Source organism: Halorubrum ezzemoulense DSM 17463, assembly GCF_002114285.1.
GTDB classification, from domain to species: domain Archaea; phylum Halobacteriota; class Halobacteria; order Halobacteriales; family Haloferacaceae; genus Halorubrum; species Halorubrum ezzemoulense.
Window position 1 is genome coordinate 1 of record NZ_NEDJ01000007.1, and the last position, 53,503, is coordinate 53,503.

Annotated in this window: 62 protein-coding genes and 2 pseudogenes (1 of these 64 cut by a window edge); 46 read left to right on the forward strand and 18 right to left on the reverse strand. The window is 69.4% G+C overall.

Features of this window, described 5'->3' with window-relative positions; all coding sequences use genetic code 11:
- Positions 1-175 (forward strand): annotated as a pseudogene (locus tag B9H04_RS17865) (IS4 family transposase); the annotation flags it as partial.
- 10 nt (positions 176-185) lie between these two features.
- Positions 186-692 (forward strand): type IV pilin, encoded by a 507-nt coding sequence (locus tag B9H04_RS03435; protein WP_080508548.1) that lies wholly within the window; start codon positions 186-188, stop codon positions 690-692.
- Positions 693-876: 184 nt separating this feature from the next.
- On the opposite strand, the gene msrA is transcribed toward B9H04_RS03435, so the two are convergent.
- Positions 877-1,416: a peptide-methionine (S)-S-oxide reductase MsrA gene (gene msrA, locus B9H04_RS03440; protein WP_049930066.1), complete on the reverse strand. Its 540-nt coding sequence runs from the start codon at positions 1,414-1,416 to the stop codon at positions 877-879.
- A 203-nt stretch (positions 1,417-1,619) separates the two neighbouring features.
- On the opposite strand from msrA, the gene B9H04_RS03445 reads away from it, so the two are divergent.
- From B9H04_RS03445 to B9H04_RS03525, 17 genes are all read left to right on the forward strand, one after another.
- Complete coding sequence (locus B9H04_RS03445) at positions 1,620-1,889, forward strand: hypothetical protein (protein ID WP_248648638.1); 270 nt, start codon at positions 1,620-1,622, stop codon at positions 1,887-1,889.
- Positions 1,890-1,997: 108 nt separating this feature from the next.
- Entirely contained in the window at positions 1,998-2,402 is a 405-nt protein-coding gene (gene ribH, locus B9H04_RS03450; protein ID WP_049930063.1) for a 6,7-dimethyl-8-ribityllumazine synthase, read from the forward strand.
- A 27-nt stretch (positions 2,403-2,429) separates the two neighbouring features.
- Complete coding sequence (locus tag B9H04_RS03455; RefSeq protein ID WP_049930061.1) at positions 2,430-3,584, forward strand: pyridoxal phosphate-dependent aminotransferase; 1,155 nt, start codon at positions 2,430-2,432, stop codon at positions 3,582-3,584.
- Between the two features lie 198 nt (positions 3,585-3,782).
- Positions 3,783-4,298, forward strand: coding sequence for a universal stress protein (locus B9H04_RS03460; protein ID WP_085682459.1), 516 nt, complete (start codon positions 3,783-3,785; stop codon positions 4,296-4,298).
- Positions 4,299-4,350: 52 nt separating this feature from the next.
- Positions 4,351-4,794, forward strand: a complete 444-nt coding sequence (locus tag B9H04_RS03465; protein WP_085682460.1) for a DUF5788 family protein — start codon at positions 4,351-4,353, stop codon at positions 4,792-4,794.
- A gap of 70 nt (positions 4,795-4,864) precedes the next feature.
- Positions 4,865-5,200 (forward strand): Asp-tRNA(Asn)/Glu-tRNA(Gln) amidotransferase subunit GatC, encoded by a 336-nt coding sequence (gene gatC, locus B9H04_RS03470; protein ID WP_049930056.1) that lies wholly within the window; start codon positions 4,865-4,867, stop codon positions 5,198-5,200.
- On the forward strand, positions 5,201-6,505 hold the full coding sequence (gene gatA, locus B9H04_RS03475) for an Asp-tRNA(Asn)/Glu-tRNA(Gln) amidotransferase subunit GatA (RefSeq protein ID WP_049930055.1): 1,305 nt from the start codon (positions 5,201-5,203) through the stop codon (positions 6,503-6,505).
- Positions 6,502-7,008 (forward strand): DUF5797 family protein, encoded by a 507-nt coding sequence (locus B9H04_RS03480; RefSeq protein WP_049930054.1) that lies wholly within the window; start codon positions 6,502-6,504, stop codon positions 7,006-7,008. The genes gatA and B9H04_RS03480 overlap by 4 nt, the downstream gene beginning before the upstream one ends.
- A gap of 61 nt (positions 7,009-7,069) precedes the next feature.
- The gene (locus B9H04_RS03485) at positions 7,070-7,516 is read left to right on the forward strand and encodes an SHOCT domain-containing protein (RefSeq protein ID WP_049930053.1); all 447 of its coding nucleotides are present in this window, start codon (positions 7,070-7,072) and stop codon (positions 7,514-7,516) included.
- A gap of 79 nt (positions 7,517-7,595) precedes the next feature.
- Entirely contained in the window at positions 7,596-7,841 is a 246-nt protein-coding gene (locus B9H04_RS03490) for a YhbY family RNA-binding protein (protein ID WP_049930052.1), read from the forward strand.
- Positions 7,841-8,734, forward strand: coding sequence for a mechanosensitive ion channel family protein (locus B9H04_RS03495; RefSeq protein ID WP_049930051.1), 894 nt, complete (start codon positions 7,841-7,843; stop codon positions 8,732-8,734). The genes B9H04_RS03490 and B9H04_RS03495 overlap by 1 nt, the downstream gene beginning before the upstream one ends.
- 159 nt (positions 8,735-8,893) lie before the next feature.
- Positions 8,894-10,231, forward strand: coding sequence for a Trk system potassium transporter TrkA (trkA, locus tag B9H04_RS03500; protein ID WP_085682461.1), 1,338 nt, complete (start codon positions 8,894-8,896; stop codon positions 10,229-10,231).
- Positions 10,232-10,241: 10 nt separating this feature from the next.
- Positions 10,242-11,744, forward strand: a complete 1,503-nt coding sequence (locus B9H04_RS03505; protein WP_085682462.1) for a TrkH family potassium uptake protein — start codon at positions 10,242-10,244, stop codon at positions 11,742-11,744.
- A gap of 78 nt (positions 11,745-11,822) precedes the next feature.
- The gene (locus tag B9H04_RS03510; RefSeq protein WP_049930047.1) at positions 11,823-13,391 is read left to right on the forward strand and encodes a TrkH family potassium uptake protein; all 1,569 of its coding nucleotides are present in this window, start codon (positions 11,823-11,825) and stop codon (positions 13,389-13,391) included.
- Positions 13,392-13,505: 114 nt separating this feature from the next.
- Positions 13,506-13,946 carry a universal stress protein gene (locus B9H04_RS03515; protein WP_049930046.1) on the forward strand — a complete coding sequence of 147 codons (441 nt, stop codon included), beginning with the start codon at positions 13,506-13,508 and terminating at the stop codon, positions 13,944-13,946.
- A gap of 92 nt (positions 13,947-14,038) precedes the next feature.
- Positions 14,039-14,737 (forward strand): potassium channel family protein, encoded by a 699-nt coding sequence (locus tag B9H04_RS03520; protein WP_342764947.1) that lies wholly within the window; start codon positions 14,039-14,041, stop codon positions 14,735-14,737.
- Position 14,738: 1 nt separating this feature from the next.
- On the forward strand, positions 14,739-16,433 hold the full coding sequence (locus B9H04_RS03525) for a potassium transporter TrkG (RefSeq protein ID WP_049930044.1): 1,695 nt from the start codon (positions 14,739-14,741) through the stop codon (positions 16,431-16,433).
- Between the two features lie 36 nt (positions 16,434-16,469).
- Here B9H04_RS03525 and B9H04_RS03530 read toward each other — a convergent pair whose 3' ends face one another.
- Positions 16,470-16,826, reverse strand: coding sequence for a hypothetical protein (locus B9H04_RS03530; RefSeq protein WP_049930042.1), 357 nt, complete (start codon positions 16,824-16,826; stop codon positions 16,470-16,472).
- 112 nt (positions 16,827-16,938) lie between these two features.
- On the opposite strand from B9H04_RS03530, the gene B9H04_RS03535 reads away from it, so the two are divergent.
- Complete coding sequence (locus B9H04_RS03535) at positions 16,939-18,639, forward strand: acyl-CoA mutase large subunit family protein (RefSeq protein ID WP_049930041.1); 1,701 nt, start codon at positions 16,939-16,941, stop codon at positions 18,637-18,639.
- 57 nt (positions 18,640-18,696) lie between these two features.
- On the opposite strand, the gene B9H04_RS03540 is transcribed toward B9H04_RS03535, so the two are convergent.
- On the reverse strand, positions 18,697-18,933 hold the full coding sequence (locus tag B9H04_RS03540) for a hypothetical protein (protein WP_049930038.1): 237 nt from the start codon (positions 18,931-18,933) through the stop codon (positions 18,697-18,699).
- Between the two features lie 112 nt (positions 18,934-19,045).
- On the opposite strand from B9H04_RS03540, the gene B9H04_RS03545 reads away from it, so the two are divergent.
- The 13 genes from B9H04_RS03545 to B9H04_RS03615 all read left to right on the forward strand — a co-directional run bounded on the left by B9H04_RS03545 (position 19,046) and on the right by B9H04_RS03615 (position 31,588).
- The gene (locus tag B9H04_RS03545; protein ID WP_049930036.1) at positions 19,046-19,810 is read left to right on the forward strand and encodes a phosphopantothenate/pantothenate synthetase; all 765 of its coding nucleotides are present in this window, start codon (positions 19,046-19,048) and stop codon (positions 19,808-19,810) included.
- A 54-nt stretch (positions 19,811-19,864) separates the two neighbouring features.
- Complete coding sequence (locus B9H04_RS03550) at positions 19,865-20,314, forward strand: Lrp/AsnC family transcriptional regulator (RefSeq protein WP_006113217.1); 450 nt, start codon at positions 19,865-19,867, stop codon at positions 20,312-20,314.
- A gap of 126 nt (positions 20,315-20,440) precedes the next feature.
- Positions 20,441-21,598, forward strand: a complete 1,158-nt coding sequence (locus B9H04_RS03555) for a DUF63 family protein (RefSeq protein WP_049930034.1) — start codon at positions 20,441-20,443, stop codon at positions 21,596-21,598.
- Positions 21,599-22,265: 667 nt separating this feature from the next.
- The gene (gene coaBC, locus B9H04_RS03570) at positions 22,266-23,444 is read left to right on the forward strand and encodes a bifunctional phosphopantothenoylcysteine decarboxylase/phosphopantothenate--cysteine ligase CoaBC (RefSeq protein ID WP_049930028.1); all 1,179 of its coding nucleotides are present in this window, start codon (positions 22,266-22,268) and stop codon (positions 23,442-23,444) included.
- 84 nt (positions 23,445-23,528) lie between these two features.
- Positions 23,529-24,662 carry a monovalent cation/H+ antiporter subunit E gene (locus B9H04_RS03575; RefSeq protein ID WP_049930026.1) on the forward strand — a complete coding sequence of 378 codons (1,134 nt, stop codon included), beginning with the start codon at positions 23,529-23,531 and terminating at the stop codon, positions 24,660-24,662.
- Positions 24,655-24,930: a cation:proton antiporter gene (locus B9H04_RS03580; protein WP_049930024.1), complete on the forward strand. Its 276-nt coding sequence runs from the start codon at positions 24,655-24,657 to the stop codon at positions 24,928-24,930. The genes B9H04_RS03575 and B9H04_RS03580 overlap by 8 nt, the downstream gene beginning before the upstream one ends.
- Positions 24,927-25,244: a monovalent cation/H(+) antiporter subunit G gene (mnhG, locus tag B9H04_RS03585; RefSeq protein WP_049930022.1), complete on the forward strand. Its 318-nt coding sequence runs from the start codon at positions 24,927-24,929 to the stop codon at positions 25,242-25,244. The genes B9H04_RS03580 and mnhG overlap by 4 nt, the downstream gene beginning before the upstream one ends.
- On the forward strand, positions 25,241-25,780 hold the full coding sequence (locus B9H04_RS03590) for a DUF4040 domain-containing protein (protein WP_049930020.1): 540 nt from the start codon (positions 25,241-25,243) through the stop codon (positions 25,778-25,780). Before mnhG ends, B9H04_RS03590 begins: the two co-directional genes overlap by 4 nt.
- Entirely contained in the window at positions 25,777-26,271 is a 495-nt protein-coding gene (locus B9H04_RS03595) for an MnhB domain-containing protein (RefSeq protein ID WP_049930018.1), read from the forward strand. Before B9H04_RS03590 ends, B9H04_RS03595 begins: the two co-directional genes overlap by 4 nt.
- Positions 26,268-26,627 (forward strand): cation:proton antiporter subunit C, encoded by a 360-nt coding sequence (locus B9H04_RS03600; RefSeq protein WP_049930017.1) that lies wholly within the window; start codon positions 26,268-26,270, stop codon positions 26,625-26,627. The genes B9H04_RS03595 and B9H04_RS03600 overlap by 4 nt, the downstream gene beginning before the upstream one ends.
- Positions 26,620-28,098 (forward strand): monovalent cation/H+ antiporter subunit D family protein, encoded by a 1,479-nt coding sequence (locus B9H04_RS03605; protein ID WP_049930015.1) that lies wholly within the window; start codon positions 26,620-26,622, stop codon positions 28,096-28,098. Before B9H04_RS03600 ends, B9H04_RS03605 begins: the two co-directional genes overlap by 8 nt.
- Positions 28,095-29,774, forward strand: coding sequence for a cation:proton antiporter (locus B9H04_RS03610; RefSeq protein ID WP_049930013.1), 1,680 nt, complete (start codon positions 28,095-28,097; stop codon positions 29,772-29,774). The genes B9H04_RS03605 and B9H04_RS03610 overlap by 4 nt, the downstream gene beginning before the upstream one ends.
- A complete protein-coding gene (locus tag B9H04_RS03615; RefSeq protein ID WP_049930012.1) occupies positions 29,774-31,588 on the forward strand; it encodes a Na(+)/H(+) antiporter subunit D in 1,815 nt (604 codons plus the stop codon). The genes B9H04_RS03610 and B9H04_RS03615 overlap by 1 nt, the downstream gene beginning before the upstream one ends.
- Positions 31,589-31,612: 24 nt before the next feature.
- Here B9H04_RS03615 and B9H04_RS03620 read toward each other — a convergent pair whose 3' ends face one another.
- From B9H04_RS03620 to B9H04_RS03635, 4 genes are all read right to left on the reverse strand, one after another.
- Entirely contained in the window at positions 31,613-31,972 is a 360-nt protein-coding gene (locus tag B9H04_RS03620; RefSeq protein ID WP_049930011.1) for a hypothetical protein, read from the reverse strand.
- A 120-nt stretch (positions 31,973-32,092) separates the two neighbouring features.
- Positions 32,093-32,446 carry a helix-turn-helix transcriptional regulator gene (locus B9H04_RS03625; protein WP_049930010.1) on the reverse strand — a complete coding sequence of 118 codons (354 nt, stop codon included), beginning with the start codon at positions 32,444-32,446 and terminating at the stop codon, positions 32,093-32,095.
- 74 nt (positions 32,447-32,520) lie between these two features.
- Positions 32,521-33,405, reverse strand: coding sequence for a metallophosphoesterase family protein (locus B9H04_RS03630; RefSeq protein ID WP_049930008.1), 885 nt, complete (start codon positions 33,403-33,405; stop codon positions 32,521-32,523).
- An 89-nt stretch (positions 33,406-33,494) separates the two neighbouring features.
- Complete coding sequence (locus tag B9H04_RS03635; RefSeq protein ID WP_049930007.1) at positions 33,495-34,319, reverse strand: NRDE family protein; 825 nt, start codon at positions 34,317-34,319, stop codon at positions 33,495-33,497.
- A gap of 105 nt (positions 34,320-34,424) precedes the next feature.
- Here B9H04_RS03635 and B9H04_RS03640 point away from each other — a divergent pair, with 105 nt between their 5' ends.
- The 5 genes from B9H04_RS03640 (at position 34,425) to B9H04_RS03660 (ending at position 38,096) form a co-directional block, all read left to right on the forward strand.
- Positions 34,425-35,495: a glucose 1-dehydrogenase gene (locus B9H04_RS03640; protein ID WP_049930005.1), complete on the forward strand. Its 1,071-nt coding sequence runs from the start codon at positions 34,425-34,427 to the stop codon at positions 35,493-35,495.
- Entirely contained in the window at positions 35,482-36,117 is a 636-nt protein-coding gene (gene gfcR, locus B9H04_RS03645) for a transcriptional regulator GfcR (RefSeq protein ID WP_049930004.1), read from the forward strand. The genes B9H04_RS03640 and gfcR overlap by 14 nt, the downstream gene beginning before the upstream one ends.
- 82 nt (positions 36,118-36,199) lie before the next feature.
- Positions 36,200-36,544 (forward strand): glutaredoxin family protein, encoded by a 345-nt coding sequence (locus B9H04_RS03650; RefSeq protein ID WP_049930003.1) that lies wholly within the window; start codon positions 36,200-36,202, stop codon positions 36,542-36,544.
- A 165-nt stretch (positions 36,545-36,709) separates the two neighbouring features.
- Positions 36,710-37,279: a DUF7110 family protein gene (locus B9H04_RS03655; protein WP_049930001.1), complete on the forward strand. Its 570-nt coding sequence runs from the start codon at positions 36,710-36,712 to the stop codon at positions 37,277-37,279.
- 103 nt (positions 37,280-37,382) lie between these two features.
- The gene (locus B9H04_RS03660) at positions 37,383-38,096 is read left to right on the forward strand and encodes a diphthine--ammonia ligase (protein ID WP_049929999.1); all 714 of its coding nucleotides are present in this window, start codon (positions 37,383-37,385) and stop codon (positions 38,094-38,096) included.
- A 30-nt stretch (positions 38,097-38,126) separates the two neighbouring features.
- On the opposite strand, the gene B9H04_RS03665 is transcribed toward B9H04_RS03660, so the two are convergent.
- Together B9H04_RS03665 and B9H04_RS03670 are read right to left on the reverse strand one after the other, a co-directional pair.
- Positions 38,127-39,380, reverse strand: a complete 1,254-nt coding sequence (locus B9H04_RS03665; RefSeq protein ID WP_049929998.1) for a Glu/Leu/Phe/Val family dehydrogenase — start codon at positions 39,378-39,380, stop codon at positions 38,127-38,129.
- A gap of 173 nt (positions 39,381-39,553) precedes the next feature.
- Positions 39,554-40,417, reverse strand: coding sequence for an HpcH/HpaI aldolase/citrate lyase family protein (locus B9H04_RS03670; RefSeq protein ID WP_049929997.1), 864 nt, complete (start codon positions 40,415-40,417; stop codon positions 39,554-39,556).
- Positions 40,418-40,504: 87 nt separating this feature from the next.
- Here B9H04_RS03670 and B9H04_RS03675 point away from each other — a divergent pair, with 87 nt between their 5' ends.
- Complete coding sequence (locus tag B9H04_RS03675; protein WP_049929996.1) at positions 40,505-40,981, forward strand: MaoC family dehydratase; 477 nt, start codon at positions 40,505-40,507, stop codon at positions 40,979-40,981.
- A gap of 5 nt (positions 40,982-40,986) precedes the next feature.
- Here B9H04_RS03675 and cyaB read toward each other — a convergent pair whose 3' ends face one another.
- Positions 40,987-41,565 (reverse strand): class IV adenylate cyclase, encoded by a 579-nt coding sequence (gene cyaB / locus B9H04_RS03680; RefSeq protein ID WP_049929995.1) that lies wholly within the window; start codon positions 41,563-41,565, stop codon positions 40,987-40,989.
- A gap of 176 nt (positions 41,566-41,741) precedes the next feature.
- Here cyaB and B9H04_RS03685 point away from each other — a divergent pair, with 176 nt between their 5' ends.
- Together B9H04_RS03685 and B9H04_RS03690 are read left to right on the forward strand one after the other, a co-directional pair.
- Positions 41,742-42,677, forward strand: coding sequence for an FKBP-type peptidyl-prolyl cis-trans isomerase (locus B9H04_RS03685; RefSeq protein ID WP_049929994.1), 936 nt, complete (start codon positions 41,742-41,744; stop codon positions 42,675-42,677).
- Between the two features lie 150 nt (positions 42,678-42,827).
- Positions 42,828-43,088: a hypothetical protein gene (locus tag B9H04_RS03690; RefSeq protein WP_049929993.1), complete on the forward strand. Its 261-nt coding sequence runs from the start codon at positions 42,828-42,830 to the stop codon at positions 43,086-43,088.
- A gap of 22 nt (positions 43,089-43,110) precedes the next feature.
- Here B9H04_RS03690 and B9H04_RS03695 read toward each other — a convergent pair whose 3' ends face one another.
- The 4 genes from B9H04_RS03695 to B9H04_RS03710 all read right to left on the reverse strand — a co-directional run bounded on the left by B9H04_RS03695 (position 43,111) and on the right by B9H04_RS03710 (position 45,731).
- On the reverse strand, positions 43,111-43,731 hold the full coding sequence (locus tag B9H04_RS03695) for an RAD55 family ATPase (protein WP_049929992.1): 621 nt from the start codon (positions 43,729-43,731) through the stop codon (positions 43,111-43,113).
- 104 nt (positions 43,732-43,835) lie between these two features.
- Positions 43,836-44,534, reverse strand: coding sequence for a nucleotide-binding protein (locus tag B9H04_RS03700; RefSeq protein WP_049929991.1), 699 nt, complete (start codon positions 44,532-44,534; stop codon positions 43,836-43,838).
- Positions 44,535-44,627: 93 nt separating this feature from the next.
- Entirely contained in the window at positions 44,628-45,002 is a 375-nt protein-coding gene (locus tag B9H04_RS03705) for a YlbF family regulator (protein WP_049929990.1), read from the reverse strand.
- 69 nt (positions 45,003-45,071) lie between these two features.
- Positions 45,072-45,731, reverse strand: coding sequence for an alpha/beta hydrolase (locus tag B9H04_RS03710; protein WP_049929989.1), 660 nt, complete (start codon positions 45,729-45,731; stop codon positions 45,072-45,074).
- Between the two features lie 230 nt (positions 45,732-45,961).
- On the opposite strand from B9H04_RS03710, the gene dph2 reads away from it, so the two are divergent.
- Positions 45,962-47,005 carry a diphthamide biosynthesis enzyme Dph2 gene (gene dph2, locus B9H04_RS03715; RefSeq protein WP_049929987.1) on the forward strand — a complete coding sequence of 348 codons (1,044 nt, stop codon included), beginning with the start codon at positions 45,962-45,964 and terminating at the stop codon, positions 47,003-47,005.
- A 62-nt stretch (positions 47,006-47,067) separates the two neighbouring features.
- Here dph2 and B9H04_RS03720 read toward each other — a convergent pair whose 3' ends face one another.
- Positions 47,068-47,280, reverse strand: coding sequence for a hypothetical protein (locus B9H04_RS03720; protein WP_049929986.1), 213 nt, complete (start codon positions 47,278-47,280; stop codon positions 47,068-47,070).
- Complete coding sequence (locus B9H04_RS03725) at positions 47,277-47,477, reverse strand: hypothetical protein (protein WP_049929984.1); 201 nt, start codon at positions 47,475-47,477, stop codon at positions 47,277-47,279. Before B9H04_RS03725 ends, B9H04_RS03720 begins: the two co-directional genes overlap by 4 nt.
- A 235-nt stretch (positions 47,478-47,712) precedes the next feature.
- Between B9H04_RS03725 and B9H04_RS03730 the strand changes: the two genes are divergently transcribed.
- Positions 47,713-48,789, forward strand: a complete 1,077-nt coding sequence (locus B9H04_RS03730) for a receiver/sensor box histidine kinase (RefSeq protein ID WP_049929982.1) — start codon at positions 47,713-47,715, stop codon at positions 48,787-48,789.
- Between the two features lie 6 nt (positions 48,790-48,795).
- On the opposite strand, the gene B9H04_RS03735 is transcribed toward B9H04_RS03730, so the two are convergent.
- Positions 48,796-49,245, reverse strand: coding sequence for a TIGR00725 family protein (locus tag B9H04_RS03735; protein WP_049930106.1), 450 nt, complete (start codon positions 49,243-49,245; stop codon positions 48,796-48,798).
- Positions 49,246-49,380: 135 nt separating this feature from the next.
- On the opposite strand from B9H04_RS03735, the gene B9H04_RS03740 reads away from it, so the two are divergent.
- The 3 genes and pseudogenes from B9H04_RS03740 to B9H04_RS18545 all read left to right on the forward strand — a co-directional run bounded on the left by B9H04_RS03740 (position 49,381) and on the right by B9H04_RS18545 (position 52,762).
- Positions 49,381-50,037 (forward strand): HAD family hydrolase, encoded by a 657-nt coding sequence (locus B9H04_RS03740; RefSeq protein ID WP_049929980.1) that lies wholly within the window; start codon positions 49,381-49,383, stop codon positions 50,035-50,037.
- Positions 50,038-50,146: 109 nt separating this feature from the next.
- Positions 50,147-52,515, forward strand: a pseudogene (locus tag B9H04_RS03745) (ATP-dependent DNA helicase).
- 94 nt (positions 52,516-52,609) lie between these two features.
- Positions 52,610-52,762 carry a hypothetical protein gene (locus B9H04_RS18545; protein WP_169514828.1) on the forward strand — a complete coding sequence of 51 codons (153 nt, stop codon included), beginning with the start codon at positions 52,610-52,612 and terminating at the stop codon, positions 52,760-52,762.
- A 69-nt stretch (positions 52,763-52,831) separates the two neighbouring features.
- On the opposite strand, the gene B9H04_RS03750 is transcribed toward B9H04_RS18545, so the two are convergent.
- A protein-coding gene (locus tag B9H04_RS03750) for a M24 family metallopeptidase (RefSeq protein ID WP_049929977.1) crosses the window boundary here: on the reverse strand, positions 52,832-53,503 show its 3' portion. The gene runs 504 nt beyond the window's last position; 672 of the gene's 1,176 nt are visible here — the last part of the coding sequence; its start codon lies off the right edge, out of view — the gene reads right to left on this strand; it ends in the stop codon at positions 52,832-52,834.

The following is a 53,503-nucleotide window of genomic DNA, read 5'->3' on the forward strand; positions in this document are numbered from 1 at the left end:
GGCGACCTTCCGGTCGCACGCCCAGCTCATCCTCCATGAACTCGGTGAGTATCTCGGTTACTCGCCACCGCCGTTGCTGGAGCGGCTGATCGAGGACGCCCAGAAGATTCACCAGCAACGACCGATCTTACAGGAGACGCTCGCTACCGCTACACAACCGAGGTGTGAGTCTTAGCTAAAGACGAATGACTCCTGTGGTTTCGACTATTCTCATGGTCGCAGTTGTGGTTGTTTTAGCCGCAACTGTTTCTGTATTTTTCCTTGATGTCACAGAGAATATTAACGAACCTGCGCCAGTCGTTGGCCAGACGAGTGGAGAATTTGAGCCAGGAGCGGATGCCCAACGTGTACGTATTACGCACATAGCTGGGGAGAGCATTCCCGCTGAAGAATTGGAAGTTGTCGTTCGTGCGTCTGGCCCTGATGTGGATGCTGAAGCACGACTGGTTAACCTTCCCGAGTTTGATGAGGAGAAAGATCCTGAGAACATAATATCATCTTATAACGATGAGATCGAGAGTAACGATCCAAATACGTGGGGCGTTGGTGACACAATCCAATCTGAGATAAACGTAAACGCTGATTTTCGTGAGCCGCCGGTAGATAGTAGTAATGATGCTGACGAACTTACCGTTCTAATTGTTCATACGCCTTCGGAGGCTGTCATTGTTAGAAAGACGTTTACACCGTAGTGTGAGATACGCAAGCGAATTCTACCGGCTGATTCAGGATATAGACGGAGAAAGTAACATTGTTCAGGTGCTGACTACACCCTCCGTATCTCGCACGCCGATCCTATCAATGCTTAAGGATTTCAACGGAGCCGGCTATTTATCAACGGATGAATGCGGCCTCGGAGGCGTTCCCTACCGGTCCCTACGCTTTGACCTTCTCGCGGAACCGCTCGCGGACCTTCTCAACCTTCGGCTGCGCGTGCATCGTACAGTAGGCGTCGGCCGGGTTCTTCTCGAAGTAGTCCTGGTGTTTCTCCTCGGCGCGGTAGAACGTCTCCAGCGGTTCGACCTCGGTCACGACCTCGTCGTCGTAGCCGCCCTCCTCGTCGAGGGCCGCCACGTACTCCTCCGCGAGCCGCCGCTGCTCGTCGTCGTGAGAGAGCACGATCGAGCGGTACTGGCTCCCAACGTCCGGGCCCTGTCGGTTCAGTTGCGTCGGGTCGTGGACCGTGAAGAACACTTCGAGGATGTCCTCGTAGGAGAGGGCGTCGGCGTCGTACTCGACCTGGACGACCTCCGCGTGGCCGGTGTTGCCGGTACACACCTCGCGGTAGGTCGGGTCGTCCGCGTGGCCGCCGGCGTAGCCGGAGGTGACGCTTTCGATCCCGTCGAGCTGCTTGAACGCCGCCTCGACGCACCAGAAGCAGCCGCCGCCGACCGTCGCGGTCTCGGTCTCTGTCATGGGATCCCGTTGGCGTCGCAGACGTATTAATGACCCGCGGCGTGCGGCGCGTGTGCCGGCTGGCGATCCACAGCTAACCCGAATCGCGGTCACGACGTGCCGGACCCCGTCCGAGGAATCAGCGAACCGAGGCACCAAGTTCTCCGAGCGGAGATGTTCCCCAGATGATCGAGTGGTTCGGTGGTGGCGAAAACGCTCTATCCATGCTCATCCCGCTGGTCGGGATCTGCGTCATCGTGGTTGCCGAACGAGTGACCGGGACCAACCGCGCCAAACGGTACGTCCTCCCGGCGTTCGTCCTCTGGTTCGGCCTCCGAGCCGTGATCGGACTCGAACAGGGACCGATCGTTTCGCTTCCCCCTCCGATCGGGCTCCTCCTCGCCGTCTCGCTTCTGGTCGGGTTCCTGTCGCTGCTGCTGTACGGGTTCTACGTCCTGTGGGCGGGACGGGACCCGATCGCCTCACGCGCGTGACCTCGTGTCCGGCGGTCGGGCTCCGACCGCCCCCGTCGCCGAACGCGTTCGCCCGGCAACCCTGCGGTCGAACGGTAGACCTTTGCCGTCGCCCGCTCCAGTCCCGGTATGGTCTCGCTGGGACTGGTGGTGGCGCGGTTCAACGACTCCGTCACGGAGCCGATGGCCGAGGCCGCCCGCGAGGCGGCGGCCGACCGCGACGCCGTCGTCGTCGACGAACTGAGCGTGCCGGGCGCGTACGACAGCCCGCTGGCCGCCGACCGCCTCGCGCGCCGCGAGGACGTCGACGCGGTCGCGGTCGTCGGCGCCATCGTCACCGGCGACACCGACCACGACCGGGTCATCGCGACCGCGACCGCCGAGAAGCTCACCGACGTGAGCCTCGACCGGGACACGCCGGTCACCTTCGGCGTGAGCGGCCCCGGGATGTCCGGCGCGGAGGCGCGCGAGCGGATCGACAAGGGCGCGGACGCGGCCGCGGCGGCGATTGACCTCGCCGAGGAACTCGACTGACACCCACGAGCCGACTACACACGACACATGAGCGACGCATACGACTTCTCGGAGCGGATCGGACGCGTAGAGCCCAGCGCGACGCTGGCGATATCGAACCTCGCGGCGGAGAAGGAGGCCGAAGGAGCCGACATCGTCGACCTCTCGGTCGGCGAGCCCGACTTCGACACCCCGGAGAACGTCGTCGAAGCGGGCAAGGACGCGCTCGACGCAGGCCACACGGGATACACCTCCTCGAACGGCGTGCCCGAACTCAAGGAGGCGATCGCGGCGAAGCTCCGCGGCACCGGGATCGACGCCGACGCGGACGAGGTGATCGTCACCCCCGGCGGCAAGCAGGCGCTGTACGAGACGTTCCAGACGCTGATCGACGAGGGCGACGAGGTCGTGCTCCTCGACCCCGCGTGGGTCTCCTACGAGGCGATGGCGAAGCTCGCCGGCGGCGACCTCTCTCGGGTCGACCTCGCGCCGCACGGGTTCCAGCTGGAGCCCGCGCTCGACGAGCTCGCCGAGACGGTCTCCGACGACACCGAACTCCTCGTCGTCAACTCCCCGTCCAATCCCACCGGCGCGGTGTTCTCCGAGGCCGCGATGGAGGGCGTTCGCGACCTCGCCGTCGAGCACGACGTTGCGGTCATCTCCGACGAGATATACGAGCGCATCGTCTACGACGCCGAGCACGTCTCGCTCGCGAGCCTCGACGGGATGGCCGACCGCACGGTGACGATCAACGGCTTCTCGAAGGCGTACTCGATGACCGGCTGGCGGCTCGGCTACCTCCACGCCACCGACGAGTTCGTCGGCGAGGCGGGGAAGCTCCACTCCCACTCCGTCTCCTGCGCGACGAACTTCGTCCAGCGCGCCGGGATCGAGGCCTTAGAGAACACCGAGGCGGCGGTTGAGGAGATGCGCGACGCCTTCGCCGACCGCCGCGACCTCCTCGTCGACCTGTTCGACGAGCACGGCGTCGACGTCGACGTCGGCGACGGCGCGTTCTACATGATGATCCCCGTCGACGACGACGATCAGGCGTGGTGCGAGGCGGCGATCGAGGAGGCCGCGGTCGCCTGCGTCCCCGGGAGCGCGTTCAACGCCCCGGGCTACGCGCGCATCTCCTACGCCGCGAGCGAAGAGCGCCTGCGCGAGGCGGTCGACCGTCTCGTCTCGAACGACCTGCTGTAGCGGGGGACGGTCTCCGGACCGGCGCGTCGCGGCCGGCACACCGCCGCGCTCTCGGGAGCCCTCCCGGTCGACGCATCGCCTCGCTTTTCGTCAGTGCGTCGTCGCTGAATTCTCCAGCTGAGCGGCCGCATCCCCCAGTAGCGCGAATCTGCGGTGCGTTTTTACCGCTGCTCCGCGAAGTTTCAACTCGGTGGTACGATGTACGACAACATACTGTTCCCGACGGACGGAAGCGCCGGCTCGGAAGCGGCGGCGGCACACGTGAGCGAACTCGCGTCGGCGTTCGACGCGACGGTCCACGTGGTCCACGTCGTCGACACCCGCGAGGGCGGCCTCGGCGTGAGCGGGGCGTTCGTCCACGAAGACAGCCAGGCGATGAGCGGGGTCTCGCCGGAGACGGGCTACATCGGCAGACACGAGGATGTCGACGCCGACGAGGTCGAGGCCGAGCTCACCGCTCACGCGAGAGAGCTCGTCGGGGCCGCGGCGGAGTCACCGGACGACATCGACATGACGACGGCCGTCGAGATGGGGACCCCTCACTCGGCGATCCTCCAGTACGCCGACGACCACGACGCCGACCTCATCGTGATGGGGACCCACGGCCGCACTGGCGGCGAGCGCTACCTGCTGGGGAGCGTCACAGAGAAGGTCGTGCGGCTGGCGGACGCGCCCGTCGTGACGGTCCGGGCGGACGAATCGGACGGCGAGTGACGGTCGCTCCGTCACCGCAGCACATTTTCCCGGCGCCCCGCAACGGGACCGCATGGACGAGGCCGAGCGAGAGGCGATACTCGACCGGGTCACCAGCCAGAGCGCGACGGTCGGCGCGTCGGTCCCGGACGAGGTCACCATCGACGGCACCGCGGTCGACCTCTCCGAGTTCATCGTGGAGACGCGCGCCGTCGACCCGGTCCCGCCGGAGGTCGAGCGCAAGGTGTCGTCGGTGAAGTCGACGCTCCGCGCCGAGCGCGAGCGTCGGATGGCCCGACTGCGAGGCGAAGGCGCCGAAACCAACGCGGGCGACACCCCCGATGACCCCCCGCTCGACCGTGAGACCGCCGAACGGCTCGCGGACGAGGTCGTCGGGATCGACCGGGCGCTGAACGCATTGGAGACGATCCGCCACCCCGACTTCGCCGACGCGCACCGCTCCGCGACGCTGGACGGCCACGAGCGCTGGCTCGCCTTCGTCGACGAGGTCCGGTGATCGCGGGCCTCGGCGGGCGTCCGATGCGACGTTCCGAAACCCTTACTCCCGGTCCGGGACACCTGCTCGTATGAGCGATACGTCCGAGTCGACGGATGACGCGGGGGAGTCCCCCGACGGGGGCGACGACGCCGCGGCCGCCGTCGACGCCGAGGAGGTCCGTCACGTCGCCGACCTGGCGCGCGTCCGGCTCGCCGACGACGAGGTCGACGAGTTCGCGGCGCAGTTCGGCGACATCTTAGAGCACTTCGAGGCGCTCGACGAGGTCCCCGAGACCGAACGCGAGGAGGACCTCGTCAACGTGATGCGCCCCGACGAGGTCCGCGACGGCCTCTCGCAGGAGGAGGCGCTCGCGAACGCCGAGGAGACGGAAGACGGCTTCTTCGTCGGCCCGAAGGTGTCGTAGATGGCGGCCGACATCAACGCCTTCGTGACGGAGGAGCGGATCGAGGGCGACGCGGACGCGGACGGTCCCCTCGCGGACGCGACCGTGGCGGTGAAGGACAACATCTCCACCGAGGGGGTCCGGACGACCTGCGGCTCGGAGATGCTCGCCGACTACGTCCCGCCCTACTCCGCGACCGTGGTCGACCGGCTGACCGACGCGGGCGCGACGGTCGTCGGGAAGACGAACATGGACGAGTTCGGGATGGGGACGACGACCGAGACCTCGGCGTTCGGCCCCACCCGGAACCCGGTCGACACCGACCGCGTCCCGGGCGGCTCCTCGGGCGGCTCCGCGGCCGCGGTCGCGGCGGGCGAGGCGGACGTCGCGCTCGGCTCCGACACCGGCGGCTCGGTGCGCTGTCCGGCCGCGTTCTGCGGCGTCGTCGGGATCAAGCCGACGTACGGGCTCGTCTCCCGGTACGGGCTCATCGCGTACGCGAACTCGCTCGAACAGATCGGGCCGATCGCGGGCACCGTCGAGGAGGCCGCCGCAGCGCTCGATGTCATCGCCGGCGACGACCCCCACGACGGGACGACCCGCGACCTGCGCGAGGTCGAGGGCGCGGACCCGGACGCGAGCTACGCCGCGGCCGCGGACGGCGACGTGGCGGGGCTGACGATCGGCGTCCCCACGGAGCTGTTCGAGGGCGCCGACGAGCGCGTCGTCGAGACGGTCGAGGCCGCGATCGCGGACCTCGAAGCGCAGGGCGCGGAGACGACCGACATCTCCCTGCCGTCCGTCGAGCACGCGGTCCAGGCGTACTACGTGATCGCGATGGCGGAGGCGTCCTCGAACCTCGCGCGCTTCGACGGGGTCCGGTACGGCCACCGGAGCGGCGCCGACGGCAACTGGAACGAGTCGTTCGCGGAGACGCGCGAGGAGGGGTTCGGGGCGGAGGTCAAGCGCCGGATCCTCCTCGGCACGTACGCGCTCTCGGCCGGGTACCACGACAAGTACTACGAGAAGGCGCAGGACGCCCGCGCGTGGGTCCGGCAGGACTTCGAGGCGGCGTTCGACGAGGTAGATGTCATCGCCTCACCGACCATGCCGGTCCTCCCCTTCGAACTAGGCGAGAGCCTCGACGACCCGCTGCGGATGTACCTCGCCGACGCGAACACGACGCCGGCCAACCTCGCGAACCTCCCAGCGATCTCGGTCCCCGCCGGTGAGGCCGACGGGCTCCCGGTCGGGCTCCAGCTCGTCGGGCCGAAGTTCGGCGAGGAGACCATCGTCCGCGCCGCGAGCGCGGTCGAAGACAGATGAGCCTCACGGACGAGGAGCGGGACCGACTGGCGGACGTGGTCCGCCTCCAGCCGACGAAGAACGGCGAGCTCCAGGACGCCTGGGAGATGGAGAGCGGCAGCGAGGTCCACGGCTACCTCGAGAACCACCTGAAGGAGTACTACTACCGCGACGACGACAGCCTGATCCGCGCGACGGCGGAGGCGAACGACCTCGTCGACGTCGAGCCCGGGGTCGAGCCCGACGCGGTCGCGCGCGGCGCGGTCCCGGAGACGATCCGCGTCTCTGAGTTGGAGTCGCGGGTCACCGAGGTGCTCGCCGGACCGGACGAGCGCTCGCAGTCCGTCGTGAGCGTGCTCAACGCGCTCCGCGAGGCGTTCGACGCCGAGCCCGAGGTGGACGCGGTGCGGCGGGCGCTCCGCAGTCTGGAGCGCAAGAACGTCGTCGAGGTGGTTTACCGCACCGTGCCGACGTTCCGGCTGGCGGTCGCGCGCGACGAGATCACGGTCGAGGTCGAGGAGTAGGCGCCCGTCGGCCGACCGAGTGCCGATACGATTTTGTACCGGCACGGAAACCGTCCTCCCAATGAGCGACGCCGCCACTCCCCGCGAGCGGTTTCGCCGCAATGCGAGCAGCATCGCCGCGACGGTGGTCACCGGCACGTGGCTCGGCGCCCTCCTGGCCGGGTTCGACTGGTGGCTCGGGTTCATGCTGTTCGGGTACATCGTGATCATTCCGGTCGTCTCGATGTTGTTCGACGAGGAAGCGGAGGACTCGCTCGCCGTCGAGCCCGAGGCCGAGTCGGCCCCCGTCGAACGCGGAGAGACGGCGGAGCGCGGCGAGGCGGCCGGCGACACCACGGACGCTCTCGAACGCCTGCGGACCCGGTACGCGAACGGTGACCTCACCGACGAGCAGTTCGAGCGGAAGCTCGATCGCCTACTGGAGACCGAGACGCCGGAGGACGCCGCCGAGTGGGCGGAGCGGAACCGCGCCGCGGCTCCGGAACGCGAAGCCGAGCGGGAGCGGTGACGCGGGGCGCCGCGCCGCTCCGACGCGCCCGGCGCGACCGAACCTCAAGCTTCAATGCGCGCGGCCGACTCGACCGCGTATGAGCGACCACGAACTGCGGAAGGAGGCGCACGACCTCGACGTGACCGTCTGGGTCGGGAAGAGCGGCGTCGACGCGGTCGTCGACGAGCTTGCCGACCAACTCGACGACCGGAAGCTGGTGAAGGTGAAGTTCCTTCGGGCGGCCCGCGGCGGCACGTCGACCGACGAACTCGCCGACGAGCTCGCCGAGGCGGTCGGCGCCGACCTGATCGAGACGCGCGGCAACACGGCGGTGCTCCACTGATGGGCGCCCCCGCGGGCGCGTCCGGAGTCGTCGCGGTCGCGGGGACGCTGGAGCCGTACCTCGGTCCGCTGGCCGACATCGTCGTCGACGCCGCGATCTTCCTCGCCGTCGTCACCGCGACGTACGTCCTGTACAAGGCGGCCGTCAAGCCGCTCGTCCGCCGGGTGTTCGACCGACAGGGGCTCGACGAGCACGCCCGGCGCCCGCTCCAGAAGATCGTGGCGTTCCTCGTCCTGTTCGCCGGCGTCACGGTCGCGTTCGGCGCGGCGGGCTACCAGGGGTTCCTGCGCTCGCTCGCGACGATCGCGGCGGCGGCGACGCTCGCGATCGGCTTCGCGCTTCAGGACGTGATCAAGAACTTCGTCGCGGGCGTGTTCATCTACACGGACAAGCCGTTCCGCATCGGCGACTGGATCGAGTGGAACGGCAACTCGGGGGTCGTCGAGGACATCTCTTTCCGGGTCACCCGCGTGCGCACCTTCGACAACGAACTGCTTACGGTGCCGAACCACGCGCTGACGAGCGACGTGGTGAAGAACCCGGTCGCGAAGAAGACACTGCGGCTGAAGTTCGTCTTCGGGATCGACTACGAGGACGACGTGGAGAAGGCGACGGACATCATCGTCGAGGAGGCCGAGAGGAGCGACGCGATCCTCGAAGACCCCGCGCCGTCGGTCCGGCTGACCGAACTGGCCGACTCGTACGTCGGCCTCCAGTCGCGGATCTGGATCGACGACCCCTCGCGGGCGGACTTCGTGAAGGCGCGCGCCGACTACGTGAAGGCCGTCAAGGCGCGCTTCGACGAGGCGGGCATCTCGATCCCGTTCCCCCAGCGCACCGTCTCGGGACGCAACGAGTGGACGGATCCCTCGTCGTTCGGCGGAGACGATTGAAGCGGCGGCCGCGGCGGAGAACTCCCGCTCGGTGGAGCGGCGTCACCCGGCAGGGCGGCGCCTCGAACCGTCTGGCGGCGTCTTCCCCGTCGCTGGCGCGCTGAGTACGCCCGAGCACCGATAGTAACGAACTTCAAGGTCGGGTCTCTGGGTTGGTCCATGTACGTGGTCGTCATCGGGGCCGGCGAGGTCGGGACGAGCATGGCCGCGAGTCTCGCGTCGGACCACGAGGTCGTCGTCGTCGACGTCGATCCGGACCGGGCGGAACAGCTCAAGTACGAGCTCGACGTGCTCACCATCGCCGGGGACGGGACGTCCTCTGAGATCCAGTCGGCCGCCGACGTCGACCGCGCGGACATGGTCATCGCGTGTACCGACGACGACCAGACGAACCTCGTCGCGTGCGGGGCCGCGAAGACGCTCGGCGACGGGTTCACCATCGCCCGCGTGAAAAGCACCGAGTTCCTCCGCACCTGGCAGGGCAGCGAGGGCGCGTTCGGCGTCGACTTCATGGTGTGTACGGACCTGTTGACCGCGGAGAACATCGTCCGCGTCATCGGGCTCCCGGCGGCGATCGACGTCGACCCGTTCGCCGGCGGGCTCGTCCAGATGGCGGAGTTCGAGATCGGCGAGGGGAGCCCCGTCGCTGGACAGACCGTCTCGGAGGCCGACCGGTTCGAGTCGCTCACCTTCGTCGGGCTGTTCCGCGACGGCGAGATGACGATCCCCCGCGGCGACACGGACATCGTCGTCGGCGACCGCGCGGTGGTGGTCGGAAGCCCCGAGAGCGTTCAGTCGTTCGCGACCGACATCGCGCCCGAGGCGACGCCGGACGACGCCGACGAGATCGTCGTCGTCGGCGGCAGCGAGATCGGGTATCAGACCGCCCGGCTGCTGGAGGAGCGGGACTTCACGCCGCGGCTGATCGAGCGCGACGCCGACCGCGCGCGGTGGCTCGCCGAGAACCTCCCGGACACCGTCGTGATGGAACACGACCCCACCGACACCGAGTTCCTCTCCCGCGAACACGTCGACGAGGCCGATATCGTCGTCACGGCGCTCGGCTCCGACGAGAAGAACCTGCTCATCTCCGTGCTCGCCAAGCGCCTCGGCGTCGACCGCGTGATCGCCGTCGTCGACAGCCCCGACTACGTCACCGTCTTCGAGGAGATCGGCATCGACATCGCGATCAATCCCCGGACGGTCACCGCCGCGGAGATCACCCGGTTCACCTACGAGAGCGTCGCGGAGAACATCGCGGTGTTGGAAAACGACCAGGCGGAGGTCCTCGAACTCGAACTCACCGAGGGGTGCGGGCTCACGGGGCGACCGATATCGGACATCGTCGCGGAGAGCGACGCGCGGTTCGTTATCGGCGCGATCACGCGCAACCACCAGCTGGTCACCCCGCGCGGGGACACCGTACTTCAGGCCGGTGACCACGTGATACTCCTCGTGGAGTCCGACTCGGTCGGACAGATCGCCTCGATGGCGTGACCGCCTCCACGTGAGTACCACGATCCGCGTCGGCTGGCGGGCGAGCGTGGGACTCACCGGCGACGTCCTCGCCGCCCTCCCGGTTCCGCTCGCGTTTCCGCTGCTGATAGCCCTCTACTACGGCGAGTCGCCCGTGCCGTTCCTCGCGGCGATCGCCGTCTCGCTCGCGATCGGTGCGGCGTTCCGGTCGGTACGGGACCCCGAGGGAGACCTCGGCCCGCGGGAGGCGTTCCTCGCGGTGGCGCTGATCTGGTTCCTCGTCGCCGCCGTCGGCGCGATCCCCTTCGTCGTCGCGGGCGTCGGCACGGTCGCGCACCCGGTGAACGCGCTGTTCGAGTCGATGAGCGGACTCACCACGACGGGCGCGACGGTGCTGCGCGACTTCTCGCTCCACTCGCGGTCCGTCATGATGTGGCGGCAGGTGATCCAATGGCTCGGCGGCCTCGGAATCCTGATCCTGGCGACCGCGGTGCTCTCCGAGATCGGCGTCGGCGGGGCACAGCTGATGGAGTCGGAGTCACAGACGCAAGACGTCAACAAGCTCACGCCGAAGATATCGCGGACCGCACAGCTCATCTGGGGGATCTACTTCGGGCTCACCGGCCTCGCGATCGCGGTGTACTTCCTGCTCGGGCTCGCCGTCGACCCGCGGATGGACCTGTACAACGCGGTCGCGCACGCGTTCACGTCCGTCGCGACCGCCGGCTTCTCGCCGGAGCCGCTCTCGGTCGGCGCGTTCCACCCGCTGATCCAGTGGGCGGTCGTCCCGTTCATGGTGATCGGCTCGACCAGTTTCGTCCTCATCTACTTCGCCATCAACGGCGAGCCGATGCGCCTGCTGCGAAACGAGGAGTTTCACTTCTACCTCGGCGCGATGGCGACGTTCGCGTCGATCGTCGGGGGCGCGCTGTTCCTCGATCCGAGCGTCACCTTCGGCGCCGAGGCGACGATCCGCCACGCAGTGTTCAACGTCGCGTCCATCGTGACGACGACCGGGTACGCCAGCACCGACTACGTGCTGTGGGCGCCCGCTGCGAAGCACATGCTGTTCATGGGGATGTTCGTCGGCGGGATGGTCGGGTCGACCACCTGCTCGATCAAGTCGCTGCGGTGGCTGGTCGCGCTGAAGTCGTTCCGCCGGGACCTCTTCACCGCGATCCACCCGGAGTCCGTTCGCCCGGTCCGGATATCGGGGGAGCCGGTCGACGAGGGCGCGATCCGCGACATCTACGCGTACCTCCTCTTGAGCATCGTGATCTTCTTCCTGCTCGCCGTGGTCATCGTCGTCGACGCCGGGCGGGCGAACCTGCGCGTGACCGAGTTCGAGGCGCTCGGGGCCGCGGCGACCACGTTCCTCAATATCGGCCCGGCGTTCGGCGACGCGGGCCCGTACGGGACGTTCGCGACGTTCCCGCTGAGTACGCGGGCCGTGATGATCGTCCTGATGTGGATCGGCCGGATCGAGATCATCCCGGTCCTCGTGTTGTTCACGAAGGCGTTCTGGACCTCCTGAGTCAAGGCGGCTCTCCCGTCGTCCCCCCTTCGACAGTTTAATACAGCGAACGGGCGACCGCCATACCGTTCGAGTATCATGTCTTGGGGCGTCAACTGGAAGGCGAGTGTCGGGCTTCTCGGCGTCGGCATCAAGTACCTCGCCGTCACGCTGCTTGTTCCTCTGGTGGTGGCGCTCGCGTACGGCAAAGACATCTGGGTCTTTCTGGTCTCCATGGCGATCGTCGCGGGGCTCGGCTTCGCGGTCGAGCGAGTCGACCCCGACCCGGATCTCGGTCCCCGCGAGGCGCTGCTGTTCGTCTCGCTCGCGTGGATCGCGGCGGCGGTCATCGGCACTATCCCGTACCTGATAGCCGGCTACGGGACCGCGTCGACGATCGGTCTCCAGACCGGGTCCGTCGGCGCGTTCACGGAGTCGATCGCCAACGCGCTGTTCGAGTCGATGAGCGGGTTCACCACGACCGGTGCGACCGTCCTCGGTGAGATCAGCACCGACCGGCACTCGCACGCCGTGCTGATGTGGCGGCAGCTGACGCAGTGGCTCGGCGGGATGGGGATCATCGTCCTGATGATCGCGATCCTCCCCGAGGTCGCCGTCAACGGCGCCCAACTGATGGAGTCGGAGGCGCCCGGGCCGGAGCTACAGAAGCTCACCCCGAAGATAGCCGAGACCGCGCGGGCGCTCTGGCTCATCTACTTCGGGTTCACCGTGGTGTACATCGCGATCCTGTACGGGCTCCACCTCGCCGGGATGGCGCCGAAAATGAACCTGTTCAACGCGATCGCGCACGGGTTTACGACCCTCCCGACGGGCGGGTTCTCCCCGAAGGCCGACAGCGTCGCGGCGTTCTCGGCCGTCGTCCAGTGGGTCGTCATCCCCTTCATGCTCGTCGCCGGCGTCAACTTCGCGCTGTTCTGGCACGTGCTACGCGGCGAGGTCGAGACGATGGTGAAGAACGCGGAGTTCCGCGCGTACGCCGGGGCCGTCGCGGTCGTGACCGCCGTGCTCGCGGTGTTGCTGTTCCGCGGCGCGGCGCCGCCGATCGAGCTCGGCGGGGCGACCCAGGGGGTCGCCGAGAACTCGCTCCGGCAGGCGGCGTTCCAGATCGCGTCGCTGCTGAACTCGACGGGGTACGCCACCGCCGACTTCGCGCAGTGGAACGCCGACGCACAGATTCTCCTCATGTTCGCGATGTTCATCGGCGGTTCCGCCGGCTCGACCGGCGGCGGCGTCAAGATCGTACGGTGGCTGATCGTCGGGAAGGCGATCCGGCGCGAGCTGTTCACCTCCGCCCACCCCGACGTCGTCCGGCCGGTCCGCCTCAGCGGGAACGTCGTCGACGAGGACGCGATCCGCGGCATCATGGCGTTCACCATCCTGTACCTCGTCCTGTTCGGCGTCTCGGCGGTGTTCCTGTCCCTCGACGCGAGCCGGATCGGCGTCCAGCTGACGATGTTGGAGTCGACGAGCGCGTCGCTCGCGACGATCGGAAACATCGGCCCCGGGTTCGGTCGCCTCGGGCCGTTCGGAAGCTACCTGTTCTTCCCGGACACGTCGAAGCTGCTGATGATCTTCCTGATGTGGGTCGGTCGGCTGGAGATCGTCCCGGTGCTGGCCGTGTTCATCTCGGCCGTGGACGGTCGGTGAGGACGGTCTCGGACCCGAACGGGTCCCGATACGTCCCTAGCGAGGTGCCTGCTATCGGGCCAACCGAGGTTCGGAGTGCGTATCTTCTTAACCGACCGGAGTATCGGTGTTCGTATGACGAGTACAGCCGATCCCGACGGGCAGAATCTCCTCGGCCACGTCCTCCTCCCGGTCGCGAACGAGGAGGACGCGCTGGCGACGGCGCGGGCGCTCGAACCGTACGACCCGGAGCGCGTGACCGCGCTCCACGTGGTCGAGAAGGGCGAGGGCGTCCCGGACAAGACGCCCGTCGAACAGTCGGAGGAACTCGCCGAGGAGTCGTACGCCGCGGTCCGGCGCGTGTTCCCGGACGCCGGCGACCACACCGCGTACGCTCGCGACATCGCCGGTGCGATCTTCGACGCCGTCGACGAGGTCGGCGCGAGCGCGATCGGCTATCGCTCTCGCGGCGGCAACCGCCTGTTCCGGTTCCTCTCGGGCGATGTCTCGCTCGAACTCGTGACTGAGTCGCACGTGCCCGTGGTCGCGCTTCCGCGCGGGGGAGCGGCCGACTGAGTCGGCCGCCTCCCGGTCCGCCGCGACCGCTCGTGCCGCGGCGTCCGATCGCTCCGTTGTGTCGGGGAACGGTAGGTTTTCGTCGATCCTTTTTGAACACGTGTCGTATGTACGTGATCGTCGTGGGCGCGGGCGACATCGGGACCCCGCTCGTCGACCTCGCGACCGACAGCGGCAACGAGGTCGTCGTCATCGAGCGTGACGAGGAACGGGCGGAGCGGGCGTCGCGGCAGTACGACTGCCTCGTGCTTAACGACGACGCGACCTCGAAGGAGACCCTCCAAGACGCCGGGGCCGAACGGGCCGACGCGCTCATATCGACGACGGATCAGGACGCGACGAACATCATGGTCTGTCTGCTGGCCCAGGAGCTGTCGGTCCCGAACATCGTCTCGGTCGTCCACAACCCCGAGCACATGAGCGTGTTCGAGCAGATCGGCGTCAACACGATGCAGAACCCCCAGAGCCTGATCGCGGAGTACCTCTACCGGGCGGTGAGCCGGCCGTCGGTCGTCGACTTCATGCACATCGGCGAGGAGGCGGAGGTGTTCGAGATCACCGTGGGAGGAGACGCCCCGATCGCCGGGAAGACGCTCCGCGAGGCGGACGAGGCGGACCTCATCGGCGGCCAGACGCTGATCGTCGCCGTCGAGCGCGACAGATCGGAGGCCCCGATAACGCCGCGCGGGGAGACCCGCATTCACGAAGGCGACATGCTCACCGTGTACTCCGGCGTCGGCGCGACCGCCGAGGTGACCGACGTGTTCGGGCACGCGGAGGATCGCGACTGAGATGCCCGACCGGAACGGCAACCGATTCCCAACCGATCTCGGCGTCATCGCCCGGGACATCGGCTCGCTCCTCCTGATGGAGGCCGGGCTGATGACCGTCACGGTGGTCGTCGCGCTCGGGTTCGGAGAGTTCCACGCGGCGCTCGGCTTCCTCCTCGCGGGCGGGGTGACGGCGCTCGTCGGCGGCGCCGCGAACAGGCGGTTCGCCGACGCCCCGGAGCCGAAAATGAAACACGGGATGGTGATCGCGGCCGGCGGCTGGCTCATGGTCGCCCTCTTCGGCGGCCTGCCGCTGTTCCTCACGGCGTGGACGACGCCAGCGGCCGCGATGGACGCGTTCGTTCCGGCGGCCGCGGACACCGCCTCGTGGGAGCCGATCGGGGTCGGCGGGACGACGACCCTCTCCAGTCTCGCGTACTTCCGCGACCCGCTCCACGCCTTCTTCGAGAGCATGAGCGGGTGGACCGGGAGCGGGCTGACGATGGCCGTCCACGAGCCGTCGCTGCCGCGGGCGGTGCAGTGGTGGCGCTCGTTCATCCAGTGGGTCGGCGGGGTGGGCGTCATCGTCCTCACGGTCTCGATTCTCTCGCGTCCCGGCAGCGGGAGCTACGCCCTCTACCGCAGCGAGGCGCGCGAGCGGAAGATCCACCCGAGCGTCGTCTCGACGGTCCGGACGGTCTGGAAGCTCGTGGTGGCGTACACGCTGTTGGCCTTCGCGGCGCTGTTCGTCGCGATCCGGGCGAGCGAGAGCGCGTACGCCGAGTCGCTCTCGCTCGGCGAGACGGCGTGGCAGGCGCTCAACCACGCGATGACCGGGCTCACGACCGGCGGGTTCTCCGTCACGGACAACTCGATCGCGACGTACGGCTCCCCGCTAGTTGAGGCGACGCTGCTGCCGATCATGGTGCTCGGCGCGATCGCGTTCCCGGTCCACTACGTCGTGCTCAGCGACCGGAACGTGCGCGAACTGGCCGCAGACCTCCAGACGAGGTGGCTGTTCACGCTGCTGGGCGCGGGCGTCGTCGTGCTCTCGGTACAGAACGTCGCGTCCGCCGAGATAGCGTCGAGCGCGTTCTCGACGGGATCGTTCTTCCCGCTCTCCGCGTCTCCCCTCGACTGGGCGCAGCTCGACGCCGTTCGGGACTCGACGTTCCAGTGGATCAGCGCGCTCACGTGTACCGGCTTCCAGTCCGCACCGATCGGCCGCTGGGTCGCCGGCGCGAAGGTGTTGGTCGTCGGCGCGATGACGCTCGGCGGCGCGGCGGGGTCGACCGTCGGCGGTATCAAGATCGTCCGCGGGTACACGGTCGCCCGGGGCATCGTCTGGCAGTTCTCACGCGTGTTCCTCCCGAAGAACGCGGTCGTCACCGCGCGGCTGGGCGACCGAACGCTGGACCGCGAGGCGATGGAGCGCGAGTTCGGCGAGGCGGCCATCGTCACCCTGCTGTGGCTCCTCGCGCTCGTCGCCGGCAGCCTCGTCCTCGTCAACGTCGCCGGGCCGGAGTTCGGCTACGCCGACGCGCTGTTCGAGGTCGCGAGCGCACAGGGGAACGTCGGCCTCTCGACGGGGATCACGGGGCCCTCGATGTCGCCGGCCGCCGAGGGGATGTTCGTCCTGAACATGTGGATCGGCCGGTTGGAGATTATCCCGGTGCTGGTGTTCGTCCGGGCCGGGATCTGGGGGCTGAACCCCTGACGGCCGACTCTCTCTCGACGTCGTAGCTCGTCTCGCTCACACCTCTCGCTCGTGAACCGTCCCCATGAACGACCAGTGTACCTTGCTGGTCCCGTCCGGATGCGGCTCCTCCGTGACGTGGTAGAGGTAGGGCCCGTGTGGGCAGTCGTCGCAGCCGTCGGCGCAGCGGAACTGCTTCACCACCTCGGTGTAGCCGTCGTGCTCGGTGACGCGGAGGATGTCGTCGTTGTCCTCCGGGTCGATCGGGAGTTCTGCCTCCCCGTGGAAGTGGAGCAGTTCCTGCGCGTGGACGATGGCCTTCCGGAGCTCTCCCGGCGTACACTCGCGCAGCTCCGCAACGAGCTTCGGCGGGAGTCCTTCGGGCGGCGTCGGGCGCTCGGCGGCATCTGTCATAGCCGGCACTTCGACTCGGTCCCATATAATGGATCCGTGGGGGGTCGGGAGGGCGCCGGGCCCTTCCAAAATATAATGAATATTTATACGCGACCGGCGGGTAACGGGCGGTATGTACGACGACGAGGAGCTCTCCCAGATCCGCGAGGCGAAGGCGTCGTGGGAGGCGGAAACGCTCGACCCGACGCTCGACCGCCACGGGGAGCGGAGCGAGCGGTTCGCGACCGTGTCGAACCGCGAGGTCGACCGCATCTACACGCCCGACGACGTCGCCGACCTCGACTACGAGGAGGACCTCGGCTTCCCGGGCGAGCCGCCGTACACCCGCGGGGTCTACCCGACGATGTACCGCGGGCGCACGTGGACGATGCGGCAGTTCGCTGGGTTCGGCACCGCGGAGGAGACGAACGAGCGGTTCCACTACCTGATAGACGAGGGGCAGACCGGGCTCTCGACCGCGTTCGACATGCCCTCGCTGATGGGGATCGACTCCGACGACAAGATGTCGCTCGGCGAGGTGGGCAAGGAGGGCGTCGCGGTCGACACGCTCCGCGACATGGAGGTGCTGTTCGACGGGATCGACCTCGCGGAGGTGTCCACCTCGTTTACTATCAACCCGAGCGCACCGGTGATCTACGCGATGTACGTCGCGCTCGCCGACCAGCGCGGAGTCCCGCGCGAGAAGCTCCGGGGGACCCTCCAGAACGATATGCTCAAAGAGTTCATCGCGCAGAAGGAGTGGGTGGTCCCGCCGGCGCCGTCGCTCAAGCTGGTGACGGACACGATCGAGTTCGCCGTCGCGGAGACGCCGAAGTTCAAACCCATCTCGGTGTCGGGGTACCACATCCGCGAGGCGGGGTCGACCGCGGTCCAGGAGCTCGCCTTCACCCTCGCCGACGGCTTCGCCTACGTCGAGGCGTGCCTCGACCGCGGGCTCGACGTCGACGAGTTCGCCCCTCAGCTCTCCTTCTTCTTCAACTCGCACAACTCCCTCTTCGAGGAGGTCGCGAAGTTCCGCGCGGCGCGCCGGATCTACGCGACGGTGATGAATGAGTGGTACGGCGCCGAGGCCGAGGCGTCGAAACAGCTGAAGTTCCACACCCAGACCGCCGGGCAGTCGCTGACGGCCCAACAGCCGCTCAACAACGTCGCGCGCGTCACGATCCAGGCGCTCGCGGGCGTGCTGGGCGGCACGCAGAGCCTCCACACCAACTCCTTCGACGAGGCGCTCGCGCTCCCCTCCGAGCAGGCGGTCCGCGTCGCGCTCCGGACCCAGCAGATCATCGCCGAGGAGTCCGGCGCGGCCGACATCGTCGACCCGCTCGGGGGCTCGTTCGCGGTCGAGTCGCTCACCGACGAGACGGAGGCGGCAGCGATGGAGTACATCGAGGAGATCAAAGAGATGGGCGACGGCTCCGTACGCGACGGCGTCCTCCGGGGGATCGAGCAGGGGTACTTCCACCGCGAGATCCAGGAGTCGGCCTACGAGTACCAGGAGCGCGTCGACGAGGGTGACGAGACGGTCGTCGGCGTCAACGCCTACGAGATCGACGAGGACACGCGGCCGGACCTGCTGAAGGTCGACGAGACCACCCGCGAGCGACAGCTCGATCGCCTCGAATCGGTGAAGGCCGAACGCGACGACGACGCGGTCGAGAGCGCGCTCGACGACCTCCGCGACGCCGTCGAGGCCGGGGAGAACGCCATGCCCGAGATCGTCGCGGCGGTGAAGGCGTACGCGACGATGGGCGAGATCATGGCGGTGTTCGAGGAGGAACACGGCACGTACCGCGAGCGGATCGGCGTCGCCTGACGCGAAAAACCGAGGGAGTCGGACCGACTGCGCTGCGCCGTCCCGACCGGTCGCTCGCTACGCCGTCTCGACCGGTCGCGCGGACTCCGCGCACCACGCGTTGCCCCGGCGGCCCGCCCGCCTGAGGTCGAGTTCGACGACCGAGCCGGCGTCGAGCGCGGACAGCTCGGCCTCCACGTCGGGGTCGTCGTACTCGACGACGTACAGCGTCCCGTTGCGCGGGTACTCGCGGAGCGTGATCGCCCCGTGGTCGTTGCACGCGTCGACGACAGTGTACTTGCCAGTGCGGTCCATCCCGTCCCGAGCTACGCCGTGGTTTATATTAACAGTTGTGCGTGTGGGCGCGCCGACCGCACGCGGCGGCCGCGAACGGTCCACTTTAATCGGCGCGTCGCCTCGCTCGCGTATGACGGAGACGGAGATCCCCGAGGACCACCCGCGGTACGCGTCGCTCGTGACGCGCCACCGGATCGAGGCGGGCGTCGAGCAAGGGATCACCTCGAAGCAGGGGCTGATCGCGCAGGGGCGCGGCGAGGCGTTCGACTACCTCCTCGGCGAGCGCACGCTCCCGAGCGCCGACGCGGCCGCGCGCGCCGCTGCCGCGACGCTCCTGCTCGCGGAGCGGCCCGTCATCTCGGTGAACGGGAACGTCGCGGCGCTCGCGCCGGCGGAGACGGTCGACCTCGCGGAGGCGGTCGACGCGGACTTGGAGGTGAACCTGTTCAACCACACCGACGAGCGCGTCCGGCGGATCGCTGACCACCTCCGGGAGTACGACGCCGACGAGGTGAAGGGGCTCGCCGGCGACGGCGAGATCCCCGGGCTCGACCACGCCCGCGGCGTCGTCGACGCCGACGGGATCGAGGCGGCCGACGCCGTCGTGGTCCCGCTGGAGGACGGCGACCGCGCCGCCGCGCTCGACGCGATGGGAAAGACGGAGATCGTGATCGATCTCAATCCGGGAAGCCGCTCGCCGCAGACCGCCGACGTGCCGATAATCGACAACCTGCTGCGCGCGGTGCCGAACGTCGCCGCTCACGCGCGCGACCTCGCGGACGCGACGCCAGCCGAACTGGAGCGGATCGCCGACGAGTTCGACGCGGACGCGGCCCTCGACGCCGCCGAGGCGGCGATCCGCGAGGGGTCGTTCGCCGACGGGGACGGGGCGTAGTCCGGGCACAACCCTCGCCGGAAGGCAAAAGCCTCCGCCGCTCCTAGCGGGAGTATGGAACTCGACGAGACGGACCGGGCGATCCTGCGGATCCTCCAAGAGGACGCGCGGACCCCGTTCTCGGAGGTCGCACGCCGGATCGACATGTCTAGCGCCACCGTCCACGACCGGGTCAGCCGCCTCGAAGAGGCGGGCGTCATCCGCGGGTATCACGCCGACATCGACCCGAAGGCGGTCGGTCACGGCGTCGGCGCCTTCGTCGGCCTGCGAGTCGAACAGGGCCGCGAGGAGGACGCGCTCGAACGGCTCCGGGGAATCGACGGCGTGCGCGAGATACACCTCACCACCGGCGAGTGGGACGTCATCCTCCGCGTCGTCGCGGCCGACACCGACCGGCTCCGGGAGCTGATGTTCGAGCGGATCGCGGAGACCGAGGGATTCTCGCGCTCGCAGACGATGGTGATCCTCGGCACCGACTACGAACAGCCCGGACCGCCGTTATAACTCGACCCGGGGCGGGGACAGTCGTCGGGACCGCTCGGTCGTGTTGGCCTCCGGTCGCCCGTTCGCGCCGGCCTCCGGCCGTCCGGGACCGGAACGCTCAACTCGGGACCTCTCCGAACGGTGACCATGAGCACAGCTGTCGCGGACGGGCTCGACCTGTCCCCGGAGCGCGCGTGGGCGGCAGTCGTCGGGGGGGTCACGGCGCTTTTGGCGATCGGGTCGGTCGTCTTCCCGCGCGTCGTCTACGACCGGTTCCTCTGGCGCTACTTCTGGGGACCGGTGGTCGCGGACGGCGAGGGCGCGCAGTGCGCCGTCCGCGAGGCGGGCGGCACCACGGAGCTGCTCGGCAGCAGCGCGGCGTGCCAGTCGGCGCGGAGCGCCGGCGAGGTCGTCGCCGCTCCGGGGTACACCACCCTCTCGACGGTGAGCTACGTCGTGATCCTGTTGGCGATGCTGGTCGGCGTCGTCTTCCTCCTCCGCCGGCTCGACATCGCGACGGAGCTCCGGTTCTTCTACGCGCTGTTCCCGTTCATGCTGTTCGGCGGGGCGATGCGGACGGTCGAGGACGCGGGGGTCGCGGCGACCGCCGCCGGCGCCGAGCCGCTGATCCCGTTCCCGGCGAGCGCGGTGTTGATCAGCCCGTTCATCTACTTCACCGTGTTCCTGTTCACGCTGGCGTGCGTCCTCGCGGCGTACGGGCTCGAACGGCGCGGCGCCGTCGACGACTACGCGCGCCCGCTGTTCGGGTCGGGCGCCGCGGGGCTCGCGCTCGCGGTCGGCTACCTCGCGTACCTCGCGGCCACGACCGGCTACGTCACGTTCTACCCGCAGGTGCTCGTCCCGACGCTCGCCGTCGCGACCGCCGCGACCGCGGGCACGTGGGCGCTCGCGACGCGCCGGATTCCGACGATCCGACAGGGGACCGGCGCGGCGGGGGTCGTGATCATCTGGGGGCACGCGGTCGACGGCGTCGCGAACGTAATCGGGCTCAACTGGATGCCCGCACTGACCGGCACCGCGAACCTCGTCCCGAAACACGTCGTCAACGCGCTCATCGTCGACTGGACCGGGCGGCTGCTCCCCGACTCGATCCTCGCCGTCACCGGCGACGCGTGGCCGTTCCTCCTCGTGAAGCTGGCGGCCGCGACGTTCGTCGTCTGGGTGTTCAACGGCGAGATGAAGGCGGAGTCGCCGCGCTACACGCTGCTGTTGTTGATTACCGTGCTGGCCGTCGGACTGGGCCCCGGGACGCGGGACATGCTGCGCGCGACGTTCGGGGTTTAAATGGCGGGCGGTTAATCCCCGTAGTTCAGGACGCTCGCAGATCCGCTCGTTTATCCCGAGATCGGATTACTGGCAGTCGGAAACCGAATTTGACACAATGAACGGGCACGTCAGAATTATGCTTCTCGGAAGTCTCGGTCTGATTATTAGCGTCCCCATTTGGTATACGATTATATCCTCCGAGGAATTTTCACCGGACGTTTTCTTGAATCCGAGCCTGCTATTCTGGCTGATATTCGGGTTTGTCGTTTTCCTGTTCGGGTATTACAACACCGATGTAGAGTAATTCGGGTCCACTCACGAGGCGATCGTTCCCGAAGGCTCACTCGCTCATTTATAGATGGCTAACCGCGGATCAGTGGCGGACTCCTCCAAAGCCCCGCCCGCACAGCAACCGCGCCTCACGCCTCCCCAGCCTCGTCACCGGACGACGTCCGGTTGTAAGCGAGAGCGGGGCTCTCGCCCTGTCGGTGGTCCTCCGCTTCGCTCCGGACCACGGACTCCCTCGCGCGTCCTGTCTCGCGGCCGCCGGGGGCGGCCGCTCGCAGGCACGCGCCACCGCACCGCATGTTTATGAATGAATCTCGGGACACCACGTCGCGATCGGTCACTCGGGTCGCTCCGCAACGGCATCTTATAAGCCGTCGCGGGGGGAACGGTCTCGGTAATGCTGGACGGGGTCAACGTCGCGCTCGGCGTCTCGGGGAGCATCGCGGCGGTGAAGGTCGTCGAACTCGCGCACGAACTGCGCCGCCACGGCGCGAGCGTCCGCGCCGTCATGTCCCCGGCGGCGACGAACATCGTCCACCCGTGGGCGGTCGACTTCGCGACCGACGAGCCGGTCGTCACGGAGATCACCGGCAGCGTCGAACACGTCGAGTTATGCGGCCGGGAGGGGTGGGCCGACGTGCTCCTGCTCGCGCCCGCGACCGCCAACACCGCGGGGAAGATCGCCGCGGCCGTCGACGACACGCCCGTGACGACCTGTGCGACGACCGCGCTCGGCGCGGACGTACCGGTCGTGATGGCCCCGGCGATGCACGAGCCGATGTACGACCACCCGGGCGTCCTCGACGCCCTCGACCGCTTGGAGTCGTGGGGGATCCGCTTCGCGGACCCGCGTATCGAGGAGGGGAAAGCGAAGATCGCCGCCGAGGAAGACATCGTCACGGAGGTCGCCCGCGCGACGACGCCCCAGACCCTCTCGGACGCGCATATCGTCGTCACCGCGGGCGCGACGAAGGAGCGGATCGACCCGATCCGCATCCTGACGAACCGCGCGTCGGGGAAGACGGGCCGCGCCCTGGCGCGGGCGTGCTACGTCCGCGGTGCGCGCGTGACGCTCGTTCAGGACGGCCCCGAGGTCCCCTACGCCGACGTGGTCGCCGTCGAGACCGCCGACGAGATGATGGACGCCTGTCGGCGGACCGCCGCGACCGCGGACGCGCTGGTGTCCGCGGCCGCCATCTCGGATTTCACCGCCGACGCCGTCGACGAGAAGATCCGGTCCGGATCGCCGCTGTCGGTCGATCTCAGGCCGACGCCGAAGCTCATCGACTCGGTGCGCGAGGCGTATCCCGACCTCCCGATCGTCGGCTTCAAGGCCGAGACGTCGGGCGACGACGCGGCGATGGTGGCGGAAGCGGAGCGCATCCGCGACCGCGTGGGGCTCTCGTTCGTGGTCGCCAACGACGCGAGCGTGATGGGCGAGGAGGCGACGCGGGCGCTGCTCGTCGGCCGAGGGGACACCCGCGAGTTCGTCGGTGATAAGGACGGGCTCGGCGCCCGCGTCGCCGACGAACTCGCCGGCGTCCTCGGGCGATCCGAGAGCGAAACCGTGGGATAACGAAATAGTTTTGACCTTGCCATTGTTTTGCCACACTGGATAGTCTCGCGTTTTTCGCACGAAGACGTGAGAGACAGTTCACACATGTCAGACACAGACGCCCGCCGAATACTCGTTCCCGTCGGCGACTCGGACAGCCTCCGAGACACTGTCTCGTACGTCGTCGACTTGGCGACCGAGACGGCCCCGGCGCCGGTCGAGATTCACTTGGTCCTCGCGGCTCGGACGCAGGCCGTCAGCCCCGACGCCCCGACGGAGCTCGGCACAGCCCGCGAACAGTTGGAACGCGTCGCCCTCTGGGTCGAGGAGGAGACGGCCGAGGGGACGGTCGTCGCTCGGGAGGACCGAGAGGCGGACGCGGCGGGCGAGTCCGAGGCGGACGCCGACGGCGAAGCGCCCGCCGATGCGGCCGATGCCCCCGGGTGGCTCACCGTCGTCACCGACACCGTCGGAACCGACCGGTACCTGTTCAGCCCGGGCGACTACGCCGACGCGCTCCTCGAGTACGCGGCCGCGGCGGGTATCGACCGGATCGTCGTCGACCCGGAGTACAAGCCCGGCGGCACCGCGTCGATGCTCCAGCCGATGTCGGTGGAGCTGGCCCGCGGCGACGTGCCGGTCGAGACGGCGCCGGTCGACCGACCGACCGAGGGGGCGGTGCTCGCCCGCGCGGCGTCGCTGTCGAAGTACCTCTCCGTCTTCGTCGTCTCGTACCTGTTTTACATGTCGCTGAGCGCCTGGAAGCCGCTCGACTTCTTCACCGGCTTCGTGACGGCGTCGATCGTCTCCCTCGTCCTCGCGCCGGTCGTGGCGAACCGCTCCGCGCCGCTCGGGGTGACGCTCCGCCGGCTGGCCCGACTGCTGGTGTACGCTCCGTACCTGGTCAAGGAGATCGCGGTCGCGAACCTTCAGGTCGCGTACGTCGTCCTCCACCCCGACATGCCGATCGACCCGGAGGTCGTTCAGCTCCGCGCCGCGGTCTGGGGCGACGGCGCGGTGACGACGCTCGCGAACAGCATCACCCTCACGCCCGGAACCTTGACCGTCAACGTCTCCGAGCGCTCGTTCGACATCCACTCGCTGACCGCCGACTCGCGCGCGGACCTCTTCGACGGCGGGTTAGAGCGCGCGGTTCGGTTCGTCTTCTACGGCCGCGCGGCGGCCCGGATCCCGACGCCGCGCGAACGCGGCGACGCCGGGGAGGGACGAGATGGTTGAGTTCGAGACCGCGCTGCTGGCCATCGCGGCGGCCTTCGTCCTCTTCGCCGTCGTCGCGCTGTACCGGGTGTACGACGGGCCGACGACCCACGACCGTGTCATCGCGGTGAACGTCGCCGGGACGAACACCGTCATCGCCATCACGCTCGTGGCCGCGGCGTTCCAGCAGTCGACGTTCCTCGACGTGGCGCTCGTGTACGCCCTGCTGAACTTCCTGCTGTCGATAGCGTTCTCGAAGTTCAACGTCGAGCGCGGGGGTGTGCTGTGACGCCGACCGAGTGGGGCATCGTCGCCCTCGCGCTCGCCGGGGCCTTCTTCGGCGGCGTCGCCGCAGTCGGCCTCGTCCGACTGCCGGACGTCTACACCCGTTCGCATGCCGCCTCGAAGAGCGACACGTTGGGGGCGATCCTCGCGATCGCCGCCGCCGCGCTCGCGCTCCAGTCGGGGCTCTCGACGGCGAAGTCCGTCTTCCTCCTGTTGTTCATGTTCATCACGAACCCGACGGCAGCACACGCCGTCGCCCGCGCGGCGCAGGACCAGGGAATCGAACCGTGGACCGCCGACGAGGGTGACGAGCCATGACGCTCTCGCTGATCGAAGCCGTGCTGCTGGTGTTCGTCCTCGGCTGCGCAGTCGGCGCGGCCCTGCTGAAGGACACGCTGGCGGCGGTGATGGCGTTCGCGGCGTACAGCCTCGGCGTCTCGGTGCTCTGGCTCGTGCTTCAGGCGCCCGACGTCGGGCTCACGGAGGCGGCCGTCGGCGCCGGCATCATGACCGTGCTGTTCCTGCTGGCGCTGTCGAACACCGCCTCGCCGGATGTCGACCGCCTGTTCGAGTCGATCGGGTGGCAGACGGCGGCGCTCGTCGCCGGGTTCGTCCTGCTCGTCGGCGCGACGGTCCCCGCGCTCCCGGCCATCGGCGACCCGAACTCGGCGGTTGTCGGCGGCGAGGTGACCCAGTACTACCTCGAGAACGCGTACGACCAGACCGAGGTCAAAAACGCCGTGACGGCCGTCCTCGCCGCGTACCGCGGCTTCGACACGCTCGGCGAGGGCGTGGTCGTCTTCAGCGCCGTCGTCGTCACGCTGTCAGTACTGCGCCGCGAGGTGGTGGCATGAGCACCGGCGACGCGGACCCGGCGGCGGGCGACGACGAGGGGCCCGGGCTGTACGTCGAGTCGACGATCATCATGACCACCGTCCGGTTGGTCGCCCCGTTCATCCTCACGTTCGCGCTGTTCATCATGTTCCACGGGGCCGACTCGCCCGGCGGCGGGTTCCAGGGCGGCGTCATCGCCGGGTCCGTGGTGATGATGCTCGCCTTCGCGTACGGCATCGACTCGACCCGTCAGTGGCTCGACGTCCGCGTCGTCTCCGCGCTGGCCTCCGGGGGCGTGTTCGCGTTCGTCGGGATCGGTCTCGGCGCGATGGCGCTCGGCGGACAGTTCCTCCAGTACGCGGAGTTCGAGGCGCTGTTCGGCCACGCGATCAAGTACGCAATCGAACTCGTCGAACTCGGCATCGGCGCCATCGTCGCCGCTGTCGCGATCGGGCTATTCTTCCTGCTCGCGGCCGGCTTCGACGGCGTCGCCGAGGGGGACTCCTCATGACACTCGACTTACTCACGACGCACTACAACTACTACGCGGTCGTCCTGCTGCTCGGGATCGGGCTGTACACCGTGATCGAATCCAGGAACCTCGTGAAGAAGGTGATCGGGATGAACGTGTTCCAGACCGGGATCTTCCTGTTCTTCATCACGCTCGCGTACCGCGCAGGCGGCAATCCCCCGGTCGTCACCGAGGGCGCCGGCCCGTACGTGAGCCCGCTGCCGCACGTGCTCATCCTGACCGCCATCGTCGTCGGCGTGAGCCTGACCGCGGTGGCGCTCGCACTGGTCGTGCGCGTCTACTCCGAGTACGGCACGCTCGACGAGCACACCCTGGAGGAACTCTACCATGATTGACCACCTGATCGTCCTGTTGGTCGTCCTGCCGATCCTCGGCGCCGCGGTCCCGCCGCTGGCCAGTCTCCGCTACGACCGCGTCGGCTGGGCGGTCGCGACGGCGACGGCCCTCGGGCACGCCGCGCTCGCCGGCGCGCTCGCGTGGACCGTCTGGACCGACGGGGTCGTTCGGTACGCGGTCGGCGGGTTCGTCGCCCCCTACGGGATCGAACTCGTCGCCGACGGACTGACGATCCTACTCGTCGCCCTCATCAGCGCGGTCTCGCTCGGCGTACTCGCGTACGCACGTCACGCGGGCCCCCACGAGAACTCGTTCTACTCGCAGTTCCTGCTCCTCGTCGCCGGCCTGTCCGGGATGACCGTGACCGGCGACGTGTTCAACCTGTACGTCTTCCTCGAGATCACCGGGCTCGCGGCGTACGGGCTGGTCGCGAGCGGCCCCGGAGCCCGGTCCGCCGTCGCGGCCCTGAAATACCTCATCATCGGAACCATCGGCGCGTCGCTGTACCTGCTCGGCGTCGGCTACGCGCTCGCCGCCACTGGCACGCTGAACATGGCGGACCTCAGCGACAAACTCGCCGCCGCGGGATACGACTCGACGCTCGTCTTAACCGCGTTCGGCCTGATCGTCGCCGGACTCTTAGTGAAGGTCGCGCTGTTCCCGATCCACACCTGGCAACCCGACGCGTACGCGGACTCGCCGGACAGCGTGAGCGCGTTCATCTCGGCGCTCGTCTCCACGGTCTCCGCGTACGCCCTGGCGCGCGTGTTGTTCTCCGTGTTCACGGTCGACTTCCTCGAGGCGGTTCCGATCGCGCGCCAGGCGCTGGTCGCCGTCGCCTGCGTCAGCATCGTCGCCGGGAGCGCCCTCGCCGTCGCGCAGTCCGACGTTCAGCGCATGCTGGCGTACTCGTCGGTGTCGCAGTTCGGCCTCGTGATCGCCGGATTCGCGATCGCGACGCCGCTGGCGGTCGTCGGCGCGACCGTCCACCTCGTCGGGCACGCGGTGATGAAGGGCGGCCTCTTCGCCGCGACCGGGATCATCGAGCGGAAGACCGGCGCGACGACGGTCGGCGGGTACGCCGGGATCGCCGGTCGCGCGCCGGCCGCCACCGGCGCCTTCACGCTGCTGGCGCTCGCGATGGTCGGCGTTCCGCCGGCCGTCGGGTTCATGGGGAAGTGGTACATCGTCCTCGGCGCGGTGAACGCCGGGTCCTGGCCGGTGGTCGCCGTCCTCTTGGCGAGCACGCTGCTGACGCTGGCGTACTTCGCGCGGCTCGCCGAGCGACTCTACTTTGCCAAGGCGACCATCGCGCCGGAGGCGGTCGCCGCCGACGGGGGTGAGCGCGTCTCGACGGCCATGATCGTGACCGTCGTCGTCGCCGCCGTCCTCGCCGTGGGACTCGCGGCCGCCGTCCCGGTGATAGACCAGTTGATCGACATGACCGTGTTCGAGCTGATGCTCCAATGACCGACGTCACCTCCCTTCGACCGTTGTTCGCCGTGCTCGTGTCGGCCGTGGCCATCCCCGTCATCCTCTCGCTCCGATCGCGGCCGAACGTCCGTGAGGGCGTCACCCTCACCGTCGCCGCGACGAAGTTCGCCCTCGTCGCCAGCATGGTCCCCGGCGTCCTCTCGGGGACCACCTACGTCACGCGGATCGGCGAGCTGGGCGACGGTATCTCGCTCGTGCTCCGCGCGGACCCCCTCGGGATCCTGTTCGCGCTGCTCGCGAGCCTCCTGTGGATCGTCACGAGCTTCTACTCCATCGGGTACATGCGCGGACTGAGCGAACACGCGCAGACCCGCTACTTCGCCTCGTTCGCCGCGAGCCTCGCCTCGGCCGTCGGGGTCGCGTTCGGGGCGAACCTCGTCACGCTGTTCGTCTTCTATGAGCTGCTGACGGTGTCGACGTACCCGCTGGTCACGCACGACGAGACCGACGAGGCCCGCGCGGCCGGTCGGAAGTACCTCACGTACACCTTCGGCGGCGGCGTGGCCGTGCTCGGCGGGACCGCGCTCGTCTACGTGCTGACGGGCACCACGGCGTTCACGCCGGGCGGGATCGAGGCGCTCGCCGGCGCGGACCCGACGCTGGCGCGCGTGGCGTTCGGCCTCCTCGCCGGCGGGTTCGGCGTCAAGGCGGCGCTGATGCCGGTCCACTCGTGGCTCCCCGACGCGATGGTCGCGCCGACGCCGGTCTCGGGGCTGCTCCACGCGGTCGCGGTCGTCAAGAGCGGCATCTTCGGCATCGCCCGCGTCGTGCTTGACGTGTTCGGCACGGAGACGATGGCGGAGCTGGGCGTGGCGGCGCCGCTCGCGGTCGTCGCCGCGATCACGCTCCTGACCGCGAGCGTCATCGCACTGCGGCAGGACAACCTCAAGCGGCGGCTGGCGTACTCGACGATCAGCCAGCTGTCGTACATCGTCCTCGGGCTCGCGCTGCTGGAGGGCGAGGCGCTCGTCGGCGGGCTGCTCCACATCCCGGCGCACGCGTTCATGAAGCTCACCCTCTTCTTCTGTGCGGGCGCAATCCACGTCGAGACCCACACGGACGACATCAGCGACATGGCCGGCATCGGCGACCGGATGCCGCTGACGATGGCGGCGTTCGCCGTCGCAGCCGCGGGGATGGCCGGCATCCCGCTGATAGCCGGGTTCGTCAGCAAGTGGTACATCGTCATCGGCGCCCTGGAGGGCGGCGGCCTCGTGTTTGCCGGCGCGCTGCTGGTGTCCGGCGTCCTCAACATCGCGTACTTCTGGCCGATCGTGTACCAGGCGTACTTCGAGTCACCGGACGGGCACGACAAGAAGCCGCTCGTGACCGCGGCGCTCGGCGGCCGCGGGAGCCCCCGCGCCGACGGCGGCCACGAGGCCGCGACGCACGCGAGCGCTGACGAGACCGCAGCGCACGGCGATGACCACGAGGCGGCGACGCACGAGGGTCACGACGACCACCACGGCGGCCCGCCGGCGGGCGGGTGGGACGTTCGTGGCTGGCGCGGCGCCGAGAGCACGTGGTTCATGCTCGGGCCGATCCTGACGGCCGCGAGCCTCTCGGTCCTGCTCGGCGTCGTCCCGCGGACGGCGGTGTTCCTCCGGATAATCGAGACCGTCGTCGGTTCGCTCCCGGGGGTGATGGGCTGATGACCGCCGCGCTCACTGCCCTCCCGCCCGGTCCGGTCCTCCTCGTCATCGCCGCGCTGATCGCCCTCACGCCCCGCCGCGTCGGGCACGCGCTGGGCGTCGCCGCGTCCGGGGTCGCGGTGGCTTGGGCGTGGACCGTCCCGGCGGGCGCGCACCTCCAGGCCACGTTCCTCGGTTTCGACGCCATCCTGCTCAACGTCGACGAGTTCTCGCGGCTCATGGGGCTGATATTCGGGATCATCGGCGTCGTCGCCGTCCTCTACTCGTACGCGAGCGAGGCCGAGAGCATTCAGACCGCGTTCGCGTTCTCCTACGTCGCGACGAGCTTCGGCGCGGTGTTCGCCGGCGACTGGCTCACGCTGCTGTTCTTTTGGGAGCTGATGGCCGTCACCAGCACGCTGCTCGTCTGGCACTACCGCGGCGAGGCGGTCCGGGCCGGCTTCCGGTACGCGCTGCTCCACGGCCTCGGCGGGACGCTGCTGATGGCGGCGATACTCGGTAACTACGTCGCGAAGGGGACCTTCCTGTTCGCCACGGTGCCGGGCGGCCCCGAGACGGCGGGGATCGTGGCAGGGCTCCCGGCCGCGCTCGCCGCCGTCGGCATCGGCGTCAACGTCGGGTTCATCGGCCTCCACGCGTGGCTCCCCGACACGTATCCGCGCCCGCACATCGCCGCCAGCGTCTTCCTCTGCGTGTTCACGACCAAGACGGGCGTCTACGGGATGTACCGGGCGTTCCCCGACGGGCACGTCGCGATCGCCTACATGGGCGGCGGGATGGCCGTGTTCGGGGCGACGTTCGCGCTGTTCCAGAACGACATGCGGCGGCTGCTCTCGTACCACATCCAGTCGCAGGTCGGCTACATGATCGCCGGCGTCGGCATCGGGTCGGCCCTGTCGCAGGCCGGCGCGTTCGCCCACGTGTTCAACCACATCCTCTACAAGGGGCTGCTCTTCATGACGGCCGGCGTCGTCGTCTACCGGACCGGCGAGGAGAGCCTGAAGAAGCTGGGCGGGCTGGCCCGCGACATGCCGGTCACCGCCGGCGCGTTCACGATCGCCGCGCTGTCGATCGCGGGGTTCCCCGGGTTCAACGGCTTCGTCAGCAAGGGGATCATCATCTCCGGGAGCCACTACACCTTCCCGAAGGGCCCGCTCCCGATCGGCGACTTCCATACGCTCGAATGGCTGCTCCTGCTCGGCGGGATCGGGACGTTCATGTCGTTCATCAAGTTCGGCTACTACGCGTTCTTCCACGGGAGCTACGACGGCGACGTGCGGGACGCCAACCGGGGGCAGAGCGTCGCGATGGGCGCGGTGGCGGTGCTCTGCGTCGCTTACGGCGTCCTCGTTCCCACCTCGCCGCTCGCGGCGGTCGTCCCGGCCGACGTGGGACTGTTCGGGATCCTCCCGTTCGACGTGACGAGCGAGGCCGTCGTCGAGAAGGTGTACAAGACGTACACCGTCGACCACCTGATCGAAGGCGTCGCCCTCGCCGTCCTCGGCCTGATCGGCTTCGCGCTCACCAAGAGGCCGCTCTCGAAGCTGGGGCGGGTCCCGGACGTCGACTCGCTGTACAACCCCGCCGTGTTCTACGGCACCCGCGGGCTCGTGGTCGGCGTCACGGAGCTTTACGCCGCCGTCGACCGCGCCGTCGTCGGGCTCACGACGGCGACCGTCCGGACGGTCACCGACCCGCAGGCGGCCGTCCGACGCGTCGGCAGCGACGTCGAGATCAAGTCCGGGATCGGCCGCAGCGTGCTGATACTGACGCTGGCGGTCGGGATCGCACTGTTCGGAGTCCTGTTCCTCTGACCGCAGCCAAGCGCCGCCGCGGTCTCATTCTCCGCCGCCGCGACGGCGGCGCGCCTGTTCGCTGAGGGTGAGGAAGGCGACCGCGCCGAAGAACGCGATCACGAAGCCGAACACCGTCGCGTCGCCGCCGCCGGCGGACTGCGCGAACAGGATCGGGGTGACGCTCAGTCCGAAGAGGCCGACGCCGTACCCGAGCCTGTCGCTGCGGTCGTCGAACCGCGGTGCGGCGGCGAGCAGCGAGATGTCGAACGCGAAGTAGAAGTACGCCGCGCCGACGTAGACGGCGGCGGTTCCGAGCGCGGTCGGGACCGACGAGACCAGCGCGTACACGCCGAGCGCGGGGACGACGCCGACGCCGAGTGCGAGCGGGAGGGCCCTGTTCATACGGGATCGATCCGGATCCGATCGAGTAAAACCCTCGGGGCAGCGGTGGGCTGCGAACGTCGATGAAACTGGCAGGACCGTATTCGAAGCGGGGCGGCGCAGAGTCGCCTGCCGCCGGCCTCAGTACTCCTCGTACGCGAGGTTCATCATCCACTGCGAGAAGGCGTCCGCCTGCGCGTCGACCTCCTCCTCGCCGATGAACGGCGAGAGCATGTCGTCGGCCATAAGCAGCGAGAAGTCGAGGTCGCGCGGGGCGGGCTCCAGGTAGTAGGTGTTGTGGCCGTTGTAGACGGTGTCCTCCCGCTGGATCAGGCCCGACTCCTCTAACGCATCGGCGATGCGGCTCCCCTTCCGCGACGAGACATCGAGTTCCTTCCAGAAGTCGCTCTGGTGGATGCCGCCGGTCTCGCGGATGAGTTCGAGACCGGCGCGCTCGTCCGCCGACAGGTCGGACTCGATTTCAGACGCGCTCATACTCTCTCACGCCTCCCGAATCGGTTAAAACTGGCCTTCCGCTCGGCCCGCCCCGAGCCCGCGCGAGCGCCGCCTCACCAGCGCGTGAACGCGAACTCTCCCCGCGCCGGGCCGACAGTCACGACGCCGACGCCGCGGAAGCCGAGGTTGAGCAGGTGCGGTCGACCGCCGTCGCCGTCACCGGGGTCGTACCCGAACGCGTGCGAGTGACCGCTGAACGCGGCGAACACGTCGTGGTCTCGGACCGCGAGGGCGAGCGCAATCGATCCGGTGTGGAGGTGCTCGCGGTCCGTCTCGCGCGTACCGAGCGCGTGGTGGCGATCGAAGGAGGTACCGAACGGAGGCACGTGCGTCGCGAGCAGCACGTCGGAACGGCGCCGCAGGCGGTCCGAAAGCCGCTCGTACGTCGTCTCGATTTCGGCCATTCCGCGGTGGAACGCGACCGCCTCCTCGTCCGCGATGCCCAGCGACGCGGCGACCTCCTCGGTCGACGCCGCTCCGCTGACGACGCGGTGACACGCGTCGAGCAGGTCGTCCGCGAGACGGTCGGCGGCGTGTCTCCGGTCCTCGCGAGGGGCCGTCCGCGGGTCGAGCGCGTCGAAGTCGGTCTGCGGGAGCGACGGAGCGAGCGACCGGCGCTCGCAGCCCCACCCGACCACGGTGAGGTTCCCGAGCGTCCGCGCGCTCAGGTGCTCCGCGGTGGCCCCGAGAGCGGTGTCGACCACTTCCCCCGGCATCGGCGCTGGGTCGTGGTTCCCCGGGACGTAGACGACCGGGACGTCCGGCGCGAGTCGCCCGATGAACCGGCGGGCCAGCTCGGCATCGTCGTCGCCCGCGCGGTGCGTGAGGTCGCCGAGGACGAGCGCGGCGTCGACGTCCGCCGGCGGCGACACCGCGGCGAGGTCGTAGTCGTCGGCCGCGGGCTTCAGGTGGAGGTCGCCGAAGACGAGGAGCCGCATGACCGCTACGTCCGTCTCCGAGGTAAAAACGCTCCGCCCGTCTCGGTACCGAGTCGCACGGCGGCCGGGGTACGCTCCGCTCCGCCCCGCTACGCCCGGCCCGTCGCGAAGTCGGCCGGGAGCGGCACCGCCTCGGCCGGCGTCTCGCAGGGCGGTCCGTCGGCGTACGCGACGGCGGGGTCGCCGCCGGTCCGGATCCGGGTGAACGAGCGCGTTCCGAACCCGTCGCCGTGGAGGCAGGCGCCGTACTCGTGGTCCGCGAGGACGGCGCTCGCGCAGTCGAGCCACGACGCTCCCGACTCCCCCGGCTCCGGGGCGAGCGCGGCCGCGATCCGCCTCGTGCTGTCGGCCCGCTCCTCGCCGAACGCCCGGCGTCGCTCGGGGACCGCGAACCGCTCCGTCCCGTTGACCACGCCGCCGACGTTGCCGATCACGTGGACGCCCGGGTCGAGCCGGGTCACGGCGAGGCCGCCGTCGTACGCCAAGAGGAACGCCGCGCGGTCGTCGGCGAGGACGAGGTTGAAGCCGTCGTACGCGCGCTCGTCGAGTTCGCGCTCGACGGTCCGCACCGCGTCCTCCGCGGAGGCGGCCGTCAGGCAGTCGCGCACGAGCAGCCCGCGGGAGCGGTCGCCCTCGCGGTCGGCGTCGAGCCAGCGGTTCGTGACGGCGACGACGAGACCGTCCTCGGAGAGGCCGATCCACGTACCGCCGGCCTCAGCGTCGCGCGGGGCCACGTACCGGCCGCCGCCGTCGAACCCCTCGCCGTCGTCTCCGCCGTCACCCTGCCCGCTATCGCCGTCGCCCTCTCGGAGTGCCGGCGGTTCGCTCGGGCGGTCGTGCGCCTCGTCGCGGGTGGCGGCGAGCGCGACGGGGGCGTCGCCGAACGTCCGCCACGCCAGAGTCAGTGTACACACGCCAGCGAGTACGGCCGACCGGGTGAAAACTCCACGGTGGAGTCCCCACACGTGTTTACTCGAAATAAAAGAAATCTTTTGAGGGCCGACCGCTTGGGTCGTGGTATGGACGCGATTGCCGTCTACGAGGGAGCCGACGAACCGGTCGTGACAGAGAGACCGCGACCGGAGCCCGCGCCCGGCGAGGCGCTGGTTCGGACGCTCCGGGTCGGCGTCGACGGGACCGACCACGAGGTCATCGCCGGCGGGCACGGCGGGGCGCCCGCGGGCGAGGACCACCTCGTGTTGGGTCACGAGGCCGTCGGCGTGATCGAGGAGCCGAACGACACGCCGTTCGAGGTCGGCGATGTCGTCGTCCCGACGGTCCGCCGCCCGCCGAACGGCGCCAACGAGTACTTCGCGCGCGGCGAGCCCGACATGGCGCCGGACGGCGAGTACCACGAGCGGGGCATCGTCGGGGCGCACGGGTTCATGGCGGAGTACTTCACCAGCCCGGCCGAGTTTCTCGTCGAGATCCCCCCGGCGCTCGCCGACTGGGGCTTCCTCGTCGAACCGGTCTCGATCGCGGAGAAGGCGATCGAGCACGCGTACGCCAGCCGGTCGGCGTTCCACTGGGAGCCCGAGTCGGCGCTCGTGCTGGGGAACGGGTCGCTCGGCCTGCTGACCGTGGCGACCCTCGACGAGTCGTTCGACCGGATCTACTGTCTCGGACGGCGCGAGCGCCCCGACCCGACGATCGAGATCATCGAGTCGCTCGGAGCGACGTACGTGAACTCCAACGACACCGCGATCCCGGAGGTGCCAGAGGTGTACGAACCGATGGACCTCGTCTTCGAGGCGACCGGCTACGCGCCCCACGCCTTCGAGACGATCGAGGCGCTCGCGCCCAACGGCGTCGGCGCGCTCCTCGGCGTCCCGGGGGACTGGGAGTTCGAAATCGACGGCGGCCGGCTCCACCGGGAGTTCGTCCTCCACAACAAGGCGCTCGTCGGCAGCGTCAACTCCGGGTACGGGCACTTCGAGTCGGCCGTCGAGTCGCTCTCGCGACTCTCCGACGGGTTCCTCGATGATCTCGTGACCGGCGTCCACGGGCTCGACGACTTCGAGGCCGCGTTCGCGGATGACGACACGACTATTAAAACGGCGGTCGAATTTGCCGCGTATGAAGAACGTTGACGACCTCATCGACAGCGCTGCCGAGCTCGCGGAGCGGGGGCTCTCGAAGGGAGAGATCGCGGACGAACTGAACGTCTCCCGCGAGACGGCGAGCTGGCTGGTCGAGCGCGGCGGCGGCGCCGAGACGGACGAGGCGGCCGCGGACGCGGCGGCGTCGGCCGACATCCACGTCGACTGGTCGGCGCTCGGGCGCGACTCGACCCGCCTCGGCTTCGCGGCGAGCGCGATGGCGGACCTGCTGGCCAAACAGGGCGAGGCGGTCGACCTGACCGTCGGCATCGAGAAGGCGGGCGCGCCGCTCGCGACCGCGGTCGCCGACCGGCTCGACACCGACCTCGGTACGTACGCCCCCGCGAAACACCAGTGGGATGAGGGCGACATCGACGAGCACGGCGGCGGCTTCTCGCGGAACTTCGCCGCGATCCGGAACCGCGACTGCTACGTCGTCGACGACATCATCACCTCCGGGACGACGATGCGGGAGTCGATCGACGCGATCCGCGAGCAGGGCGGCGAGCCGGTCGCGTGCGTCGTCCTCGTCGACAAGATGGGGTACGACGACATCGACGGCGTTCCGGTCTACTCGCTCGTCGACGTGGTGCGCGTCGACCGCGAGGAGTAAGCGCCGAGCCGGTCGGCGGTCGGCCCGTCACGTCGCCCGCCCGTGCGGAACCCATTTGCCTCGGCGTCGCGTATCGAGCCGTATGACGTTCAGTCCCGAAGCCGACGCCGACGCCGAAGAGATCGAACAGCGAGTCGAGACGGTCCTCGCCGACAACGACGTGGTACTCTTCATGAAGGGGAACCGTCTGATGCCCCAGTGCGGCTACTCCCAGCGCGCCGTCGAGCTGATCTCCCAGCACGTCGAGGAGTTCGAGACGGTCGACGTGTTGCCCGCGCTGCCGCAGTACCGCGAGGCGCTGGAGTCTCACAGCGGGTGGGAGACGATTCCGCAGACGTTCGTCGACGGCGAGTTCGTCGGCGGCAGCGACGTGCTCGGCGAACTCGACGAGCGCGGCGAGCTCGCCGCGGAACTGGGCGCTGAGTGAGCCGTCGCCCCCGCCGTTGATCCTCCGGTCCGGGCGCGACGTGTACGCGGATCCTGACACATCGAAGGGCAGTCCATATAAACCTACGGTGCGTAGCTACGGTAGGTGCGGCCGTTGCCGCCGCCGCCGTGACCACCGGTTCGACCCCACCGCATTCCACAAACAATGACAGGCCGCGTGTTCCGACTCCATTCGACGCTCGAACTGCCACTCGAAGACGTAGAGACGTACTTCGACGAAGACCCCGATCTGCCGGAGGAGATCGACGACATCGACATCACGCGTCGAAACAACACACTCATCATCAAGGCCCTGTCCGACGACGAGTCGATCAGCAAGTACACGCCCACGGCGCAGCTGAAGGCGTCGGTCACGGAGACCCGCGTCTGGGAGGAGGAACCGCCCCGCGCCGGCGGCCCCCAGTGGATGGACGACGAGGAGGAGGAGATCCCCTCCGAGCTCGTCGAGTTCGCCTGCTTCAAGGGCGACCGCGAGACCGTCCTCCAGAACTCCGCGCTCCAGTACCCGATGTTCCGCGTGCTCCGCAAGATCGCGACGCTCTCCGAGAAGGGGACGCTCACCGCGATCACGGAGGAGGACGGCGAACTGGAGGCGACCCGGATCGTCGAAGGTGAACCCCGTCCCGCCAGCATCGAGGTCGTCGAGAGCCCGCAGGGCGCCGGCGAGGGCGACGGCGGCGTCAACTGGCGCGACAACGAGTTCATCTCCGACTGAGGCGGCGCGTTCGCCGCGGCCGGTCCCGCGTGCGGCGTGCGATTCGCGGCTCCCTCGCCGTCCGACCGCCGACTCTTTATCCGCGCGACTCCCTCTCCCGCTCATGAGCAACTGGGTGAGCCTCTTCTCCGGCGGCAAGGACTCCTCGTGGGCCCTGTACCGCGCGCTGGAGGAAGGGCTCGACGTCTCGCGGCTGCTGACCGTCCACCCCGCCGGCGACTCGTACATGTACCACACGCCGGCGACCGAGCTCGCCGAACTCGCGGCCGAGAGCGTCGGCGTCGACCTCGTCGAGGTGTCGCCGGACGACTTCGGCGCCGCAGACGTCGACGACGCCGGCGCGCAGGGCGACGCGGAGCTGGAGCCGATGGAGGCGGCGCTCCGAGAGATCGCCGCCGCGGACGACCTCGACCTCGCCGGCGTCACGGCCGGCGCCGTCGAGAGCGAGTTCCAGACGGACCGGATTCGGGGGATGTGCGACCGGCTCGGGATCGACCTGTTCGCCCCGCTGTGGCAGCGGGACCCGGTCGAACTCGCGGAGGCGATGTTCGACGCCGACTTCGAGATCCGGATCATCCAAGTGGCGGCGTACGGGCTCGACGAATCATGGCTCGGACGACGGTACGACGCGGACGCGCTCGACGACCTGCTCGCGCTCCGCGAGGAGTACGGCGTCCACCCGCTCGGCGAGGGCGGCGAGTTCGAGACGTACGTCGTCGACGGCCCGCACATGGACCGCCGCATCGACCTGACGTACGACACGGTCTGGGAGGGTGACCGCGGTCACATCGAGGTCCGCGACGCGACGCTGGAGTAGAGCGCCCTTTGAAACGGCGAAAGAGTCCCGTTACGGCCAGTTTCCGGCCTGATCGTACGCGTCCACGATCCGACCGATACCGACGACGTACGCCGCGGTGCGGAGGTTGCGAACGTCGTTCGACTCGTAGGTGTCGACCAGCGTGTCGAACGCCTCCGTGATCACGCGTTCCAGTTCCTCGTTGACGCGCGCCTCGGTCCAACTGAACCGCTGTCGGTTCTGGACCCACTCAAAGTACGACACGGTGACGCCTCCCGCGTTCGCGAGGATGTCGGGGACGACGTTGACGTCGCGGTCGGCGAGCACGTCGTCGGCGTCGGGCGTGAGCGGACCGTTCGCCGCCTCGACGATCAGGTCGGCGCCGACGTCCGCCGCGAGCTCGGCGTCGACCGCGTTCTCCAGCGCGGCCGGGACGAGGCAGTCGACGTCGAGCGTGAGCAGCTCGTCGTTCGTGAGGCCGTCGGCGCCGGGGTAGCCCGTCACCGACCCGGTCTCGGCCTTGTGCGCCTTCACGTCGCGGGGGTCGAGCCCTTCGGGGTCGCGGATCCCGCCGGCGGAGTCGGAGACCGCGACCACGTCGGCGCCGAGGTCGTCGAGCAGCGCCGCCGCGATCGACCCGGCGTTGCCGTACCCCTGAACCGCGACGGTCGCGTCCGCGACGTCGCGGCCGAGCCAGTCGAACGCCTCGCGGGCCGACAGCGCGACGGAGCGACCGGTCGCCTCGACGCGACCCTCGCTGCCGCCGGAGTCGAGCGCCTTCCCCGTGATGACGCCGGGGGCGGTGGTGTTTTCGAGGGTCTCGTAGGTGTCTTTGATCCAGTTCATCTCCCGCTGGCCGGTGTTGACATCCGGCGCGGGGATGTCGCGGTCCTCGCCGATCAGCGGCCGGAGTTCCGTCGCGAACGCCCGCGTGAGTCGCTCCAGCTCGGACTCGGAGTAGTCCGCCGGATCGATCGCGATGCCGCCCTTGCCGCCGCCGTACGGGACGTCGACGACGGCGCACTTGTACGCCATCCAGCCCGACAGCGCCTTCACCTCGTCGCGGGTGACGCCCGGGTGATAGCGGATCCCGCCCTTGTACGGCCCCCGGTCGCCGTTGAACTGCGCGCGGTACGCGCGCACCGTCTCCAGCGAGCCGTCGTCGCGCTCGAACGTCAGGTTCGTCTCCAACACCCGTTCCGGGTTCTTCAGGCGCTCGATGACGCCCGAGTCGGCGTCGACGACCGCCGCGGCGTCGTCTACCTGCTCCCGCAGGCTCTCGAACGGATTCGCCTCCGTAGTCATACGATCAGTCTCGGTGGGCGGTGGTTAACTGTGGCGACCGGTACGGAAATTGTGCGTGCCGACACCGTCCGAACGACGCGCATCGACGCCGATCGAGCGATGCGGGTCGACCCCGTCCACAGCGACAGCCGGGCGGATCGCGACCCGAACGCCGGCCGGGCCACCGATCCGACTCAGCGGGTCCCGTCGGGCGCGCGGTCGAGGATCCGCTCCGCCTGCGCGATCAGCGGCGCGTCGATCATCTCGCCGTCCACCTGGAAGACGGCGCGTCCCTCCCCCTCCGCCTCGTCGCGGGCGTCGAGGACCGCCGCGGCCCACTCGACGTCGTCCGGGTCCGGGGTGAACGCCTCGGTGATCGGGCCTACCTGCGCCGGGTGGATCGCCAGCTTCCCGTCGTAGCCGAGCCGGCGCGCGAACGCGGCGTCCTCCCGGAGCCCCGACTCGTCCGAGAAGTCCGTGTAGACCGTGTCGAGCGCGTCGACGCCGGCCGCGCTCGCGGCGAGGACGACGTGTTCGCGGGCGTACAGCACCTCCGTCCCCTCGTCGGTCCGGGTCGCGCCCACGTCCGCGGCGAGGTCTTCGGCGCCGAACGCGACCGCGTCGGTCGCCTCCGCCGCCGCGATCGCCTCCGCCGCGAGGACGCCCGCCGCCGTCTCGACGAGCGAGAACACTGCGGGATCGCGGCCCCGCTCGGCGCACAGTTCGGCGACGCGCTCGACCCGACCCGCGCCCTCGACCTTCGGGAGCATCACCGCGTCGAGGGTGACCGCGTCGCCGCCCCCCTCTCTGTCGGTACCGATCACTCCGTCGAGGTCGGCCGCGGGCGACTCGGCGGTGAGCCGGACGCAGACCTCCGCGTCCGGGTCGAAGGCGGGGTCCGCGAGCACCTCGCGGACCGCCGCCCTCGCCTCGTCCTTCCGGCCGGGCGCGACGGCGTCCTCGAGGTCGAAACAGATCACGTCGGCGCCGGTTCCCGGCGCCTTCCGCATGAGTTCGGGGCTGTCGCCGGGCGAGAACAGCAGGCTTCGGCGTGGCATGTGCGGGGGTGCGCGGGCGGGCAAATAAAACCCGACGGCCGCCCCGAGAGCGGTACCGATTTCACGCCGCCGGTCGAGCGGGGGCCCATGCCCGGACTGTACTACGAGGAGTTCGAAGTCGGCGAGACGATCGACCACGCGACGCGGCGGACGATAAGCGAGGCCGACAACCAGCGCTTCTGCGACATGACGATGAACCAGCAGCCGCTCCACCTCGACGCCGACTTCGCCGCGGAGACGGAGTTCGGCGAGCGACTGGTGAACGGACTGTACACGATGTCGCTCGCGGTCGGGATGTCGATCCCGGAGACGACCGACGGCACCATCGTCGCGAACCTCTCGTACGACGGCGTCGAACACCCGAACCCGGTGTTCCACGGCGACACGATCCGCGCCCGCTCGACGGTCACCGACAAGCGCGAGACGAGCGACGGCGAGCGCGGCGTCGTCACCATGCGCGTGGAAGCGTTCAAGATCGTCGACGGCGACGACGACGTCTTAGTCTGCGAGTTCGAGCGGACGGTCCTCTCCGAGAAGCGGCCGACGGGGGACGGGGACGGCTGACTGCCTCAGTCGTCCTCGCCGGCGAGCAGCAGCCCGAGGTAGGAGGTGCGAACCTGGTCGTCGGCGTCGAGGCCGAGCCGGTCGAGCGCCTCGATCGCTGCCTCGCGCGCCGCGTCGACCTCGCTTTCGGACTCGACGGCGCGTTCGATCTCGACGTACTCGTCGAGCCCGGTGACGGCGTCGAGCGTCACGGTGAACCCGTCGTACGCCCAGAACTCGCGCCGCTTCTCCACCGTCGCGGCCGGCTCGAAGCCGAGCCCGGAGAGGGCCGCCGCGAGCGCCTCTCCGTCGTCGACGCCCGTCTCGTGTTCGGCGCGGGTCTTCGAGGCCTCGTCGAGGAGGGGTCCCTTATAGGTGATCGTCGCCGCCGGGTCGTCGGCGGAGGACGCCGACCCCTCGCCGTCCGACAGCGGCATCTCGCGCCGGATCCGGAGCGCCTCGTCCGTTTCGGCGAACTCGCGGTGCGGCGCGTCGTAGTACGTGTCGCGCTGTCGCTTGGCGGCGACGTGCTCGGCCCCGACCTCGCGGAGGCGCTCTCGCGTCGCGTCCAGGTCCGCCGGTACCTTGATCTCGACCTCGTACATGCCCGGCACTGCGGTCGGACCGCTCATAAGGAGCGCGGGACGCCGCCGTGCTCCGCGACGAACCGCCGCGACCCGTAGGCCGGCGCGTCGGCCGCCGAATCGCCGCTGTCGCCCGCTCGTCGGCGGGCTTCGGGCCGAACCGTGCTTCTTAAGGGTGTAACAGGTGACCTTCAGGTATGAGCGATCAGGAGCAAGCGGACGCGGCCGCCGAGGCCGAGGAGACCGAGACCGAGACTGACGCTGACGGACTCGAAGACGGCGACTTCGTCCGCGTCGCGTACACGATCCGAACGGCCGACGACGACCGCGTCATCGACACGACCGACAAGGAGACGGCCGAGGACGCCGAGATCGACGTCGACGAGTACGACTTCGAGCCCCGGATCATCGCGCTCGGTGCCGGCCACGTGTTCCCCTCCGTCGAGGAGGCGTTCATCGGCGGCGCCGTCGGCGACGAGGGAACGGTCGACGTCCCGGCCGACGACGCCTTCGGCGAGTACGACCCCGACGAGGTCGAGACCGTCAAGGCCGACAAGATCCCCGAGGACAGCCGCTACCCCGGCGCGCAGGTCCAGATCGACAATCAGCAGGGCCACCTCGAGACGATCATCGGCGGCCGCGCCCGCGTCGACTTTAACCACCCGCTCGCCGGCGAGGACCTCGAGTACGAGTACGAGATCCTCGAAGCCATCGACGACCGCGAGGAGCAGGCCGCCGGCATGCTCGGGATGTACCTCCAGGAGGCGCCCGAGGTCCGCATCGAGACGGAGACCGAGGAGGAGGAGACCGTCACGGAGGACGAGGACGGCGAGGAGACCGTCGAGACCGAGGAGGTCGAGAAGGACATCCTCTACGTCACCGCGACGCAGGCGATGCAGATGAACCAGCAGTGGATGTTCCAGAAACAGCAGATCGCGCAGGACCTCATGGACCGCCTCGACCTCGACCGCGTCGTGATCGAGGAGGTCATCGAGGGCGGCGGCATGGGTGGCCTCGGCGGCATGATGGGCGGCATGGGCGGCGCCGGCGCCGGCGATGTCGACATCGAGGAGGCGCTCGAGGACGTCGACGTCGACGCCGACGAGATCGTCGACGAGATCGACGAAGAGTAACGGACCCCGTCGCTGCCGAGTTTCGCTTCTTCGAGACGCTGGTGCCTCGAGCGGCCGCGCTACGCCGCCACTCACTCCGGTGGCTCAGCCCGCAGCGTCAGGTCGACCGACGAACGGATCGCTTTTGCCCGACGCCGCGCCCACACCGGTATGGAGATCGAACGGGCACGCGAGGACGCGCTCGTCGCCGCGGTCGCGGGCGCGACGACCGTCGCGGTCGCGTTGTTGTCGAGCTTCACCGCCGTCGTCTCGGTTGCGACGCTCCCGACGCTGGCGCCGCTCGCCGTGTACGCGTCGTACCTCTTCTCGCGGAAGGGCGGGCCGTACGGAGCGTTCGACACCGCGCGAAACTGGGCGATCGCTTCGGCCGTCGTCGGCGCGCTAACACTTCTCGCGTCCGTCGTGTCGTAGCCGAATCAAGCGATCGGCCGCGTCAGGCGATGTCGCGGCTCGTGTCGACGGCGACCTCGTCGGTGAGTTTCAACTTCAGCGGCTCCTCCAAGGCGGCGCCGCCGCGGAACTTGGCGACGACGAGCCGGTTCGCGATCTCGGTCCCGGTGACCGTCGTCCGGAGGTCGAACACGATGTCCGCGACCTGTTCCGTGATCCGGCGCGCCTGCGGGTCCTCCCCGCCGCGGAGCGCGTGGAGCAGCGCGACGCCGTCGGCGTCGTCGACCCGAGCACGCACGCCGTCGAGGAACTCGGCGTACGCCGCCGGAGACGCGCCGCGCTCCAGCGGCTCCACGGAGTCGACGATCAGCGTTCCCTCCTCCGGGAGATCGGTCGTGAGCGACGCCGCCTCGTCGAGGTCGCCGATCTCGTCGGTGGCCTCCACCGTCGTCTCCCCGTCCCCGTCGCGGCTGAGCGCCGCCTCCACCGCCCCGGCCGATCGGACGGTCGTGAGGTAGCGGCACCTCCGAACGCGGGCGAACCGGTCCAAGATGAGCTCGGACTGGCTGTCGGGGTTCGCCTTCAACACGACGACGCTACCGCTCGGGAACCCCCCGCCGAACTGTCGGTCCAGCACCGAGACCCCGGTCGGAAGCGTCTCCATATGATCGCTGCCGCCCGTGGAGGTTTGGGTCTGTCGGTGGCGGCTCTCTCGACCGGTCTCGCCACCGAAATCCGCCGCCCCGGAGTCGGCCGCGTCCGTGATTCTCACGCGATCTGCCACCCGTCCGCCGCCGCCGTCTCGCCGAGTCGCCGAGCGAGTTCGTCGTACGCGCTCCGGACCGCGGGGTCGGACAGCGGCTCGGCTCCGCCGTCGGGAACCGCACCGAGGACGGGACAGCCGAGCAGCGTCGCAACCGAGTCCGGTACGCTCGCCTCGCCGACGGCGACCGCCCCGACCGGCGGGCAGTCGAGGCGGCGAGCGATCGCCGCCGTCTTCGCGGCGTCACGGAGCGCGGCGCGGCGGAGCGGCGTCGCGATCAGCGCGCGGTCCGCGGCCCGAAGCGGTGCGGCCGCGTCCGCCGACGCGCCCGCCGGGCAGTCGAGCAACACCGGCGCGCCGTCGGGCGTCGCGCCGTCGAGCGCCGCGAGCGCTCCGAACGCGTCGACCGATCGCGGCGCGTCCGGGGCGGCGAGAACGGTCGGCTCGGAGCGGTCGGGACGGACCGGAACGGTCCCGCGGACCGCGTCGCGGACCGTCGTCTCGTCCTCTGGACCGCTAGGGAGATCGGGATCGGCCGGACCGCCGTCGGTCGCGGTCTCCGCTGCGAGCCGCGCGAGGTTCGGCAGACCCCAGTCGGCGTCGGCCGCGATGGTCCGCGCGCCGCGCCGCGAGAGTGCGCGCGCGAGCCCGAGGGTGGTGGTCGTCTTTCCGCTTCCGCCCTTGCCGCCGGCGACGGCTATCACGGGGGTGGTGCGTCGGTATTCGTCATAAGGAGCGGGCCGGTCGCCGGGGGTGCGGGCGTTCGGCTCGCCGGAACGACGGGCGTAGTCCGCGAGTCAGTCCTGACAGCAGCCGCCGGCTTCCCCACCGAAGTCGACCGCGAGGGGCTCCGAGATGGCTTCGTTGATCGCTTCGAGGGTCTCGTTCAGCTCGTCTTGTGCGTCGAGGTACTCGCTCATCACCGGCATCGAGTGGAGCTCGTCCTGCGCCTCCTGAACGCGCTGAAGTTCGGCGTTCGTCGCCTGCCCGGTCTGGCGGGCCTGCATGAACTCCGCGCGAAGCTGCTCGAACTCGTCGATCGCCGCTTGTACCTCCTCGTCTCGCTGGACCGCGGCCCTCGTCTCCTCGAAGCGCTCGTACTCCGGGGTTTCGGCGATGCGTTCGCCGAGCTCTCGACCGAGGTCCTCGATGGAGACCTGTTCGACGCTCATGTTCTGACATCGTGGCCGAGCGGTTTGAACCTGCCGGAGCCGGGGCTCGGCGGCGACGTTCGGGGTTCGCTACGCCGTCCGAGACGCGACGAACTCGACGACGGCATCGAGCTCTTGCGGGCCGATGCCGTGGCCGCCCGGGAAGCTCCCGCTCGCGACATCGGCGTCGAGAGTTTCGAACCGTTCGACGGCCGCGGTCGTCCGCGACTCGGGAATCACCCGGTCGCCGGCGCCAGCGCCGACGAAGACCGGCTTCCCCTCGATCCCGTCCGGGTCGAGGTCGGCGTGCGACTCCGCGAGGTACCCGTGGAGGGCGACGACCCACGCGTAGCGGTCAGGGTCCTCCAAGAGGAGCGAGAGGCTCGTTATCGCGCCCTGACTGAACCCGAGCAGCCCGAGCCGGTCGGCGTCGAGTCCGTAGGCGTCGACCGCGCGCTCGACGCTCTCACCGATCAGGTCGAGGCTCCGCCGGAAGTCGTCGGCGTCCGGTTGGCTGGACTCCAGCCCGCCCGCCGAGAGGTCCAGTTCGTACCACGTGTACCCGCCCTGAAGCGGATCGGGAGCGCGAAGGCTGACGACGTGGAGCTCGTCGGGCAGTTCGGCCGCGACCGGGAGGAGGTCCTCCTCGTCGGCGCCGCGCCCGTGGAGGACGAAGACGGCGGGCGCGGGCTCGCCGCCGGACTCCTCGTCGGGGGCGACGTGAACGTGTTCGAGCGGAATCTCGGTCATCGGTGCGGGGTTAGCGAGGGCGGCTGTTAGGTCCGTCGACCGCGGCAGCGCGTCGGTTCGGCGGGCCGCTCGTCGTCTCAGGATCGGCCGACTTGGACGCCGAGTGCGACGCGTCGAGACGCCGTGACGACCCCGGCGCGGGGCGAGGGATTCCGACGATCACGAACGTCTGGGACGAAACTCGGGGTCGAACGCGCCGTTTAACCGTCCTGCCGCACAATCCGGTCGACATGAGCGGCTCCACCGAGGGCGACCTGACGAAGACGGGGATGGCCCTCAAGCACGACCGCGAGTGGGACTACGAGCTCGACCGAATCTTGGAGGCCATCGAGGAGCGCGACGCTTCGAAGGTCGGCTTACAGTTCCCCGAGGGGCTCAAGCGCCGCGGTCCGAAGGTCGCGGACGACCTCCGCGAGGTCGCACCCGACGACGTCACGTTCATGCTCTCGGGGCAGCCCTGCTACGGGGCCTGCGACCTCGACACGTACCTGATGCGGCGGACGGACGTGTTCGTTCACTTCGGCCACACGCCGATGAAGGAGTCCGACAGCATCGTTTACGTCCCGCTGTTCTCGAACGTCGACCCGTTCCCGATCATGGAGGACGCGCTGGAGGAGGAACTCGCGCCCCCCGAAGAGGACGCCGACGTGGGCCTCGTCACGACCGCCCAGCACATGAACCGGTTCGAGGAGATGACGGACTGGCTGGAGGAACGCGGCTACGAGGTCCACACCCGCCGGGGCGACGACCGCCTCACGAAGGAGGGGCAGGTGCTCGGCTGTAACTACGCCTCCGCGGACATCGACGCCGAGCAGGTGCTGTACGTCGGCGGCGGGAAGTTCCACCCGGTCGGGCTGGCGATGGAGCACCCGGACAAGCGCGTCGTCATCGCGGACCCGGTCAACAACGCCGTCTCGGTCGCCGAACACGACCAGTTCCTCAAGCAGCGCTACGCCGCGGTCCACAAGGCGATGGACGCCGAGAAGTGGGGCGTCATCTTCTGTACGAAGATCGGGCAGGGCCGCTGGGAGAAGGCCCAGGAGATCGTCGACAACAACGACAACGCCTACCTGATCACGATGGACGAGGTGACGCCGGACCGCCTCCGGAACTTCGACATGGACGCGTTCGTCAACACCGGCTGCCCGCGGATCACGACCGACGACGGCCCGCGGTTCCACAAGCCGATGCTGACGCCGGGCGAGTACGAGGCCGCGATCGGGGAGAAGCCGCTCGACTCGATCGAGTTCGACACGTTCCACGACACCTGGTAGGGCGGCGCACGGAAGCAGGAGACGCTATTTTTTTGGGTACCGTCCTCGGAGCGGAATCGCCGTCACGCTTCGTTCGGCGGATGCACAAAGAGCCCGTCGACCACGAGGGCCCCGGCCGCGAGCGACGCGCCAGCGACGGGAACCGCGTTCCCCTGCGCGAGGAGCGACCCGACCGCGTACACGGCGCAGAACGCGAGCGGGATCGCGAGCAGGACGAGGTCGGCGCGGTCGAGGCCGTCGAGGACCGCCCCCTGTCCGCGGTGGCTCCCGCTCATTCCATGTACCCGAGGTCGCGGAGCTTCTGTGCGATCTGCTTCGCCTCCGCCTCGGAGACCCCGTCGTCCGACTCCATCTCCTGAACAACGACGTGTTTCACGAACTCCTTGACGGAGCCGAACGGTTCGTCTTCGATGTACTCCTCCACGTCCGCGACGAACTCCTTCCGCAGTGAAATCGTGGTGTACTCGCTCATTGGCAAACATCTCCCGCTCCGCCGACAAAAATTTAATTATATCTAATTAGGCCGTTCCGCGGCCCGACACGCTCGATCGGTGAGCGTTCGTCGAAGGGGCCGGCCTCGCGAGCGATCGGCTCGGCGAGCGCCGAGCGGCGAAAGACCAACATTCGATGGAAGCGGCCCTGCCGGCGCGCGTCGGAACAACGTTTATCTGCCGAGCGGACGGGCGTTGAGGGTAAGGTTCTCCGTGATGTCCACACCCAGCGGTTCGATCACCGTCGTCCTCGCCGCGGGAACGCCCGACCGAGCCGCGGAGCTGAAGGACTCGCTTGAGCGCGCGGACGACCGCCTCGCCGTCGAGCCGGTCGCGGGGGCCGACGCGGCCGCGGAGATAATCGAGGACTCGCCCGTCGATTGTCTGGTCACGGTCGGCGACCCGGCGGAACGGACCGGCCTCTCCCTCGTTTCGACGGCCCGCGATCGGCACCCGGAGCTTCCGATCCTGTTTTGCCCCGACCAGACGCTCGACGCGCCCGCCGTGTCCGCGGCGTTCGACGCGGGTGCCACCGACGTCGCGAGGGCGTGTCCCGATTCGGACCGGACGCCCGTCCTCGTTCACCGGGTATCGAACGCCGTCGCGTCCGCCCGCGCCGTCGCGGAGGCGGAGCGGCAGCGCGACCGGTTCGAGGAGTTCGTCCAGGGCGTCTCTCACGACCTGCGGAGCCCGCTCAACGTCGCGCAGGGTCGGCTCGCGATGGCGCAAGCGGAGGGCGGCGGCGAACACGTCGACGACGCGGCGTCAGCGGTCGACCGGACGCTGGAACTACTCTCCGACCTGTTGACGCTCGCGGAACAGGGCGAGCGGCCGGAAGACCTCGATCCGGTCGAACTGGCGGCCCTCGCCGACGAGTGTTGGGCGAACGTCGCGACCGGCGACGCCACGCTGACCGTCGACACCGACCGGCGTATCCTCGCCGACAGCGGGCGGCTGAAGCGGCTGTTGGAGAACCTGTTCCGGAACAGCGTGGAACACGCCGGCGACGACGTGGTCGTCGTTATCGGCGACATCTCCCCGATGTACACGACGACGCGCGCCGGCGCGGTCCTGCCGGCCGGGTTCTTCGTGGCGGACGACGGCCCGGGAATCTCGCCGGAAGCGCGCGACCGCGTGTTCGAGGTGGGGTACACGACGGGCGCGAACGGGACCGGCTTCGGACTGAACATCGTCAGCGAGGTCGCCAGGGCCCACGGGTGGGAGGTCACCGTCTCCGAGGGGGCGCGAGGCGGTGCCAGGTTCGACGTGACCGGCGTCGAGTTCAACGACTGACCGGCTTCAGTCCGCACCCGCGGCCCGCTCGACGTACGTGACCGCCGCCGTTGGCGAGTCGACGGCCTCGACGCCGTCCACGTCGTGCGTGTCGATTCCGGCCACCGGACGGCCCTGCGCGAGTGCGAGCCCGATCTCGGAGAGCGTGCCCCCCGCCCCGTCGACCGCGACCGCGGCATCCCCGTTCATGACGACGAGGGCGTTACGCGCGTGGCCGAGCCCCGTCGCGATCGGCGTCGTGACGTGGGGGTTGGCGTCTCTCCGGTCGTCGGTCGGGAGGATCCCGATCGTCTCGCCGTCGGCCGTCCGGGCCCCGCGACAGACAGCAGCCATGACGCCGCCGAGGCCCCCGCAGACCACGGCGTGGCCCCGCTCGGCGAGCCGCTCGCCGAGGGCCTCCGCGACCGCCGCCGTCTCCGGACCGATCGTACTCCCGCCGATGACGCTGACGCGCATGGCCCGTCGGTGGGTCCGCGCCGGGTAAAATCGGTCGGTCGCGGCCGCGAGGGGCGTCGAGACGGGCTCCCCGCCGATTCTCGTCGTCGAGACGCCCACTGAAACCCTTATCCCTGCCGGCCGTGAATGAGGGCTATGACGTACGATACCGTCGTGTTCGACAACGACGGTGTCCTCGTGGGCCGCACGCGCTTCGACGTGCTCCGGGATGCGACCCGGAACGCGTTCGAGGAGTGCGGCGTCGAGGAGCCCGATCCGGACGACGTAGAGCAGATGACCATCGGTGCGACCCCCGGTAGCGTCGGCACCGTCTGTCAGACGTACGACCTCGACCCGGGGTCGTTCTGGCGGACGCGCGACGACGTGGTGTCGCGGGCCCAACAGCAGGAGGCCCGTCAGGGACGCAAGACGCCGTACGACGACCTCGACGAGCTCCAGGACCTCGACGTCCAGATGGGGATCGTCTCGTCGAACCAGCAGGCAACCGTCGACTTCCTCGTCGATCACTTCGACGGGTTCGACCGGATCGGCGCCGCGTACGGTCGCGAGCCGACGATCCACTCGCTCCAGCTCCGCAAGCCGAACCCCCACTACATCGAGCAGGCGCTCGGCGACCTCGACGCGGACAACGCCCTGTTCGTCGGCGACAACGAGTCCGACGTGCGCGCCGCCGAGAACGCCGGGATCGACTCCGCGTTTATCCGCCGTCCCCACCGCCGCGACTGGGAACTGAACGTCTGGCCGACGTGGGAGATCGACCGGCTCTCCGACCTCCACGACATCGTGGAGTGAGGCCGAGCCCCTTCCGAGCGTCCGCTTTCCGGCAGCGACGCGTCGACGACGACCGCGGGCCGCGTCCGGCGATGAAGCGTTTAAATCGCATGGTGCGTAACTCGCCTCCGTGACCGACTCGCCCCCGTGGGCCGACCTCTTCGGCCATCCCGAACCGTACCCCGAGCAGGCCGACGGCATCGACGCCGCCGTCGACGCCGCCGCGGACGGCGGCTTCCTTGCCCTCGAAGGCGCCTGCGGGACGGGGAAGACGATGCTCGCGCTCACCGCCGGGCTCGACCGCGTCCGCGACCCCGACTCCGACTTCGAGCGGGTCTTCGTCCTCACCAGCGTCAAACAGCAGCTGCGCCAGTTCGAGACGGATCTCCGGGCGGTGAACGAGAACCTGCCGAGCGACTACGACCCCGTCTCTGGTCTCACCCTCGTCGGGAAGGCCGACGTCTGTCCGTACGCCCGCGAGAACCGGGGCGGGATCGACCGCGAGAACGTGTACGAGCGCTGCGAGGGGCTCCGCGAGCGGACCCGGAACCTCGTCGGCGACGGCGGCGCGACGACGACCGCGAACCTCGTGAGCGAGGCGCGGAGCCAGCAGGTGGGACTCATGGACTCGGGGTCGGCGGGACCCGCCGGCGGGACTGCCGCCGCCGACTCGGGCGCGCCCGACGCCGACTACCTCTCCGTCGACGGCGAGCCGACGCCGTATCGCCCCGACACGGAGGAGTACGACGACGTGGAGTTCTGCCCGTTCTACGCCGGCTTCCTCGACGACCTGCCGGAGGACGGCGAGCCCGCCGAGGCGGTCCCGTTCGACGTGACCGAGCTCGGCCACGTCGACGCCGACGAACTCGTCCGGCTCGCGGCGGGCCACGGCTCGTGTCCGCACTCGATCATGGGCGCGCTCGTCCCCGAGGTCGAGGTCGTCATCGGCAACTACTATCACGCGTTCGATCCGGTGACGACGGGGACGTTCACCGGCGCGCTCCTCGACGACTCGACGTTCGTCGTCTGCGACGAGGCGCACATGCTCGAACCGCGCGTCCGGGACCTCGTGAGCGACGCCGTCCGGACGCGAGCCTCCGCGACGCGGAGAACGAGCTCACGCGCGTCGTTCAGCCCCTCTCGTTCGAGAGCGCGGGCGCCGAGTCGGACGACGCCGCCCTCGTCCGCGGCGAGCTGGAGGACGCGGACGTGACCGTCGAGGAGATCGAGGCGGTCCGAGAGTTCTACGCCGACCTCCGCGGCGAGCTCGACCGCCGCGTGACCGCGCACCTCGACCGCGAGCGCCCCGACTGGCGGGCGTCGATGCGCGACCTCGACGACGAGGAGATCCCGCTCCGCGACCCCGAGGAGCCGGGCGAAGACGCGATCACCGAGTGGGCCGACGGCGAGGGGTACGGCGAGCGCGTCTGGGCGCGCGCCGAGCAGGTCGGCGCGGTCGTCAAGCGCGTCCTCGACTCGCTCGAAGACGAGGACAAGCAGCGCGCCGCGCCCGGGGTCGGCCGCACCCTCAACGCCTGGTATCGCCAGGGACACACCGACTTCTTCCGCGCGATCGAGCTCGAACGCACGTTCGACGAGACGAAGCCGCCGGACTCGTGGCGGCGCGCGTACAACGCCCGCCTCGCGCTCCACAACTGCCTTCCGAGCGAACCGATCGGCGACCGGCTCGCCGAGTTCGGCGGCGGCGTCCTCATGAGCGCGACGCTGGAGCCGATGGACCTCTTCCGCGAGGTGACCGGACTCGATCACCTGGCCGAGCGCGGCCGCCCGGTCATCGAGCGGACGTACGGCCTCTCGTTCCCCGAGGAGAACCGCGCGAGCCTCGCGGTCGACGCGCCGAAGTTCACCCACCAGAACCGCGGCGCGCCGGGGGAGGAGAACCCGACGCGGCTCGCGCACCTCGACGCGACGACCGCGGTCGCGCGCCGCGACGGGAACGTCCTCGTCGGCACCCCGAGCTACGCAGAGGCGACGTGGATGGCGGAGTCGCTCTCGGCGCGGCTCGACAAGCCTGTCCTCTTAGACGAGTCCTCCGGCGACCGAGAGACGGAGTCACTGAAGGACGACTTCTTCGCCGGCGACGGCAAGGTGCTGGTGACGAGCCTCCGCGGCACCCTCACGGAGGGCGTCGACTACCGCGGGGACCGGCTCTCGGCGGCCGTCGTCTGCGGCGTCCCGATCATCAACACGGCGCGACCGCAGACGCGGGCGGTAATCACCGCCTACGACTGCCGGTTCGAGTCCGGCTTCGAGACGGCCCTGACGGTGCCCGCCGTCAGAAAGGCGCGGCAGGCGGTCGGCCGCGTCATCCGCGGACCGGACGAGCGAGGCGTCCGCGTCCTCCTCGACGCCCGGTACGCCCGCGACTCGTGGAACGCGGTCAGGGAGTACCTGCCCGATCACGAGCGGGAGGAGTACCAGCCGGTGAGTCCGGACATGCTGGATGTCGCGCTCGACCGGTTCGAGTCGCGCCGGTAGCCGGTGACTAACAGCGCGTTCAATGCGAGTAGGGAGCGCGTTCAATGCGAGTAGGCAGCGCGTAACTACGTCTCCGGGGAACGTGTGTCAACGTATGGAACCACCATTTCCCGGCGAACTGTACCACGTCGTCTGTCGCGAGTGCCCCTTCGAACGGCTGATCGGAATCGCGGGAGACGCGGACGACTACGGCCGCAACCACGCCGCAGACACCGGTCATCGAGTGGTGATCGACCGGGTCGAGTGAGTCTCGGCTCGCCCGGCCCGACGGTCTCGAGCGGGCCCGGTCACCCCGGCCAAGGCGTTTGAACGACCCTCAGACGACGTTCGAGTCGATGTCGCGCGGGAAGTTCGTGAGCCGTTCCGTCCCCGACTCGGTGATCGCCACCGTGTCCGAGTGTCGGTAGCCGTACTCGTCGGTGTACAGCCCGGGCTCGATCGTGTACACGTGGCCGGGCGCCATCACGGCGTCGTCGCCGTCGTAGCGCTCGTCCCAGCCGCGGTCGATGTACGGCGGCTCGTGGGCGCCGAGCCCGATGTTGTGGCCGACGTGGTGTTGCGCCAGGTCGGTCACGCCCTGTTCCTCGAGGTAGTCCCAGACGACCCGATCGACCTCGGCCACCGGGACGCCGGGACCCAAGGCGTCGATTGCGAGCGTCTGCGCTTCCAGCATGAGCTCGAAGTAGTGCTCCTGTTCGTCGGTGTAATCGCCGACGAACATCGTCCGTTCTAACTCCGAGCGGTAGCCGTCGACGTTCGCGGTCGCGCCCGTAACGAGCACGTCGCCCTCGGAGAGCCGCTCGTTCGGGGTGTGCCCGTGCGGGAGCGCGGTCTCCTCGCCGGAGATGTAGCCTGCGTGGACCGGCCCGTCGCCGCGGACGCGGACGCTGTAGGCGTCGCCGAGCGCGTCGAGCATAGCGCGCGACGCCTCCGTGGACGCGCGCTGCGAGACGGTCGCCGGGTGCGCGCCCGGTCCGGAGAAGTCGGC

Excerpts from the sequence above, each read along its gene's own strand:
- B9H04_RS03550 (WP_006113217.1), top strand. The coding sequence starts at position 19,865 with ATGGAACTCGACGAGACGGACCGGGCGATCCTGCGGATCCTCCAAGAG.
- msrA (WP_049930066.1), bottom strand. The coding sequence starts at position 1,416 with ATGACAGAGACCGAGACCGCGACGGTCGGCGGCGGCTGCTTCTGGTGC.
- B9H04_RS03445 (WP_248648638.1), top strand. The coding sequence starts at position 1,620 with ATGCTCATCCCGCTGGTCGGGATCTGCGTCATCGTGGTTGCCGAACGA.
- B9H04_RS03485 (WP_049930053.1), top strand. The coding sequence starts at position 7,070 with ATGAGCGACGCCGCCACTCCCCGCGAGCGGTTTCGCCGCAATGCGAGC.
- trkA (WP_085682461.1), top strand. The coding sequence starts at position 8,894 with ATGTACGTGGTCGTCATCGGGGCCGGCGAGGTCGGGACGAGCATGGCC.
- B9H04_RS03725 (WP_049929984.1), bottom strand. The coding sequence starts at position 47,477 with ATGAGCGAGTACACCACGATTTCACTGCGGAAGGAGTTCGTCGCGGAC.
- B9H04_RS03705 (WP_049929990.1), bottom strand. The coding sequence starts at position 45,002 with ATGAGCGTCGAACAGGTCTCCATCGAGGACCTCGGTCGAGAGCTCGGC.
- B9H04_RS03615 (WP_049930012.1), top strand. The coding sequence starts at position 29,774 with ATGACCGCCGCGCTCACTGCCCTCCCGCCCGGTCCGGTCCTCCTCGTC.
- B9H04_RS03435 (WP_080508548.1), top strand. The coding sequence starts at position 186 with ATGACTCCTGTGGTTTCGACTATTCTCATGGTCGCAGTTGTGGTTGTT.
- B9H04_RS03610 (WP_049930013.1), top strand. The coding sequence starts at position 28,095 with ATGACCGACGTCACCTCCCTTCGACCGTTGTTCGCCGTGCTCGTGTCG.
- B9H04_RS03665 (WP_049929998.1), bottom strand. The coding sequence starts at position 39,380 with ATGACTACGGAGGCGAATCCGTTCGAGAGCCTGCGGGAGCAGGTAGAC.
- B9H04_RS03625 (WP_049930010.1), bottom strand. The coding sequence starts at position 32,446 with ATGAGCGCGTCTGAAATCGAGTCCGACCTGTCGGCGGACGAGCGCGCC.
- B9H04_RS03590 (WP_049930020.1), top strand. The coding sequence starts at position 25,241 with ATGACGCTCTCGCTGATCGAAGCCGTGCTGCTGGTGTTCGTCCTCGGC.
- B9H04_RS03650 (WP_049930003.1), top strand. The coding sequence starts at position 36,200 with ATGACGTTCAGTCCCGAAGCCGACGCCGACGCCGAAGAGATCGAACAG.
- B9H04_RS03540 (WP_049930038.1), bottom strand. The coding sequence starts at position 18,933 with ATGGACCGCACTGGCAAGTACACTGTCGTCGACGCGTGCAACGACCAC.
- B9H04_RS03660 (WP_049929999.1), top strand. The coding sequence starts at position 37,383 with ATGAGCAACTGGGTGAGCCTCTTCTCCGGCGGCAAGGACTCCTCGTGG.
- B9H04_RS03675 (WP_049929996.1), top strand. The coding sequence starts at position 40,505 with ATGCCCGGACTGTACTACGAGGAGTTCGAAGTCGGCGAGACGATCGAC.
- B9H04_RS03695 (WP_049929992.1), bottom strand. The coding sequence starts at position 43,731 with ATGGAGACGCTTCCGACCGGGGTCTCGGTGCTGGACCGACAGTTCGGC.
- B9H04_RS03515 (WP_049930046.1), top strand. The coding sequence starts at position 13,506 with ATGACGAGTACAGCCGATCCCGACGGGCAGAATCTCCTCGGCCACGTC.
- ribH (WP_049930063.1), top strand. The coding sequence starts at position 1,998 with ATGGTCTCGCTGGGACTGGTGGTGGCGCGGTTCAACGACTCCGTCACG.
- gfcR (WP_049930004.1), top strand. The coding sequence starts at position 35,482 with ATGAAGAACGTTGACGACCTCATCGACAGCGCTGCCGAGCTCGCGGAG.
- B9H04_RS03465 (WP_085682460.1), top strand. The coding sequence starts at position 4,351 with ATGGACGAGGCCGAGCGAGAGGCGATACTCGACCGGGTCACCAGCCAG.
- gatA (WP_049930055.1), top strand. The coding sequence starts at position 5,201 with ATGGCGGCCGACATCAACGCCTTCGTGACGGAGGAGCGGATCGAGGGC.
- B9H04_RS03575 (WP_049930026.1), top strand. The coding sequence starts at position 23,529 with ATGTCAGACACAGACGCCCGCCGAATACTCGTTCCCGTCGGCGACTCG.
- B9H04_RS18545 (WP_169514828.1), top strand. The coding sequence starts at position 52,610 with ATGGAACCACCATTTCCCGGCGAACTGTACCACGTCGTCTGTCGCGAG.
- B9H04_RS03605 (WP_049930015.1), top strand. The coding sequence starts at position 26,620 with ATGATTGACCACCTGATCGTCCTGTTGGTCGTCCTGCCGATCCTCGGC.
- B9H04_RS03530 (WP_049930042.1), bottom strand. The coding sequence starts at position 16,826 with ATGACAGATGCCGCCGAGCGCCCGACGCCGCCCGAAGGACTCCCGCCG.
- B9H04_RS03640 (WP_049930005.1), top strand. The coding sequence starts at position 34,425 with ATGGACGCGATTGCCGTCTACGAGGGAGCCGACGAACCGGTCGTGACA.
- B9H04_RS03710 (WP_049929989.1), bottom strand. The coding sequence starts at position 45,731 with ATGACCGAGATTCCGCTCGAACACGTTCACGTCGCCCCCGACGAGGAG.
- dph2 (WP_049929987.1), top strand. The coding sequence starts at position 45,962 with ATGAGCGGCTCCACCGAGGGCGACCTGACGAAGACGGGGATGGCCCTC.
- B9H04_RS03670 (WP_049929997.1), bottom strand. The coding sequence starts at position 40,417 with ATGCCACGCCGAAGCCTGCTGTTCTCGCCCGGCGACAGCCCCGAACTC.
- B9H04_RS03555 (WP_049930034.1), top strand. The coding sequence starts at position 20,441 with ATGAGCACAGCTGTCGCGGACGGGCTCGACCTGTCCCCGGAGCGCGCG.
- coaBC (WP_049930028.1), top strand. The coding sequence starts at position 22,266 with ATGCTGGACGGGGTCAACGTCGCGCTCGGCGTCTCGGGGAGCATCGCG.
- B9H04_RS03480 (WP_049930054.1), top strand. The coding sequence starts at position 6,502 with ATGAGCCTCACGGACGAGGAGCGGGACCGACTGGCGGACGTGGTCCGC.
- B9H04_RS03525 (WP_049930044.1), top strand. The coding sequence starts at position 14,739 with ATGCCCGACCGGAACGGCAACCGATTCCCAACCGATCTCGGCGTCATC.
- B9H04_RS03620 (WP_049930011.1), bottom strand. The coding sequence starts at position 31,972 with ATGAACAGGGCCCTCCCGCTCGCACTCGGCGTCGGCGTCGTCCCCGCG.
- B9H04_RS03455 (WP_049930061.1), top strand. The coding sequence starts at position 2,430 with ATGAGCGACGCATACGACTTCTCGGAGCGGATCGGACGCGTAGAGCCC.
- B9H04_RS03690 (WP_049929993.1), top strand. The coding sequence starts at position 42,828 with ATGGAGATCGAACGGGCACGCGAGGACGCGCTCGTCGCCGCGGTCGCG.
- B9H04_RS03545 (WP_049930036.1), top strand. The coding sequence starts at position 19,046 with ATGACGGAGACGGAGATCCCCGAGGACCACCCGCGGTACGCGTCGCTC.
- B9H04_RS03495 (WP_049930051.1), top strand. The coding sequence starts at position 7,841 with ATGGGCGCCCCCGCGGGCGCGTCCGGAGTCGTCGCGGTCGCGGGGACG.
- B9H04_RS03685 (WP_049929994.1), top strand. The coding sequence starts at position 41,742 with ATGAGCGATCAGGAGCAAGCGGACGCGGCCGCCGAGGCCGAGGAGACC.
- B9H04_RS03510 (WP_049930047.1), top strand. The coding sequence starts at position 11,823 with ATGTCTTGGGGCGTCAACTGGAAGGCGAGTGTCGGGCTTCTCGGCGTC.
- cyaB (WP_049929995.1), bottom strand. The coding sequence starts at position 41,565 with ATGTACGAGGTCGAGATCAAGGTACCGGCGGACCTGGACGCGACGCGA.
- B9H04_RS03490 (WP_049930052.1), top strand. The coding sequence starts at position 7,596 with ATGAGCGACCACGAACTGCGGAAGGAGGCGCACGACCTCGACGTGACC.
- B9H04_RS03600 (WP_049930017.1), top strand. The coding sequence starts at position 26,268 with ATGACACTCGACTTACTCACGACGCACTACAACTACTACGCGGTCGTC.
- B9H04_RS03720 (WP_049929986.1), bottom strand. The coding sequence starts at position 47,280 with ATGAGCGGGAGCCACCGCGGACAGGGGGCGGTCCTCGACGGCCTCGAC.
- B9H04_RS03735 (WP_049930106.1), bottom strand. The coding sequence starts at position 49,245 with ATGCGCGTCAGCGTCATCGGCGGGAGTACGATCGGTCCGGAGACGGCG.
- B9H04_RS03595 (WP_049930018.1), top strand. The coding sequence starts at position 25,777 with ATGAGCACCGGCGACGCGGACCCGGCGGCGGGCGACGACGAGGGGCCC.
- B9H04_RS03655 (WP_049930001.1), top strand. The coding sequence starts at position 36,710 with ATGACAGGCCGCGTGTTCCGACTCCATTCGACGCTCGAACTGCCACTC.
- B9H04_RS03630 (WP_049930008.1), bottom strand. The coding sequence starts at position 33,405 with ATGCGGCTCCTCGTCTTCGGCGACCTCCACCTGAAGCCCGCGGCCGAC.
- B9H04_RS03535 (WP_049930041.1), top strand. The coding sequence starts at position 16,939 with ATGTACGACGACGAGGAGCTCTCCCAGATCCGCGAGGCGAAGGCGTCG.
- B9H04_RS03460 (WP_085682459.1), top strand. The coding sequence starts at position 3,783 with ATGTACGACAACATACTGTTCCCGACGGACGGAAGCGCCGGCTCGGAA.
- B9H04_RS03580 (WP_049930024.1), top strand. The coding sequence starts at position 24,655 with ATGGTTGAGTTCGAGACCGCGCTGCTGGCCATCGCGGCGGCCTTCGTC.
- B9H04_RS03740 (WP_049929980.1), top strand. The coding sequence starts at position 49,381 with ATGACGTACGATACCGTCGTGTTCGACAACGACGGTGTCCTCGTGGGC.
- gatC (WP_049930056.1), top strand. The coding sequence starts at position 4,865 with ATGAGCGATACGTCCGAGTCGACGGATGACGCGGGGGAGTCCCCCGAC.
- B9H04_RS03730 (WP_049929982.1), top strand. The coding sequence starts at position 47,713 with ATGTCCACACCCAGCGGTTCGATCACCGTCGTCCTCGCCGCGGGAACG.